This is a genomic window from Corynebacterium sp. ACRPJ (genome assembly GCF_022347345.1).
GTDB lineage: Bacteria > Actinomycetota > Actinomycetes > Mycobacteriales > Mycobacteriaceae > Corynebacterium > Corynebacterium tuberculostearicum_D.
The window spans coordinates 1-48903 of the sequence record NZ_JAKRNC010000015.1 but is presented as its reverse complement, the minus strand read 5'-3'; the positions used below and the strand labels follow the sequence as shown (position 1 = coordinate 48903).

52 protein-coding genes, 3 tRNA genes and 1 pseudogene are annotated in these 48903 nt (G+C 61.6%); 22 read left to right on the top strand and 34 right to left on the bottom strand.

Annotation, left to right across the window (positions count from 1 at the left end; all coding sequences use genetic code 11):
• Positions 1–220: pseudogene (locus MHY08_RS10065) on the bottom strand (IS256 family transposase); the annotation flags it as partial.
• A gap of 248 nt (positions 221–468) precedes the next feature.
• On the opposite strand from MHY08_RS10065, the gene MHY08_RS10060 reads away from it, so the two are divergent.
• Positions 469–1014, top strand: coding sequence for a hypothetical protein (locus tag MHY08_RS10060; RefSeq protein ID WP_239236532.1), 546 nt, complete (start codon positions 469–471; stop codon positions 1012–1014).
• A gap of 157 nt (positions 1015–1171) precedes the next feature.
• Here the strand turns inward: MHY08_RS10060 and MHY08_RS10055 are convergent.
• The 6 genes from MHY08_RS10055 to MHY08_RS10030 all read right to left on the bottom strand — a co-directional run bounded on the left by MHY08_RS10055 (position 1172) and on the right by MHY08_RS10030 (position 6344).
• Positions 1172–1244 (bottom strand) — tRNA-Arg (locus MHY08_RS10055).
• Between the two features lie 327 nt (positions 1245–1571).
• On the bottom strand, positions 1572–3146 hold the full coding sequence (locus MHY08_RS10050) for a DASS family sodium-coupled anion symporter (RefSeq protein WP_204610487.1): 1575 nt from the start codon (positions 3144–3146) through the stop codon (positions 1572–1574).
• A gap of 260 nt (positions 3147–3406) precedes the next feature.
• Entirely contained in the window at positions 3407–4771 is a 1365-nt protein-coding gene (gene mgtE, locus MHY08_RS10045; protein WP_239236531.1) for a magnesium transporter, read from the bottom strand.
• A gap of 91 nt (positions 4772–4862) precedes the next feature.
• Positions 4863–5636, bottom strand: coding sequence for an LppP/LprE family lipoprotein (locus MHY08_RS10040; protein WP_239236530.1), 774 nt, complete (start codon positions 5634–5636; stop codon positions 4863–4865).
• A 44-nt stretch (positions 5637–5680) separates the two neighbouring features.
• Complete coding sequence (locus MHY08_RS10035) at positions 5681–5989, bottom strand: DUF202 domain-containing protein (protein WP_204610493.1); 309 nt, start codon at positions 5987–5989, stop codon at positions 5681–5683.
• Positions 5982–6344 carry a YidH family protein gene (locus MHY08_RS10030; protein ID WP_204610495.1) on the bottom strand — a complete coding sequence of 121 codons (363 nt, stop codon included), beginning with the start codon at positions 6342–6344 and terminating at the stop codon, positions 5982–5984. The genes MHY08_RS10035 and MHY08_RS10030 overlap by 8 nt, the downstream gene beginning before the upstream one ends.
• A gap of 120 nt (positions 6345–6464) precedes the next feature.
• Between MHY08_RS10030 and MHY08_RS10025 the strand changes: the two genes are divergently transcribed.
• Entirely contained in the window at positions 6465–6848 is a 384-nt protein-coding gene (locus tag MHY08_RS10025) for an NUDIX domain-containing protein (RefSeq protein WP_204610497.1), read from the top strand.
• Positions 6849–6952: 104 nt separating this feature from the next.
• Positions 6953–7156, top strand: coding sequence for a hemolysin III family channel protein (locus MHY08_RS10020; protein WP_239194009.1), 204 nt, complete (start codon positions 6953–6955; stop codon positions 7154–7156).
• An 83-nt stretch (positions 7157–7239) separates the two neighbouring features.
• On the opposite strand, the gene MHY08_RS10015 is transcribed toward MHY08_RS10020, so the two are convergent.
• Positions 7240–7328: transfer RNA gene (locus MHY08_RS10015), tRNA-Ser, on the bottom strand.
• A gap of 108 nt (positions 7329–7436) precedes the next feature.
• Here MHY08_RS10015 and hisC point away from each other — a divergent pair.
• Together hisC and MHY08_RS10005 are read left to right on the top strand one after the other, a co-directional pair.
• The gene (gene hisC / locus MHY08_RS10010; protein WP_239236529.1) at positions 7437–8489 is read left to right on the top strand and encodes a histidinol-phosphate transaminase; all 1053 of its coding nucleotides are present in this window, start codon (positions 7437–7439) and stop codon (positions 8487–8489) included.
• Positions 8490–8882 carry a phage holin family protein gene (locus MHY08_RS10005; RefSeq protein WP_204610500.1) on the top strand — a complete coding sequence of 131 codons (393 nt, stop codon included), beginning with the start codon at positions 8490–8492 and terminating at the stop codon, positions 8880–8882.
• Here MHY08_RS10005 and MHY08_RS10000 read toward each other — a convergent pair.
• Positions 8879–9139, bottom strand: coding sequence for a MoaD/ThiS family protein (locus MHY08_RS10000; protein WP_239194003.1), 261 nt, complete (start codon positions 9137–9139; stop codon positions 8879–8881). The genes MHY08_RS10005 and MHY08_RS10000 overlap by 4 nt on opposite strands.
• A gap of 59 nt (positions 9140–9198) precedes the next feature.
• Here MHY08_RS10000 and MHY08_RS09995 point away from each other — a divergent pair, with 59 nt between their 5' ends.
• From MHY08_RS09995 to MHY08_RS09980, 4 genes are read left to right on the top strand one after another with little or no spacing between them, the layout of a single operon-like run.
• Positions 9199–10335: a molybdopterin molybdotransferase MoeA gene (locus MHY08_RS09995; RefSeq protein ID WP_239236528.1), complete on the top strand. Its 1137-nt coding sequence runs from the start codon at positions 9199–9201 to the stop codon at positions 10333–10335.
• Positions 10332–10811: a MogA/MoaB family molybdenum cofactor biosynthesis protein gene (locus tag MHY08_RS09990; RefSeq protein WP_204610502.1), complete on the top strand. Its 480-nt coding sequence runs from the start codon at positions 10332–10334 to the stop codon at positions 10809–10811. The genes MHY08_RS09995 and MHY08_RS09990 overlap by 4 nt, the downstream gene beginning before the upstream one ends.
• Positions 10801–11262, top strand: a complete 462-nt coding sequence (locus MHY08_RS09985) for a molybdenum cofactor biosynthesis protein MoaE (RefSeq protein ID WP_239236526.1) — start codon at positions 10801–10803, stop codon at positions 11260–11262. Before MHY08_RS09990 ends, MHY08_RS09985 begins: the two co-directional genes overlap by 11 nt.
• Entirely contained in the window at positions 11259–12257 is a 999-nt protein-coding gene (locus tag MHY08_RS09980; protein ID WP_239236524.1) for a ThiF family adenylyltransferase, read from the top strand. Before MHY08_RS09985 ends, MHY08_RS09980 begins: the two co-directional genes overlap by 4 nt.
• 27 nt (positions 12258–12284) lie before the next feature.
• Here MHY08_RS09980 and MHY08_RS09975 read toward each other — a convergent pair whose 3' ends face one another.
• Together MHY08_RS09975 and MHY08_RS09970 are read right to left on the bottom strand one after the other, a co-directional pair.
• The gene (locus tag MHY08_RS09975) at positions 12285–12545 is read right to left on the bottom strand and encodes a hypothetical protein (protein WP_204610507.1); all 261 of its coding nucleotides are present in this window, start codon (positions 12543–12545) and stop codon (positions 12285–12287) included.
• 227 nt (positions 12546–12772) lie between these two features.
• Positions 12773–12856: transfer RNA gene (locus MHY08_RS09970), tRNA-Ser, on the bottom strand.
• 177 nt (positions 12857–13033) lie between these two features.
• On the opposite strand from MHY08_RS09970, the gene MHY08_RS09965 reads away from it, so the two are divergent.
• Positions 13034–13990: an NAD(P)H-quinone oxidoreductase gene (locus tag MHY08_RS09965; protein WP_239229378.1), complete on the top strand. Its 957-nt coding sequence runs from the start codon at positions 13034–13036 to the stop codon at positions 13988–13990.
• Here the strand turns inward: MHY08_RS09965 and MHY08_RS09960 are convergent.
• The gene (locus MHY08_RS09960) at positions 13987–15243 is read right to left on the bottom strand and encodes an aminotransferase class V-fold PLP-dependent enzyme (RefSeq protein ID WP_204610509.1); all 1257 of its coding nucleotides are present in this window, start codon (positions 15241–15243) and stop codon (positions 13987–13989) included. The genes MHY08_RS09965 and MHY08_RS09960 overlap by 4 nt on opposite strands.
• A gap of 213 nt (positions 15244–15456) precedes the next feature.
• Between MHY08_RS09960 and MHY08_RS09955 the strand changes: the two genes are divergently transcribed.
• The 3 genes from MHY08_RS09955 to MHY08_RS09945 all read left to right on the top strand — a co-directional run bounded on the left by MHY08_RS09955 (position 15457) and on the right by MHY08_RS09945 (position 18156).
• On the top strand, positions 15457–16308 hold the full coding sequence (locus MHY08_RS09955; protein ID WP_050780310.1) for an ABC transporter permease: 852 nt from the start codon (positions 15457–15459) through the stop codon (positions 16306–16308).
• A gap of 46 nt (positions 16309–16354) precedes the next feature.
• Positions 16355–17158, top strand: coding sequence for an ABC transporter ATP-binding protein (locus tag MHY08_RS09950; protein ID WP_204610510.1), 804 nt, complete (start codon positions 16355–16357; stop codon positions 17156–17158).
• Between the two features lie 74 nt (positions 17159–17232).
• Entirely contained in the window at positions 17233–18156 is a 924-nt protein-coding gene (locus MHY08_RS09945; protein ID WP_239236521.1) for a glycosyltransferase, read from the top strand.
• Here the strand turns inward: MHY08_RS09945 and MHY08_RS09940 are convergent.
• The 4 genes from MHY08_RS09940 to MHY08_RS09925 are packed head-to-tail and all read right to left on the bottom strand — an operon-like array spanning position 18153 to position 20284.
• Positions 18153–18449: a GtrA family protein gene (locus MHY08_RS09940; RefSeq protein ID WP_239236519.1), complete on the bottom strand. Its 297-nt coding sequence runs from the start codon at positions 18447–18449 to the stop codon at positions 18153–18155. The genes MHY08_RS09945 and MHY08_RS09940 overlap by 4 nt on opposite strands.
• Positions 18450–18890 carry a GtrA family protein gene (locus MHY08_RS09935; RefSeq protein WP_239236517.1) on the bottom strand — a complete coding sequence of 147 codons (441 nt, stop codon included), beginning with the start codon at positions 18888–18890 and terminating at the stop codon, positions 18450–18452.
• 11 nt (positions 18891–18901) lie between these two features.
• Positions 18902–19810, bottom strand: coding sequence for a plasmid pRiA4b ORF-3 family protein (locus tag MHY08_RS09930; protein WP_239236515.1), 909 nt, complete (start codon positions 19808–19810; stop codon positions 18902–18904).
• A gap of 9 nt (positions 19811–19819) precedes the next feature.
• Complete coding sequence (locus MHY08_RS09925) at positions 19820–20284, bottom strand: hypothetical protein (RefSeq protein WP_239236514.1); 465 nt, start codon at positions 20282–20284, stop codon at positions 19820–19822.
• A gap of 34 nt (positions 20285–20318) precedes the next feature.
• Between MHY08_RS09925 and MHY08_RS09920 the strand changes: the two genes are divergently transcribed.
• The 5 genes from MHY08_RS09920 (at position 20319) to MHY08_RS09900 (ending at position 28645) form a co-directional block, all read left to right on the top strand.
• Positions 20319–20594: a hypothetical protein gene (locus tag MHY08_RS09920; RefSeq protein WP_239236513.1), complete on the top strand. Its 276-nt coding sequence runs from the start codon at positions 20319–20321 to the stop codon at positions 20592–20594.
• 126 nt (positions 20595–20720) lie between these two features.
• Entirely contained in the window at positions 20721–22136 is a 1416-nt protein-coding gene (locus MHY08_RS09915; RefSeq protein ID WP_239236512.1) for an FAD-binding oxidoreductase, read from the top strand.
• Between the two features lie 37 nt (positions 22137–22173).
• Complete coding sequence (locus tag MHY08_RS09910; protein ID WP_239193984.1) at positions 22174–22932, top strand: decaprenylphospho-beta-D-erythro-pentofuranosid-2-ulose 2-reductase; 759 nt, start codon at positions 22174–22176, stop codon at positions 22930–22932.
• A 194-nt stretch (positions 22933–23126) separates the two neighbouring features.
• Positions 23127–25103 carry a galactan 5-O-arabinofuranosyltransferase gene (locus tag MHY08_RS09905; RefSeq protein WP_239236511.1) on the top strand — a complete coding sequence of 659 codons (1977 nt, stop codon included), beginning with the start codon at positions 23127–23129 and terminating at the stop codon, positions 25101–25103.
• Positions 25104–25177: 74 nt separating this feature from the next.
• The gene (locus tag MHY08_RS09900; RefSeq protein ID WP_239236510.1) at positions 25178–28645 is read left to right on the top strand and encodes an arabinosyltransferase domain-containing protein; all 3468 of its coding nucleotides are present in this window, start codon (positions 25178–25180) and stop codon (positions 28643–28645) included.
• Here MHY08_RS09900 and MHY08_RS09895 read toward each other — a convergent pair.
• From MHY08_RS09895 to MHY08_RS09885, 3 genes are all read right to left on the bottom strand, one after another.
• Positions 28584–29960 carry a PepSY domain-containing protein gene (locus tag MHY08_RS09895; protein WP_239236509.1) on the bottom strand — a complete coding sequence of 459 codons (1377 nt, stop codon included), beginning with the start codon at positions 29958–29960 and terminating at the stop codon, positions 28584–28586. The two genes, MHY08_RS09900 and MHY08_RS09895, sit on opposite strands and share 62 nt — an antisense overlap.
• 63 nt (positions 29961–30023) lie before the next feature.
• Positions 30024–30917 (bottom strand): alpha/beta hydrolase, encoded by an 894-nt coding sequence (locus tag MHY08_RS09890; RefSeq protein WP_239236508.1) that lies wholly within the window; start codon positions 30915–30917, stop codon positions 30024–30026.
• Positions 30918–30956: 39 nt separating this feature from the next.
• Positions 30957–32891: a M13 family metallopeptidase gene (locus MHY08_RS09885; protein ID WP_239236507.1), complete on the bottom strand. Its 1935-nt coding sequence runs from the start codon at positions 32889–32891 to the stop codon at positions 30957–30959.
• Positions 32892–32933: 42 nt separating this feature from the next.
• On the opposite strand from MHY08_RS09885, the gene MHY08_RS09880 reads away from it, so the two are divergent.
• Complete coding sequence (locus tag MHY08_RS09880) at positions 32934–33515, top strand: hypothetical protein (RefSeq protein ID WP_239236505.1); 582 nt, start codon at positions 32934–32936, stop codon at positions 33513–33515.
• A complete protein-coding gene (locus tag MHY08_RS09875; RefSeq protein WP_239236503.1) occupies positions 33516–34367 on the top strand; it encodes a PrsW family intramembrane metalloprotease in 852 nt (283 codons plus the stop codon). It abuts the gene before it with no gap.
• Between the two features lie 100 nt (positions 34368–34467).
• On the opposite strand, the gene MHY08_RS09870 is transcribed toward MHY08_RS09875, so the two are convergent.
• The 14 genes from MHY08_RS09870 to betA all read right to left on the bottom strand — a co-directional run bounded on the left by MHY08_RS09870 (position 34468) and on the right by betA (position 44535).
• The gene (locus MHY08_RS09870; RefSeq protein WP_239193973.1) at positions 34468–35328 is read right to left on the bottom strand and encodes a hypothetical protein; all 861 of its coding nucleotides are present in this window, start codon (positions 35326–35328) and stop codon (positions 34468–34470) included.
• Positions 35329–35355: 27 nt separating this feature from the next.
• On the bottom strand, positions 35356–35673 hold the full coding sequence (locus tag MHY08_RS09865) for a multidrug efflux SMR transporter (protein ID WP_005323220.1): 318 nt from the start codon (positions 35671–35673) through the stop codon (positions 35356–35358).
• Entirely contained in the window at positions 35670–36029 is a 360-nt protein-coding gene (locus MHY08_RS09860; protein WP_239236501.1) for a multidrug efflux SMR transporter, read from the bottom strand. The genes MHY08_RS09865 and MHY08_RS09860 overlap by 4 nt, the downstream gene beginning before the upstream one ends.
• The gene (locus tag MHY08_RS09855; RefSeq protein WP_239236499.1) at positions 36026–36337 is read right to left on the bottom strand and encodes an MGMT family protein; all 312 of its coding nucleotides are present in this window, start codon (positions 36335–36337) and stop codon (positions 36026–36028) included. Before MHY08_RS09855 ends, MHY08_RS09860 begins: the two co-directional genes overlap by 4 nt.
• A 5-nt stretch (positions 36338–36342) precedes the next feature.
• Positions 36343–37170 (bottom strand): VOC family protein, encoded by an 828-nt coding sequence (locus MHY08_RS09850; protein ID WP_239236497.1) that lies wholly within the window; start codon positions 37168–37170, stop codon positions 36343–36345.
• Complete coding sequence (locus MHY08_RS09845; protein WP_239236495.1) at positions 37171–37455, bottom strand: RNA-binding S4 domain-containing protein; 285 nt, start codon at positions 37453–37455, stop codon at positions 37171–37173. It abuts the gene before it with no gap.
• 35 nt (positions 37456–37490) lie between these two features.
• Entirely contained in the window at positions 37491–38426 is a 936-nt protein-coding gene (locus MHY08_RS09840) for a PHB depolymerase family esterase (protein ID WP_239236493.1), read from the bottom strand.
• On the bottom strand, positions 38419–38748 hold the full coding sequence (locus MHY08_RS09835; protein WP_005323228.1) for a YbjQ family protein: 330 nt from the start codon (positions 38746–38748) through the stop codon (positions 38419–38421). The genes MHY08_RS09840 and MHY08_RS09835 overlap by 8 nt, the downstream gene beginning before the upstream one ends.
• A gap of 9 nt (positions 38749–38757) precedes the next feature.
• Positions 38758–39432, bottom strand: a complete 675-nt coding sequence (locus MHY08_RS09830; protein ID WP_239236491.1) for a LysE family translocator — start codon at positions 39430–39432, stop codon at positions 38758–38760.
• Between the two features lie 190 nt (positions 39433–39622).
• Positions 39623–41515, bottom strand: coding sequence for a cation-translocating P-type ATPase (locus tag MHY08_RS09825; protein WP_239236489.1), 1893 nt, complete (start codon positions 41513–41515; stop codon positions 39623–39625).
• Positions 41512–41871 carry a helix-turn-helix transcriptional regulator gene (locus MHY08_RS09820; protein WP_023016478.1) on the bottom strand — a complete coding sequence of 120 codons (360 nt, stop codon included), beginning with the start codon at positions 41869–41871 and terminating at the stop codon, positions 41512–41514. The genes MHY08_RS09825 and MHY08_RS09820 overlap by 4 nt, the downstream gene beginning before the upstream one ends.
• A gap of 105 nt (positions 41872–41976) precedes the next feature.
• Positions 41977–42105 (bottom strand): hypothetical protein, encoded by a 129-nt coding sequence (locus MHY08_RS11690; protein ID WP_255710489.1) that lies wholly within the window; start codon positions 42103–42105, stop codon positions 41977–41979.
• 344 nt (positions 42106–42449) lie between these two features.
• A complete protein-coding gene (locus MHY08_RS09815; RefSeq protein ID WP_239236487.1) occupies positions 42450–42578 on the bottom strand; it encodes a chemotaxis protein in 129 nt (42 codons plus the stop codon).
• A gap of 181 nt (positions 42579–42759) precedes the next feature.
• On the bottom strand, positions 42760–44535 hold the full coding sequence (betA, locus tag MHY08_RS09810) for a choline dehydrogenase (RefSeq protein WP_239230915.1): 1776 nt from the start codon (positions 44533–44535) through the stop codon (positions 42760–42762).
• A gap of 333 nt (positions 44536–44868) precedes the next feature.
• Here betA and betT point away from each other — a divergent pair, with 333 nt between their 5' ends.
• Positions 44869–47118 (top strand): choline BCCT transporter BetT, encoded by a 2250-nt coding sequence (betT, locus tag MHY08_RS09805; protein WP_239236485.1) that lies wholly within the window; start codon positions 44869–44871, stop codon positions 47116–47118.
• A 45-nt stretch (positions 47119–47163) separates the two neighbouring features.
• Entirely contained in the window at positions 47164–48741 is a 1578-nt protein-coding gene (locus MHY08_RS09800; RefSeq protein ID WP_239236483.1) for an aldehyde dehydrogenase family protein, read from the top strand.
• Between the two features lie 75 nt (positions 48742–48816).
• Here MHY08_RS09800 and MHY08_RS09795 read toward each other — a convergent pair.
• Positions 48817–48903 (bottom strand): IS3 family transposase (locus MHY08_RS09795; RefSeq protein ID WP_239236105.1); only part of this gene is annotated, 87 nt, incomplete at its 5' end.

Sequence of the window (48903 nt, the reverse complement as noted above, 5' to 3'; positions counted from 1 at the left end):
TCCTATCACCAGACTCGTAGCCGAGGTGGGCATCCATCTCGGCATTCAAACCCCTAGTAATCGAGGCTTGCAGCATGCCGCGAACCAGGTCATTGGCATCCGTTGTGGACGTGCCTAGGTCATCAATCAGTTTCGCGATTTCAGGGTTAGCAAGAAGCTTCTTCTCAATCGCATCAATCTTGGCCTTATCGGCCGGATCTCGTCTCGCCACAGTAGTCATTCTGGTCCATCTCCTTATGCGGGCTAGGTACCCACACACAAACCATCAGACACTCTCATTCCGGAGGGCTTAAAGCACTACGCAGCCTGTGGCCTGATACCCCGGTTCAACGCTGCATTGTCCACGTCAAGCGCAATATCCAACGTGCCACCGGCCTTCACCCCACCTCGCCGATGGGCAAAGCACTACGACGGCTTTCCTTTGAACTACTCGCCGTTGACAACCTAGATAAGGCAGCCGAATGGATAGTGAAACTACAAAAGTTCGGCACCGTATTTAGCACTCAGCTCAAAGCCCGTACCTACGTCAAAGACGTCCCCTTCGACCAGATTCCAAAAGCCAAGCGCCGGAACAAAAAATGGTGGTACACCCACTACACCCATCGCGGGATTTACCTGCAGCTAAAGAAGATGAGCCAACAAGGACACCTCTTTGCCTACCTCGCCGAAGCTAAAGAAGGCCAACGGTTGGAACGCACGACCAACAAGCTAGAAGGCGGGGTGAACTCACAAATTAAGCAACTCCTGCACACCCACCGAGGACTGCGCGACGAACAACAACGCATCGCCTGCGACTGGTGGCTATACCTCCACACGCAACTGCCTGACGACCCTGTAGAGATCGCCAGGCAGCAAAACTGGGGCCAGGACGCACTCGCCAAAGCACAAACCCTAGCCAACCAGGAAAAACAAGCCACCAGCGGCCACGAAGACGGCCGACCAGCAACCTACGACAGTGCCATCGACACTGCCTACAACCACTCTATGGGAATACGCAAAGGCCGCATGCGCTAAACCCCACCAACACAAAATGTCGTTTAGCCCGACACGCCGCAAAACAACACATCCTGTCGTTTAGGCCCGACACGCCGGAAAACAACACATCTTGTCGTTTAACCCCCGCCAGGCGGGCTAAGATACAAGAAAAGCCGCCCGAAGGCGGCTGATTTTGTGCGCCCGGAGGGATTCGAACCCCCAACCTTCTGATCCGTAGTCAGATGCTCTATCCGTTGAGCTACGGGCGCAGACCGTTGGTAAGCAGTGCGTGTGCTCTGCTGTGCAACGAGAATTTACTATACCCACGGTCCGGAAAACTAACAAATCGCCTGTTCACCCGGTGTTTACCTGGCTGAAATGAGGGCGGTTAGGGGGCAAGGAGAGCGGCGTCGATTATTGGCCTCAGAGAAGTCGTTGACGATGACGGCAAGCTTGCACCCTCCCGACTGGCAAGCTGGTGGTTCAGGAGCATGGTTTTCCCACTTCCTAAAATTCAGACAACGCAGATACGGATGTAGCCACTTCCTATTGACGCCAGCGTTCTTTAGGAAATGGCTACGGACTCCGCTCTGGAACTAGATGGACAGGCCGAAGATTGGCACTGCCAGCAAGTACACCGTCAGCGTGATGAGGAAGATGCCGATGATATTGAGGCCAAGGCCACCCTTGATCATCTCGCCAATCTTGACGTAGCCAGAACCATAGGCAATGGCGTTCGGCGGGGTAGCGACAGGAAGCATGAATGCGCAGGTTGCCGCGAGGGCCACCGGGATGGTGAGGAGAAGGACGTTGATATCGCCATCGGCAGTAAGCCCCACGCCCACGGCAACACCACCCATAATCGGGATAAACGTAGCCGCCGTCGCGGTATTGGAGGTGATCTCCGTCAGGAAGAGCACCAGCGCAGCCACGGCAGAGACGATGAGGACAACCGGCAGGACGCTTAGCCCCTTGGCCATCTCACCAATCCACAGGGACAGGCCGGAGGAATTAAAGACCGAGGACAGCGACAGGCCGCCGCCGAAGAGCAGGAGGACGTCCCACGGCATTTCATTGGCCGTCTTCCAGTCCAGCAAACGGATGCGGCGCTGGTTATCCGCGGGCAGGATAAAGAGCAAGGTGCCGGCGGCGATACCCACGATGGCATCGTCATAATTCTCAAATTTCTTGAGGACCAAAGGCAGGGTAACCCAGGCTGCGGCGGCGAGGACAAAGATGATGCCGGTCATGATCTGAGGGCGGGTCCAGGGGCCGAGTGCCTTAATTTCGTCGTTAATGAGCTCGCGCCCGCCTGGAATATCCTTCATCTCCGGCTTGAAAATGGTGATAAGCAGGGCCCAGGCAATCAGCAAGAAGATCACGGCGAGCGGCACACCGACCGCCATCCACCGGCCGAAGCCGAGGGTCACGCCCCAGGTATCGGCCATATATGCATTGAGGAAGGCATTCGGCGGGGTGCCGATGAGCGTACCCAGCGAACCGATGGAGGCGGAATACGCGATACCGAGCATCAGTGCCGTGGCAAACTTCTTTTGCTTATCCCAACCACCTACGGTTTCCGCGGTCAGCGCGAGCACCGAGGTACCGATCGGCAGCATCACCACTGCCGTGGCGGTATTAGATACCCACATGGACAAAAAGCCGGTAGCCAGCATGAATCCCAAGATCAGGCGCTTGGGCGAGGTGCCGATGATTTTCACCACGTATAGCGCTAGGCGGCGGTGCAGGTTCCAGCGCTGCAGGGCAAGCGCAATCAGGAAGCCACCCATGAACAAGAAAATGGTCGCGGACGCGTATGGGGCGCCTACTTCCTTAATCGTGCCCACCCCGGCGAGCGGGAAGATGACCAGCGGCAGCAGCGCGGTGGCGGCGAGCGGAATGGCCTCCGTCATCCACCACACACCCATCAAGATGGTTACTGCGGCGACGGTGCGGATGGCACTGAGCGTGTACTCGGCTTCCGGATCTGCACCCGCGGAGCCCTGTACGGTCTCGATCGCATTCGAGGGGAAGATAAAGAAGACCAGTACGGCCAAGCCCAAGCCAATGAAGAGGCCGATGAACTGGCGGCGCCACTCGCTGCGCGGCGCTCCGGGGGCCTCGTCACCTTCGGTGTGGGCGGTAGATTCGTGAGTATGCGGGGTGGTCATACCGCGCGCTCCTTCACTTAGAGGGGATTGTGCTGTGGGTTATGCTCCGTATTTCCCAGTTTATTAGCTAGGCCGAGGCAGCAGACCGAAAGTTATCCAGTTCACTGCGAAGCATGCACTGACCATACAAAACATGTGACGCAGAAACCATATCCCGCCACACGCAAGCACCCCCGCACCCCCATAGAGCACACATCGCACCTGCCTGAAACCGGAAATGTCCCCACCACTTCCCCACCCCCGAACCGCAGGGAGGTGTGCTAGATGCCCAGCACGGTCTTGGCAATCAGGAAGTAGATAATCAGGCCCGTGGCGTCGCAGAAGGTAGAAATGAAGGGGTTGGAAAAGACCGCCGGATCGGCGCCGATGGTCTTAGCCACGATGGGCATAAGCCCGCCGACGGTCGCGGAAATGGAACAGATCAAAAACAGCGTCGAGCCGATGACGAGGCCGATGCTTAGGCCATAGACCAGGGTGGCCAGCGCCAGGCCGGCTAGTCCTAGCACGGCGCCGAGCAGCATGCCGACGCGCAGCTCGCGCCACATGACGGCGAGAAGGTCGCGCGTGCGGACGTCGCCCAGCGCCAAGGCACGCGTCACCGTGGTAGCCGCCTGGTTGCCGGTATTTCCACCGGTACCGGTCAGCAGCGGAATAAAGAGCGAGAGAACCACAGCTTTGGCCAGTGTGTCTTCAAAGGAATCCAGCACCTGCACCGTCAGCAGCGCAGAGACGGCCAGCACGAGCAGCCATACGATGCGCGAGCGCACCAACTTGAGCAGCGGAGTCGATAGGTACGGTTGCTGAAGTGCCTCGGTGCCGCCAGCACGAGCGGAGTCCTCACTATCTTCTTCTTCCACGATGTCCGTAGCATCGTCCCACGTCAGCAGACCAACTAAGCGGTGAGAATCATCCACGATAGGCAGTGCAAGAATGTCCAATGGGAGGAACCAACGCGCGGTTTCTTCCGCGTCAGCACTAGCACGGGCAAAGATGGGGTCGTGCATAATATCGGCCATGGTCAGCGTGGCATCAGCGGTGAAGATTTCGCGCAGGCTGACCACTCCCACCAGACGCCTATCCTCGCGGGTAATGGGCACGGTGTAGATGGTTTCCAGCTCATTTGCTGTTTCCCGCAGCTTAAACAGCGCGTCCCTAACGCTCATGTTCGGGTGGATTCCAGGCACCTCGGGCGACATTCGGCGCCCCACCGAGCCCTTGACATAGCCCAACACCACGCCCGTGACGTCGCGCTTGGATTGAGTCAGCGAGCGCAGCAGGCGGTCCGCGATTTCCGCGGGAAGCTCGTCCAACAAGGCCACGCGGTCTTCTGGGTCGAGCTCATCAAAGAACTCATAGACATCGGAATTGCCCAGCTCATCGATGATATCCGCCTGGTGCTTGGCATCGAGGGCATCAAAGACGGCGATCGATTTTTGGCGCGGCAGCAGGCGCAGGGCCAGCGCCGCACGGATGGCATTTTGCCGCTCGACGACGGCGATGAGATCCTGCAGCGGCACCCTATCCAAAAGTTCTTGCAGGCGCGGGGCCTTTTGTGGATCGATGGCGTCTTCTTGTTTCAGCCACGCTTCGACGATATCGCTAGCCTGATTGGTGGTCTCCGCCATCGCCCTACCCTGCCTTTCTTGCCTCTGGGATTTAGCTCCCTGAGTATTATTTACAGCCCATTTAGACTACGCCATGCTGCAGGGAATGGCGCTAGCCGGCAACCTGCCGGTGACCGGTTACCGCAAGGTGCGGCGTATCCCCGTCCAGCGTGAGGTTTCCGGTGAATTCTTGAGTAGCGCAGCAGGCCGGGTCATCGTCAGCATAGGCACGCCAGGTAACGGTGACCGTATCTTTGGTCCACTGCAGCTGCTGGATATGCCCACGCGCGGGTGGCATTCCCTCGCGTTCCCAATCATCCACCTTGGTGAGGTAATTCAGGTCGTTGTCATAGATCAGCAAGTTATCCGGCCATCCCGTACCGCCCTTATTACAGACGTAGGTAATAACGGCTTCGTCCCTGCCATCACCGTTGATATCCGCGTAGGCGCCCTTTGGCGTATCGTCCTGATTCCGTTTCAGGCCAGCCATCGCATGGGGGTAGCCGGCCTTCAGGTTTTCCGGCAAAAAGCCGCCTTCTAGGTTGCCAGCTTGGTTATCGCACAACGCCGGTACCCACAGGGAATCGAGGGCCTCTACCGGGATGATCTTATTTTTCCCGCCGCCCTCGGCGTCCATGTCTGCATCGTTTTCATCTTTATCCGCTGCGGCTTCGGTGGTGGTTTCTTCTGCCGGGGAGTCCGTGGCCGAGGACTGAGACTCGGCCTCTGTATCGGAAGCGGCCGCCGCAGAGGAGCTCGGGGCAGTGCCGGTGAAATTCGGCTTATCCGCGGCCTCGGTGGAGTCAGGGGAATTGGAACAGCCGCTCAAGGCGGCGACGGCGGTCACCGCGAGGACGGCAAGAGGGAGAGATAGGGATTTAGGCATAGGCATAATATACAGCGCCGCGGCTTCCCAGGCCGGGTGAAAACCTAGAAGAAGAGCCCCCACAGCGCGAAGGCAGCCAGCAGGGACACGAGCCCCGCGGTGCTCACAAGGATGATGGCGTGGGGGAGGGAGCGGTGGGTGGACAAGGCGGCGTCGACAAGCGCGGCACGCTGCCACACCGCCAAGGCCAACGCCACAACGCCGGCGGCCAGGAAGACCAGTGGCAAGAAGACGTGCACGCTTACCGCCCGCATTACCCCCAGCACCACCAAGGACAACGCCAGAAGGGTGCGCTGCCACGATAGGCGGGTGCGTTCGGGCTGCAGGCCGGGATCAAAAAGTGGGCTAGCCAAGGAACTCGCCCACTACAAGCGCGCCCGCTACCACCATGATCGCCACGACGAGCACCGGGATGGCAAAGCTAAAGGGCAACGGGCGTTCCTCGCGCATCGCGCGTTCGGACTGCTTCCAATGCACCCATGCCACGAGCGGCAGAATAATGGCGACGACCAGCATAAATACCGACACTGCAGAGCGCAATTCAGCCGGCAGGGGAACGTCAAAGGCCTCCAGCGCCACGCCACCAGCAATCAAAGCCAGGGAGGTGCGGATCCATGCCAAGAACGTGCGTTCATTAGCAAGCGTGAAACGCGGATCAGGGTCGGTGCCAACCGCGAACACCGAGCGGGGAAACCTCGAGTCACTCATGGGTACCACTTTATATTCATTTGCCATCCGCGTCGTGATAAGCCCGACGGTCTGTGTGTGGGCGCGAGTGGGTACCAGGCTTTCTGAATTAATCCGCTGCCGCGAGTTATAGTCGGGCACATGATTGAAGTTGCCGCCGTAGTTTTCCGTAATTCCTTTGGCCATGTCCTCACCGTGCGCAAGGAGTCTTCCACCAAGTTCCAGCTGCCCGGCGGCAAGCTAGAGGTCGGCGAAACCCCAGTACAGGCCGCGGCCCGCGAGGTCGCAGAGGAAATCGGCGTTGATGTCCGCCTCCCTGAGCTATCCCCACTCGGGACCTTCGATGCCCCGGCCGCCAACGAACCCGGCGAGACCGTGCGCGGACGCATCTTTACTTATCCGCGCCCCGTCCTTGCCCGCGCTGCCGCAGAAATTGCCGAAATCGCGTGGGTCGACCCCACCAACCCGGACCGCGAGCTCGCCCACCTCTTGCGCGACGAGGTCTTTCCCGCCTTGCGTCCCTAACCCCCGACCGGCTCTAAGGCGCTTTCTCGCTTCCTATTGCACCTCCTAGGAGGTTAACTTAAAGTTATTTTCATCAGGACTTATTGATGAAAGGACACCCCGCCATGCCGCAACCATCCACACCTGGGCCTATCACAACGATTTGTATCCTCGTCCTCGGAGTTATTAGCTCTGTTATCGCCATTCTCTTGGTGCCCGCCCTCTTCCACGAGGTCACTTCTTTGCGTGCTGCGGCATTTACCGGAAGCTTTATCTTCGGCACCGGCATGCTCGTGCTCTTCCGCCGCTGCGCCGCGTACCAGCGCTAATAGCAGAATTCTTAACCCTTAACCAGAGCTTTGCGCCGCCACCTGAAATGAGAAAATCCCGAGCTCGCACGCTCGGGATTAGATGGCGGAGATGAGAGGATTCGAACCTCCGGACCCCAGAAGGGTCAACTCCTTAGCAGGGAGCCCCATTCGGCCGCTCTGGCACATCTCCACGGTTCGCAAGGAACCTCGTTTGAGAATACCTGCCTGCCCCGCCGCTGCCAAACTAGCCCCCTGCTTTCACGCCCGCAGCAAAGACGCAGGCCCTAAAGTGGTATCCATGATTCGCCCAGACCTGAAAGCCATCCCCGCTTACGTCGCCGGTGCGCGCAATGATGACGCGCTCAAGCTCTCCTCTAACGAGGCGGCGCACTCGCCGCTGCCGGAGGCGGCCGCGGCCATGGCGGAGGCCGTGACGAAGGCCAACCGTTACCCGGATATTGCGGCCACCGCGCTGCGCGAGGACCTCGCCGCGCACCTGGGCGTGGATTATGGACAGGTTGCGGTGGGCACCGGATCGTCCGCGCTGTGCCAACAGTTGGTAGAAATTGCCGCCACTCCGGGCGATGAAATTCTCTTCCCATGGCGCTCCTTCGAGGCCTACCCCATCTTCGCCCAGGTAGTCGGCGCCCACCCCATCCCGGTTCCGCTAGGTGCAGACCAGCGCGTGGATCTGCCGGCCATGGCGGACAAGATTACGGACAAGACCCGGCTTATCTTCGTGTGCAATCCCAATAACCCGTCCGGCACCACGGTGACCAAGGAGGAGTTCGCCGCCTTCATGGATGCCGTGCCTGCCGACGTCCTCGTTGCCCTCGACGAGGCCTATATCGAATACAACCGTGCCACCAACATTCCGTTGGGTACGGAGCTGGTGGGCACCTATCCCAACCTGGTGTGCCTGCGCACCTTCTCAAAGGCTTATGGCCTGGCCGGGGTGCGCATCGGTTATGCCTTTGGCCCGGAAAATATTATTGAGGCCCTCAATAAGGTGGCCATCCCCTTCTCCGCTAGCACCGTGGCGCAGGTTGGTGCGCGCGCGGCATTGGCGGCGCAGGATTCGCTGCGGGAGCGCACCGATGAGGCCGTCGGCCAGCGCGAGCGCCTAGAAGAAGCCTTGCAGGACTGGGGAGTGCCGCATTCCGAGGCAAACCATGTCTGGCTGCCGGCCGCGAATCTGGCCCGCCTTGGTACCCCGCAGGAGGTGGCCGCCCGCCTGGCCGATCGCGGCGTGCTCGTGCGCGCGTTTAGCGAAGGCATACGCATTACCGTGACCACCGAGGAAGAAACCGACACCCTACTGCAGGCGTGGAACGCAACCATAGGAGGCTAAATGCGCTCACTCATTAACTTTGCCCTGAACGTCTTTGCCATCGCGGTGGCGCTGTGGGCGGTAGTTGCCGTGATTCCCGGCATCACCATCACCCCGGCAGAGACCGGCAATTTCATCGCCATCGCCATCGTCTTCATCATTATTAATGCCGTGGTCATGCCGGTGCTGCGCGTCCTCGGCGCGCCGCTGACCTGCCTGACGCTCGGGCTTTTCTCCCTCGTCATCAACGGTGCCGCGCTCATCATCGTGGAGTGGGCGCTCAATTCCCTGGACCTGGGAATCGGCCACCTCGTCATCGACTCCTGGGGCGCCGCGATCATCGGCGCCATCGTGCTGTCCATCGTCAGCAGCGTCATCAACTTCTTTACTAGCCCGCTGCGGCAGCGCGATTAGCCGCCCGCAAACGGCGGCAGGACGTCCACCCGGGTGACGCCAGCCAGTGGGGAATCCATGGCGGTGTTCCCGGCGCCGTCGATAAGAAAGCTACAGCGCCCCAAGACCTCTTTCAGGCTCATGCCGGCCTCGGTGGTGCCGGTATGTTCCCTGCCCAGCTGTGCCACCAGATCACCCAAGGTGGCGGGGGCTTCTACCTGCTCAGAAGCCACGCCCGCAGCGGCGCGGGCGGCGGCGAAATAGTGAACGGTCAACATGCCCTCTACTATGCCCCGCACGCCCATGCCATGTCGAGACCGCGGGTAAACTAGCCGCCATGCGCACACCCGAGACTCACGCGCGCGAGGTCGCCGCGGCCCTGCCCGCACGCCAGGCGACCACCGTGCCCCTCACCCAGGCGCAGGATATGGTTCTGGCTGCGGATATCCACGCCGGCTTCCCCTCCCCTCGCTTTGATAACTCCCAGATGGATGGCTACGCCCTCCCGCAGTGTGCGGCTGGGACCTACCCGGTGGGCCCCACCATCGCGGCCGGCACTGAGCCCGCCCAGGTACTCGACAGTCCGCTTTCCAGCGCCTGCCCCATCATGACCGGCGCCAAGGTACCGGAAGGAACTGCAGCCATCGTGCCCATCGAGCGCTGCGAACCACAAGAATTCCTCTCCCCGGGCGGCCGCATCACCGTGCCAGTGACCACGCCTGGCCAATTCATCCGCCGCACCGGCTCGGACCTGGAAGAAAGCGCCCTCCTCGCCGCCCGCGGCGATAAGCTCACGCCGGTGCGCTTGGCCGCCCTCGCCTCCCAAGGAATCGCCGAGGTAGAGGTCTACCGCCCCGCCCGCATCCTCATCTGCACCGGCGGCGCGGAAATCGGCCATGGCAGCGCCGCCATTCCGGATGCCAATGCGCCACTCTTGACGGCAATGGCCCAACGCGCCGGCATCGACGTCGCCGGCTATATCACTACCGACGATGACCCACAGGCCCTAGAGCGCGCTTTCACGGAGGCCATCGCGCAACACCACCCGGATGCCATCATTACCTCAGGCGGAATCTCCGCCGGGAAATTTGAAGTAGTCCGCCAGGTACTCGATGGCTGGTTCGGCCATGTGGACCAGCAACCCGGTGGCCCGCAGGGCATCGCCGCATTCGACGGCACGCCGGTAATCAGCCTGCCCGGAAACCCCATTTCCACCTTGGTAAGTTTCCGCCTCTTCGTCGCCCCTGCGCTCGGTTGGGCTCCGCGGCCTTTCCTCGTCCCCCTTGCCGCGGGCGTCGAGGGCCTCCCGCACAAGGACCAATTTCGCCGCGGGCGCGTCGATTCCCGCGCCCATATCCTCGGTGGTGCCAGCTCCCACCTGCTCGCCCAAGCGGCAGACGCCACCCATCTCATCCGCATTCCTGCCGGTCAACGCTTGGAAGAAGGCCAAGAAGTTGAGGTTTACCCACTATGAGTCCACAGCGCACCGCCATCGTCATCGTCGCCTCTACCCGCGCCGCCGCGGGCATCTACGACGACCGCTCCGGCCCCATCGCGGTGGACTTCTTGCGTCGCAAGGGCTTTGACTGCCCCGACGCGCGCATCGTCCCCGATGCCGATATTGCCGCCGCCGTTGCCGCCGCCTTTGCGGAAAAGCCCGCGGTCATCTTGACTTCTGGCGGCACTGGGCTGACACACGATGACCAGACGGTAGAGGCCGTAGCACCACACATCACCCGCGAGCTTCCTGGCATCGCGGTCGCCTTCTGGCAGAAGGGATTGGAAAGCGTGCCCACCGCGGTGGCCTCCCGCGCCATCGCCGGCGTCAATGACTCCACCTTTGCCATGACTCTTCCCGGTTCTACCGGCGGGGTAAAAGACGGCTGCGCGGTTTTGGAAGAATTGATCGTTCCGATCGTCGATATGTTAGAAGGAAAACATGAGCACTGATCCCTCCTATGTGGCCGAGCAAACCGGCCGCACCATTGGCACGCTGCTGAGTGATCAACCCCTTGAATCCCTCCTTGCCGCTGCCAAAGAAGAGGCCGCCACGGCCGCCATGGGTGCTGTAGTCACGTTTGAAGGGGTTGTGCGCGATCACGATGGCGGCCGGCCGAATGTCACCCTGCTTTCCTATAGCGCCCACCCATCCGCGCCAGAGAAGCTGCAAGACGTCACCGATTCCGTCGCAGCCAACCCCCCTGTGCGCCTGTGGGCCGCCCACCGCACGGGGGATCTCAAGGTCGGCGACCTCGCCTTTGCCGTAGTAGCTGCCGCCGCGCACCGCGGCGATGCATTCCGTGCCGCCGAGGAATGCGCCGATCGCGTCAAGGCAGAGGTCCCCATCTGGAAGGAGCAAAGCCACGGCGATGGCTCCACCAATTGGGTGGGCCTGGAATGAGCATCCGCTATGCCCGCCAGGAAGCGCTCTGGGGCGAGGACGGTCAGCGCAAGCTCAGCGGCGCCCACGTAGCGGTCATCGGTGCCGGCGGCCTGGGCTCCCCGGCCCTGCTCTACCTCGCCGGAGCGGGTGTGGGCCGCATTTCGCTTTTCGACGACGACGTGGTCTCCCCCTCCAACCTGCACCGCCAAGTCATCCACACCACCGCCGCCATCGGCGCACCGAAGACGGAGTCCGCCGCGGCCGCCGTTCACGCGCTTAATCCGGAGGTGAATATCACCTGCTACGGCCGCCTCGAATCAGCGACGGCGCTGAAAGAATTGCGCGGCTGCGATCTGATCCTCGACGGCACCGATAACTTCGACGCGCGCTACCTCAGCTCCTGGGCTGCCCACGAGCTCGGCATCCCGCACGTATGGGCCTCCATCCTGGGCTTCGATGCCCAACTCAGCGTTTTCTGGTCCGGCCACGGCCCCGTCTACGAGGATGTCTTTCCTACAGCTCCCGCACCCGGCGAGGTTCCTTCCTGCTCGCAGGCCGGAGTCCTAGGCCCAGTGGTCGGCGTTGTCGGCTCAGCGATGGCGCTCGAAGCCCTCAAACTCATCACCGGCGTGGGCACCCCACTCATCGGCACGCTCGGCTACTTCGACGCCCTATCGGGTACCTGGGAATACATTCCCCTCCAGCCCACCGGCGCACAACCAACCCAGCCTGCCGACGCCCCCGAGGTCCGCGAGGTTCCCCCGCACGCCCCGCTTATCGACGTCCGCACCTCCCCCGAGCGTGCCCAATCCGCCATCCCCAATTCCACTCACTTTGAGCTCGACCGCATCCTCGCCGGCGAAGATCCCGACATCGAACCAGATGCTGCGGCCGTTATCTACTGCGCCAGCGGCATCCGCTCCGCCCAAGCCGTCGATGTCCTCCGCAAACGCGGCTTCCCCCACGTCGTCTCCTTGCGCGGCGGCATCAATTCCTGGCTCGAGCAGCAGTAACCGAATGCCCCTTGGCAAGACCGCAGCCTAACGGTCGATTTTGGTCTTATGCTCCTTATTTCGCGCAAAAAGGAACCATACAAGTGGCCCGAGGAATGGGTAGGCAAATGCCGCCATCACCAGCAATACCTTGACGCCAACGCTATATCCCGAACGGATGATGGAAATGAGAGAGGCCAACCAAAAGACCAACAGCCCAATAACGATGACGGCTCCTAGCCCGCTCCATAGCCAGTCATACGATGCCGGTATCTGGTCCTCTGCCAAGTAGGAAATGCAACTTGTCATAGTCGCCTCGACGTTAACGGTGTTTGAAAGTCCGTACCTCAAGGTAGGAGCTCAATGTAAACGCTGACTGGCCGTGGACTTAATTTTCACTGCCTCTCGGCGCATCCGTCCCAAAACGTGAGTAGGCACCCTACCGGATCGGTAGGGTGCCTTAATACTGCACTCTCTCACTCAGAAGCTATAAGCTTCTATGCTCCTTTAATTTAGAAAGGAAGCTTAGGCAGCTGCGGAGACGGCGGGATTTGAACCCGCGGAGGTATTACCTCGCCGGTTTTCAAGACCGGTGCATTCGGCCGCTCTGCCACGTCTCCATGTTGTTCTTCGAAAACGCTCATCGTGCCTACGAAGCAACTTGGTCAGTGTACTAAATAGATAGCCCGGTTTCCCAAAAAGCCACCTGCAGCACTGAATGTCACCGTAGGATACTCCGAATTTCGTGGCACAGGACACACAAGGTTCGTTAGATTGGGCCCATGACTAAAACACACATGAAGGCCATCGTTCAGACCGACCCGCAGGATCGTCGGTCCTTAGAGCTCCGCGAAGTCGCTGTCCCGCAGCTGCAACCAGGTGAAGTACTCGTCAAGGTACACGCTGCCGGCGTTAATCGCGGCGATATCTTGCAAACGATGGGCGCCTACCCGCCACCACCGGGAGCGTCCGAAATCTTAGGCTTAGAAGCCGCAGGCACCATCGCGGATGCTGGTGATACCGATTGGGAGGTGGGCGCTGAAGTGGGCTGCCTGCTAGCAGGAGGCGGCTACGCCGAATACGTTGCGGTTCCGCAGGGCCAGCTGCTTCCCGTGCCCAAGGGGTTGAGCGTTGAGGAAACTGCAGCGGTGGTTGAGGTCGGATGCACCGTGTGGTCCAACCTGGGCATTGAGGCGGGCCTTCACGAGGGCCAGCGCGTCCTCATCCATGGCGGAGGCGGCGGCATTGGCACTTTTGCCATTCAGGTAGCCAAGGCGCTCGGCGCAGAGGTGGCGGTTACGGCTGGCTCGCAGGAGAAGTTGGAGCGTTGCCGCGAGCTGGGCGCCGATATTCTCATCAACTATAAGGAGCACGACTTCGTAGAAGAGTTGAAGGGAAGCTGCGATGTCATTTTGGACATCATCGGTGCGAAATATCTGGAAAAGAATATGAAGTGCCTGGCTAAGGACGGCAAGCTCATCATCATTGGCATGCAAGGCGGTACCAAGGCGGAAATCAACTTGGGCGCTATGCTGCCCAAGCGCCTGACCATCCAGGGCACGACGCTGCGCGCCCGCGACTTAGAAGACAAGGCACAGATTGTGGCGGGCACGGTAGAAAATGTGTGGCCCATGTTGGAAGACGGCCGCGTAAAGCACGCGCTGCATGCTACTTACCCGCTTGCCGACGCCGCCCAGGCCCACACCGCCCTAGACAGCGGCGAGGTAACCGGCACCTTGGTTCTTACCGTTTAAGCCAGCGAGGCTACGACGCGGATGAGATGCTCAACGTCGTGATAGGTGTTGAAGGGGCCGAGCGCAACAGTAACGGCGCCGCCAATTTCTTCCACGCCCATCTCCGTAAGCAACGGGGTCTGCGGGGCAAGCGTGGTAACAAGTCCGTTATCAAAGAGGCGCTTGTAAACCGTCTCGGCCGGAACACCCTTTACCGCGAAGGTGAGGCGCGGCAGGCGATCGTCGGAGGCGCCCGCGGCCGCCTCCCCGGTCACGCCGAGGATATGCACGGCGGGCAGGGTGCTCAAGAAGGAATAGAGGTCAGCGCGCAGATCCTCCAAGTAGACGCTGAGCGCATCCATGGAGGTGCGCAGACGCTTGCGGCGCGAGCCGCTCTCCCCACCGGCGAGGGCGGCAAGATGGTCCACGAGCGGTCCGACACCGCCGGCCAAGCCAGAGGAAATGGGTGTTTCCAGCTTGCGAGAACCCTTGCCGGTATGCACCGGATCGAGGGCGTCGAGGCGGCGGAACATGCGGGTATCGCGGAAGACAAGCGCCGCTAGCTGCGGTCCGCCCAGCAGCCCCAGGTCGAGGCCCAAGATATCGGCGCCGAGATCATCAAAGTTGATGGGGCGGTAGGGAGCGATCGCGGAGACGTCGAGAAGCGTCCAGGCGCGGGAGCGCTCATGGACGGTGTCAATGATCTCGGCGGCCGGGGATACCGTGCCCAAAAGCTCGTGCGCGGCGGAGAAGGCAACGAGGCGCGTGGAGCCATCGACAAGCTCGGCAAATTGGAAACCTGGCAGCTCACCCGTGCCCAAGTCTGGCTGGGCCCAGCGGGTTTCTGCCTTGACCTCAGAAAATGCCGAGTACAAAGACGGTGGATCCAGCTTGGAGAGCACCACCGAAGAGTTGCTGCCCAACAGCGGGCGGGCCGCGTGCGCCAAGGACTGGTACAACACGGGCAAGGACGGGCCAAGCACCACGCGGTCCGCCTTGGACCCGGTCAGATCCGCTACAGCCATGCGTGCGGCGGTGTAATTACCATCGCCTTCCAAACGGCCCGGCGCGGGAGTGGCAGAGTGGGCGCCGCCTGGGCCCTCCTGGGTGGCCACTGCGGTGGACATCCGGAAGGAGCGCGCCACGCCGGAGGCGACGCGCTCAGAGATTTGGGGGACCGCGTGCGCGTTGAGGTAGGTCCAACCATCAGATAGCCCGGTGTATAAACCGCGCACACTGAATACGTCGTAGTGTGCCGAAGCTCCTGCTGGCATTACGGTCCCCTTCTTTATCGCGCTAGGCATCGCCACACAGTGGCGGTCGGTTCCCTACTGTATACGCGTTTGGCCCAAGTTTCCCAAATCTGAATTTTCGCTGGATACCGTTGTTTTCGCAGGCTGGCGGCGTGTAGTTCCCGTTTGCCCAGCCCGCGCGCTAGGGTGTTGAGCGTGCAAGATAACAATCAACTGCGCGCTGATATCGCCCGCATGACCTCCCAGCCAGACGGCGAGGCCACCCCAGCGTCCCAGTCCGAGACCCTCAAGGCCGCCTTCGCGGACCTGGCGCAGGGTGCACAGCAGCGCGAGCTGTGGTTCAAACTGGGCATTCAAGATATTAAGCAGCGCTACCGCCGCTCTGTCCTGGGCCCGTTTTGGATCACCATCGCCACCGGCGTGATGGCCCTTGCCTTGGGCCTGTTGTATTCCATGCTCTTCCAGATTCCCGTCGCGGAGTTCCTCCCCCACGTCACCGTGGGCCTTATTATGTGGACCTTCATTTCGGGCTGCATCAAAGAAGGCTCCACGGTCTTCATTGACAACGAGGGCTTAATTAAACAGCTCCCCGCCCCGCTTTCGGTGCACGTTTACCGCTTGGTGTGGCGCCAGACGCTGTTTTTGGGCCATAACCTCATCATCTGGTTGCTGCTTATCCTTATCTTCCCGCGCAACTTGGGATGGGAGTTCTTCCTCTTCCTCCCTGGCTTGGCCTTGTTGTTGGTCAACGGCGTGTGGGTCACGATGTTCTTTGGCATCATTGCTACCCGCTTCCGTGACGTCGCTCCGCTGCTAGAAGCACTGACCCAGCTGCTGTTCTACGTCACCCCGATTGTGTGGATGACTAATACCTTGAAGGACCAGGGCGGTGCGGTGGCCGGCCGCGCCCGCATCGCGGAAATCAACCCGCTCTACCACTACCTGGAAATCGTCCGTGCGCCCATGATCGGTGAGCCGGTGGCCGCCTACCACTGGTGGATCGTCATCGGCTGCACGGTTCTCGGCCTGCTCATCGCCGGCTTGGTCATGCGCAAGTGGCGCTTTCGCGTCAGCTACTGGGTTTAAGCCCACGCCCTGCACTTCCTGAGATTCCTCGAAAGGATACAGACTGATGGTCTCGATTGATACGTATAACGCGTGCGTGGACTTTCCTATCTTTGATGCCAAATCTCGCTCGCTCAAGAAGGCCATGCTTTCTTCCGCCGGCGGCGCCATTGGCAAAAATGCGCAGAACACCGTCGTGGTGGAGGCGCTAAAGGATATTAACCTGCACCTGCGCGAGGGCGACCGCGTGGGTTTGGTGGGCCATAACGGCGCCGGCAAGTCCACCTTGCTGCGCCTTTTGTCTGGCATTTATGAACCAACCCGTGGTTCTGCCGATGTGCGCGGCCGCGTGGCCCCCGTCTTTGATTTGGGCGTAGGCATGGACCCAGAGGTCTCTGGCTACGACAACATCATTATCCGTGGCCTCTTTTTGGGCCAGTCCATCAAGCAGATGAAGAAAAAGATGGATGAGATTGCGGAGTTTTCTGAACTCGGCGATTATCTCTCCATGCCGCTGCGCACCTATTCCACCGGTATGCGCGTGCGCTTGGCGCTCGGCGTGGTGACATCCATTGAGCCGGAAATCTTGCTGTTGGATGAGGGCATCGGCGCCGTCGACGCCGCTTTCATGGCCAAGGCCCGTGTGCGCCTGCAAGAGCTGGTGAAGCGCTCCGGCATCCTGGTCTTTGCCTCCCACTCCAATGACTTCTTGGCGCAGCTGTGCAATACCGCGCTGTGGATCGACCATGGCGAGATCCGCTCGGTGGGCGAAGTTTCTGACGTTGTCGGTGAATACGAAGGCCCTGAGGTGGGCGAGTACGTGCGCGACCTGCGCGAGCGTTTTGAAAATGAGGATACGAACGACAGCTAGCAGCACTCTTTTTCGCATCTTGCTTCCGCTGCGCGGAGTGTTTCTGCGCTAGCCCGCCCCAGCCCGGTGGCAAGATGGAACCCATGACTGCCACCCTGACTTCCACCGGTTCCACCGCCGCCGTCATTGTTACCCATCAGCGCGCCGAGCTACTGCGGGCCTCGCTTGAACAGGTAGTCCACCAAACCCACCCCGTGCAGTGGGTAGTCGTGGTGGATAATGGCGCGGAAGATGCGGTGCGCGAACTCGTCGAATCCATGGCGGGTGACCGGGGCGTCTACGTGCCTTCGGAAACCAACCTGGGCGGCGCCGGTGGCTTTGCGTTGGGTTTTCTCACCGCGCTGTCTTTGGGCGCCGATGCCGTGTGGTGTGCCGATGATGACGGCCGCCCTGCCGATCACGCGGTACTAGCGGAGCTATATCGGGTGGCCGAGGCCAACCACCTGCATGAGGTCTCCCCGGCGGTATGCAATATTGCCGATCCCGGCCGCCTCGCCTTCCCCCTGCGCCAGGGGCTGGTATGGCGCCGCCGGATGGACGAGCTGGAGGGCGATTTCCTGCCCGGCATCGCCTCACTTTTTAACGGTGCGCTGATTTCCGCCGCGGCCATGGAGATCATTGGCGTGCCGGACTACCGGCTGTTTATCCGCGGCGATGAGGTGGAATACCACCGTCGACTGGTTAATTCCGGTCTCTCCTTCGGCACGGCGCTGACCACCAGCTATCTGCACCCGGACGGATCGGATGAGTTCAAGCCCATCCTGGGCGGCAAGATGCATACCCAGTACCCAGAAGGTGAGTTCAAGCGCTTTTTCACCTACCGCAATCGCGGCTACCTGCTATGGCAGCGCGGCATGCGCAAGCTACTGCCCCAGGAATTTGCCCGCTTTGGCTGGTTCTTCTTGGTCCAGCGCCACGACCCGGCCGGCTTTATCGAATGGCTCAAGCTCCACAACCGCGGGCGCCAAGAAGATTTCCGCCGGCCGCACCAGGGCTAGGACGGATCCTGCTTGGCGACGACCCTGACTCCCGCCTTCCTAAAAATAATCCAGCGTTGCACCGTAAAGTTCACCACGGTGGCGGTGCCCTGCGAGATGGCAAAGGCCACCGCCCGCGCGGGATCGGCGCTCAGCAGGCCGACGCCGATCTGCAGGAGCCAGGTTAAGGAGACGTCGATAAGCGCGGCAAGTGCCCCCGTCACCGCGAACTTGGCGCTTTGCGCGCGCAGGCTGGTCGAGCGCGAAGCCCGCTGGGCCGCGCCGCGCCACGTCCGTGGGGAGGCTGCTGCCATCTATTTTTCCTTAAAAATAAAGGCCCTTTGAATGGCAAAGTTGGTCACCGTGGCCACGCCTTGGGCGATGACGAAGGCGATGGTGTCTTTCACCGCCCCCTCAAAGCCGAGGGCCATAAGCGGCTCATTGAGCACCCAGTACAGGAAGTTTTGGACCGCAAAGGTCGAGGCGTACAAGATGCCCACGGTCGCGGCCGTGCGGCCAGATACCTTGGCCCCAAAGGTCCACCGCGCATTGGCTAGGTAGGCGGCGATGGTGCCAAAGACCCAACCGATGGCCTTGGCGGCGGAACGGTGCAGCCCCAGATAGGTCAATAGCAGCGTGAGACCATAGTCAATGGCGGCGGTAAATACGCCCACGGAAATAAAACGCACCAGCTGGGTGTGCAGCGAGGTGGACGAGGGCTTTACTTCTATGGCGTCGTCAGTGGAATTAGTCACGAGTGAGTAGCCTACCCGCGCAAGAGCGCTCGGTACATGTCCAACCGATCCACCGGGGCGGCGGATTCGGCGCCATAGGCGCCTATCCCGGCCAATTGCTGCAACGACGCCGCACACAGTTCCCGCACGTCGGCGCCGGAGAGCGCCGTGCCATCGTCATTGACCCAGCCGAGCGCATCCATGGTGGTCTCCACGACGGAATCGGTCAGCTCCGCGCCGCCCATACAGGAAAGGGCAAGCGCCATGGACCAAAAGGCGTCCTTGCCTTCATGGGTCACCTCGCGCGGCAGGCTGGCGAGCACGCGGGCGGTATGCGGTGTGAGGTCGGTTTCCCTACCTAGGTCCATCGCTTGCAGCAGCGGGACGAAGTCATAGAGTTTGGTGCGCTCAATTAAATCGCGCACGGGGGACGATACCGCAGAAAAGACCTCATCGGTAACTTCCTGCCCGGTCAATTCGCGGTTGACTCTGGTCAGGTCAAAGGGCTGAAAGAGCGATCCGGAGCCGCCCACGCACAATGCCTCTGGGGTGCCATTATCGCGGGGATAAATCTCAGCTACTACCAGCTCGAAGTCCCACAGTCCCCAGGCGAAGTCGATTTGATCGCCCTCGCGCCACAGGAACTCGGAAGCCTGGCGCTCCGGATCGATGCGCGGGCCACGGGCCTCGGTGTGTTCATAAAAGTGCCAGGGGGATTCCTCCTCCGGCAGGCCAAAGCAGATGCGCAGTACGCGGTGCAGCTCGGTGAAGGTCAGGGCATCGCTAAAACCTATCTGGCGGTGCACCTCGCCATCGGCGCGAATATTCGCGGCTTGGCAGATGATGGTGAGGGGCTCGCGTTTGAGGGATACCACGCCATCGGCGCGTTTGGCCCGCGCCTGTGCGATATCGGTGACCCCTGCATTCATGAGCCCCACCATACGCAAGTTTTAGGAAGCTAGTTTTGCAATATCCCGTGCTTCTAGCTCACTAATGAGGAATGTCAGCGCCGCACCAATGGCACCCAAGAGGGTCCACGGCCGCTTGGCACCGCGCTTGCGCAGGAACTTCACCATGCGGCGGGAAAGGGCAACGTTCATCCACCCGCCCAGGATGAGCAGGAGCACCACTGCGGCAAAATTAGCCCACGGCTTGAGGCCCTGATCGGAACCATCCTGCGGCGAGCGCGGCTCATCGCCATCCTGCTCGGCGTGCGCGTTGGTATAGGCCACCAAGGCGCCAAAGCCAAAGAAAGACAAGGTATACGCGGTGATCAAACCGCCCTTGGACGTGATCCAATCCGGATAGGAGGTCGCAATGCCCACGGCGGCAGCCTGGGTGATGCGGCCAGCCAGGGTGTCATCGAGGGCGTAGTTGTCTTGGCGCTGATCGTGCATCTCACGGTTGTTGGTCATAGCGACTACTTTAAGCGGCGGTAAGCTAATGCGCATGTACTCGGAAAAGACAGAGCATATGACGCCGGCGCAGCAGGCGGCACAGGATGTGCGCGCAGAGGACGATAAGCGCAACGGCCACTTCGAGGCCACGGAGCATACCGAGGTGCCGTTGAGTCCTTTCATGACGCGGCTTATGGCAGAGGAGTTGCCCATGCTGGATTCCTCCTCACGGGCTCGCGTCTATGAACTTTTGCGGGAGTACGACGGCCCGATTATTGCATCCCAAGAGGAACTGCCGGAAGAGATCCGCGCGCTCATGGATCTGTAAACGGGCACATTCGGGCAGTACAAGCGTCCGTTTTGTTCCGAATATCACTCGCGTCACTCCGCCTGCCCTCATGTGAGCTAGGTAGGCTAGAGAAGCGACATACATCCGTCGAGCAAAGAGTAAGAGATGGAATTACATACTACTGAAAAGTCCCTGCACGGCTGGGGCCGCACCGCCCCGACGACCGCCCACGTGCTCGCCACCGAAGACGTGGACGTCATCAAGAAGGCCGTGGCCCAGGTTGCAGAAGATAACTCGGATAAGCCCGCCCATCTGCGCCGTGGCGTCATCGCCCGCGGTATGGGCCGCTCCTACGGTGACCCCGCCCAAAATGGCGGCGGCCTGGTCATCGACATGCAAAAACTCAATAATATCCACTCCATCGACCCGGAGTCCGCTCTGGTGGACGTCGATGGCGGCGTCACCTTGGACCAGCTGATGAAGGCCGCCCTGCCGTATGGCCTGTGGGTTCCGGTTCTGCCGGGTACCCGCCAGGTCACCATCGGTGGCGCAATCGGCCCGGATATTCACGGCAAGAACCACCACTCCGCCGGTTCCTTTGGTGACCACGTGGTCTCCATGGAGTTGCTCGTGGCCGATGGCCGCGTGCTGCACCTGACCCCGGAGGGCTCCGAGGATGACCCGAGCGGCGACCTCTTCTGGGCCACCGTTGGCGGCATGGGCCTGACCGGCATCATCTTGCGCGCCACCATCCGCATGACCAAGACGGAAACCGCCTACTTCATCGCGGATACGGACCGCACCGATAACTTGGATGAGACCATCGCCTTCCACTCCGATGGCTCCGAGCACAACTACACCTATTCTTCCGCCTGGTTCGATGTCATCTCACCAGAACCAAAGCTGGGTCGCTCCACCATTTCCCGCGGCTCGCTGGCCACCCTGGCACAGCTGGAAGAGCTCGCCCCGAAGCTGGCCAAGGACCCGCTGAAGTTCAATGCGCCGCAGCTGATGACGGTGCCGGATATCTTCCCGTCCTGGACCATGAATAAGCTCTCCCTCTCCGCCGTGGGCTTGGCGTACTACACCATGGGTGCACCGGCGAAGAACCAGGTCAAGAACCTGACGCAGTTCTACCAGCCGCTGGATCTCATCGGCGAGTGGAACCGCGGCTACGGTTCCAAGGGCTTCCTGCAGTACCAGTTCGTGGTACCGACCGAGGCTGTGGAGCCGTTCAAGGAGATCATCCGCGATATGCAGCGCTCCGGCCACTACTCCGCCCTCAACGTGTTCAAGCTCTTCGGTGAAGGCAACCGCGCACCGCTGTCCTACCCGATGCCGGGCTGGAACGTCTGCGTGGACTTCCCCATCCGTCCGGGCCTGGGCAAGTTCCTGGATGACCTGGACCGCCGCGTGATGGAATTCGGCGGCCGCCTCTACCTGGCCAAGGAATCCCGCACCTCCGCGGAGAACTTCCACAAGATGTACCCGGGCATGGAAGGCTGGCTGAAGACCCGCAACGAGATCGACCCGACCGGCGTCTTTGCCTCCGATATGTCCCGCCGCCTCGAGCTGCACTAATCACTGGAAATAACACCTTTAAGGAGATTTACTGACCATGCTTAATGCAGTAGGCCAAGCACAACACATCCTGCTTCTGGGCGGCACCTCTGAGATCGGCCTCGGCGTCGTCTCCGAGTTCCTGCAGCGCGGACCGGCCAAGGTCACCCTGGCCGCCCGGCCGGAGTCCCCGCGCATCGCCCAAGCCAAGGCTGACCTAGAATCCCGCGGCGCTGACGTAGAGGTCCTGGACTTCGATGCCACCGACTTCGACTCCCACCCGGACGTTATTAATAAGGCCTGGGCCCGCGGCGACGTCGACGTGGCCATCGTTGCCTTCGGCACCCTGGGTGACCAGGAAGAGCTGTGGCAAAACCACGACAAGGCCGTTGCCTCCGCACAGACCAACTACACCGCACCGGTGTCCGTAGGCGTGCTCTTGGGCGAGAAGTTCAAGCACCAGGGCCACGGCACCATCATCGCTATGTCCTCCGTGGCAGGCATGCGCGTGCGCCGTTCCAACTTTGTCTACGGCGCCTCCAAGGCCGGCGTGGACGGCTTTTACATCAACTTGGGCGAGGCCCTGCGCGGCACCGGCGCCAACGTGCTGGTTGTGCGCCCGGGCCAGGTGCGCACCAAGATGTCCGCCGAGGCTGGCGACGCCCCACTGACCGTCAACGTCTCCGACGTTGCCGAGGCCACCGTCAAGGCCGTGCTCGATGGCAAGCAGTCCATCTTCGTACACCCACTATTTGAGTACGTTTCTTTGGCATTCAAGTTCATCCCGCAGGCCGTCTTCCGCAAGCTGCCGTTCTAAACGCCGCAGCTTTCCGCGCTGGCGCTAGCCGGCCGGCTCGCCTCCGCCCCGCCCCCGCTCTTTCGCTTCGCCGCACACCCGCAGCGAGGGAGGTGACGGGGGCGGTGGTGTATCAGGGGGACGTCGGCAAGCAAGTGCTCACCTGCCCGCGCCAAATCTGGGCTGTGGGGCTTGGGTATGCGAAACTAATGGGCATGACAAGCACCGCTGTACCCGCCCAGTCAACGCCCGTGAGCGAGGAAAACCGCACCGAGGCCTATCGCGCCGATGCGCTGACTCCTCGCGCAACCCTGCTGGGCATTGCGCTGGCCGCCCTGGCCGGTGGCGTGGTAACTCTGCTGGGCTGGTTTGCCTTCAAGACGGTCTCGCTGCCGTCTTTTAATACCTCCATGGTCACCCGCGCGCTGACCACGGTGGGGGTGGTGCTCACGCTGGCGCTGGCCGGCGGGCTGTGCGTGTGGTGGCTCTATGACCACTACAAAGAGTCCTTTGCCCGGCCGCGCTGGCGGGCCTGGCTGACCTACGCGGTCACCTACCTCTCCCCAGCCCTGTTGACCCTGGCCGCTGTGGGCCTGCCGCTGTCCGCCTCCCGCTTGTGGCTCGATGGCGTGCAGGTGGACCAGGCCTTCCGCACCCAGTTCCTCACCCGTTCGGTGGATGAGATGGGCTATGCGGACATGAACTACCAGGACATGCCGTCCTTCTATCCGATTGGCTGGTTCTGGTTGGGCGGCCGCTTGGGTGCGCTCATGGGAATTCCGGGCTGGGAGGTCTACCAGCCCTGGGCGCTCATCTCCATTGCCGTGGCCGGCTGTATCTTGGTGCCCATCTGGCAGCGCCTGACCAGTTCCCTGCCGGTCGCCACCGCCATCGCCCTGGTGACCACCGCGATTACGCTCACCATCGCGGCCGAGGAGCCCTATTCCGCGGTCATTGCCATGGGGCTGCCCGCCATTGCGGTACTTAGCGCCCGCGCCTTCCGCGGCTCCGGGCTGGCTACCCTGGGAGTGACGCTCTACCTGGGCATTTCCGCTACGTTCTATACCCTTTTCACCGGTGCGGCCGCACTTACCGTAGTCACCCTCATCGCGCTGTTTACCGCACTCTATGAGCATACGTGGCGCCCCATCCTGCGCCTGGTAATCATGGCGGTAGGCTCCATTGCCATCGCGCTTATCGCCTGGGGGCCCTACCTATGGTCGGTCATGCACTCACCGGTGCCGCTGCAGACCACCGCGCAGCACTACCTGCCGGAGGAAGGCACGCAGATTCCAGTGCCCTTCTTGTCCTTCAGCATTGTGGGCTTCCTCTGCCTCATGGGGCTTATTTACATCGTTATCCGCCTCAATGACGTGGAGGTACGCGCGCTGGGCATCTCCCTCCTTGGCACCTACCTGTGGACCGTGGTGTCTATGGTGGCAACCCTGGCCGGCACCACGCTGCTCAGCTTCCGCCTCGAGGTCATCGTGGTGCTCCTCTTTGCCACCGCCGGCATCCTGGCCTTGGCAGAGATTCGTCTACTCGGCGTGCACCGCCTCTACCCGGCGCGTTTCTCCCACACCACCAATAAGCAGATCACCGCGGTCTTTGGCATCATCTTGGCCCTGGCCGGCGTCTTCTATGCGCAGCAGATCCCAGAGGCTAACGAGGACGCCATCGATCACGCCTATAGCGATACCGATGGCTACGGCGAACGCGCGGACCGCTTCACCAGCGATTCCGCCCACTACTACCTAGATATCCACAACTTCATTCAGGACCAGGGCTATACGCCGGATGAGACGGTAGTGCTCACGGATGAGAAGACCTTCATGTCTTATTACCCCTACTGGGGCTTTAACGCCTTTACCAGCCACTACGCCAATCCTTTGGGCGAGTTCAGCACCCGCAACGAGCAGATTGAAACTTGGGCCAATGATTCCTGGGATATGCAGCCGGAGGAGTTCCGCAAGGCCTTGGATTCTGCTCCCTGGCGCAGCCCGGATGTGATGATGTTCCGCGGCGACTTGGAAAACAAGGACGATGGCTTCAAGCTCCACTTGGCAGAAGATATCTATCCTAACCAGCCGAATATTCGCTACCGCGCGGTCTTCTTCAATGCCGACGTTTTTGATGAGGGCTGGAAGTTGCAGCAAACCGGCCCCTTTGTAACAGCCGTTCGCACCAAGTAAGTTCACCCACACTTCCCGCCCGCGGCAGGGTGTGCCCGCGGGCCGAGGGGGTTATCTGACGTAAACTAATCGCCGTGTCAGATAGCCTCACTACGAATACCACCCAAGCGCGACCTGCCGCTGCCGGCTCCCGCTTCACCGCCGCCCCCGCGGGCCTGCGGTGGACCGCAATCATTGCCGGGCTGATTGGTTTCCTGTGTTTTGTAGCGACCCCGCTACTGCCGGTGACCCAAACCCAGTCCTCTTATGATTGGCCGCAGCATGATTCCGTGCAGTCCATCAACGCGCCGCTCATTTCCGTCGCCCCGGAGGACCTGAAGGCCACCATCCCCATCTCCGCAGTCGATGAACTGCGCGAGGGCCAGTCCATGGTCTACGGCACCGTCCCGCCGGAATCCAAGAAGGCCTCCAACCGCGGCCTTTTCGTCCGCGCGAATGACGAGGGCCTCTCTGTTGTCTCCTTGGATGAGGTGCTGCTTACCCTCAACGCCAAAGAGGTAGCCAAGCTCCCCAAGGACGCCAAGATTGATATTTCCGCTACGGGCGATGGCACCTCCGTGAGCGTGGGCGAGCATGAAAAGACCACCGAGGAGGATCTGCGCCCGCAGGTCACCGGCGTCTATACCGAAATCGACGATAAGGCTGACGTGCAAGCCCTGCTTGACGACGGCCTCAATGTCCACGTCGATATCAACTCCCGCTTTACCTCGTCCCCGACGTTGATCAAGACCATTGCCATGTGGCTGGGCATCGCCATGGTGATCGTGTCCCTGTTCTGCCTGTGGCGCATCGACCGCCTCGATGGCCGCCGCTTCGGCTTCATGCCCAAGACGTGGAAGAAGGTGCGCCCGCTCGATGGGGTGGTCGCTGCCATTTTGGGATTCTGGTACATCCTCGGCGCCAATACCTCCGATGATGGCTTCATCTTCTCCATGAGCCGCGTCTTCGATCACGCGACCTACATGGCCAATTACTACCGCTGGTACGGCGTGCCGGAGGCGCCCTTCGGCTCCCCTTACTATGACCTGGTTGCCGTACTCTCCCAGATTTCTACCGCTTCGGTCTTCGTGCGCCTGCCGGGCCTGATTTCCGGGCTCATCATCTGGTTTATCCTCTCCCGCGAGATGCTGCCGCGCTTTGGCCAGCTTGTCGACGGCCGCCGGGTCGCCCACTGGACCGCAGCGCTGATGTTCCTAGCCTTCTGGCTGCCGTATAACAACGGCACTCGCCCAGAGCCCATCGTGGCGCTCGGTGTGATGTTTACCTGGGCTTCCTTCGAGCGCGCCATTGCCACCCGCCGTTTGCTTCCGGCGGCCGTGGGCACCATCGCCGCAACCATCACACTGGCCGCCGGCCCCACCGGCCTTTTCGCCGTGGGCGTATTCCTCGTCAGCCTGCCGCACCTCTTCCGTGCCATGGCCGAGCGCGTGCCGTCCATGGGCGGTGGCGCCCTCGGCTGGCTTTCGCTCATTGCGCCGTTCCTGAGCGCTGGCACCGCCATCATGGTCGCCGCCTTTGGCGACCAGACGCTATCTACCGTGCTGGAGTCCACCCGCGTGCGCTCCGAGGTCGGCCCCTCCCTGCCGTGGTACGCCGAGTACGCGCGCTACTCCACCCTCTTCCAGGAATCCGTGGATGGCTCGCTGACCCGCCGCTTCGCGGTCTTCACCATGCTCTTCTGCCTGGTGCTCATCGTGGCGGCCTTTATCAAGAACCGTCGCGTCGTCGGAGCTGCCGTCGGCCCGACCCAGCGCCTGCTCATCATCGTGGCGTTGTCCATGTTCTTCCTCATGTTCACCCCCACCAAGTGGACCCACCACTTTGGCATCTACGCCGGCGTGGCCGGTGTCATCGCTGCGCTCGGCGCCGTGGTGCTCTCCCAGTTTGCGCTGCGTTCGCCGCGTGCTCGCACCTTCGCCATCGCCGCGGTGGTCTTCTTGCTCGCCATCTCCTTCGCCGGCTGGAACGCGTGGTGGTACGTATCCTCCTTTGGCATTCCGTGGTGGGATCGCACGGTGCAGCTCAAGGCCATCGAGGCCAATAAGGTGCTGCTCGCCATCGCCCTCATCATCTTCGCCATTGGCGTGGTGCAGTCCCTGCGCCATAGCTACCGCAAGTCCCAGGCGGAAGAGGCGGGCGCGCTCGCAGAGTTTGAACAGAATGCCGCCGCCAAGGTCTCGCGTTCGGCCGGCATCATGTCCGCGCCCATCGCCCTGGCCTGCGCCATCGTGGTAGCGCTTTCTTGTGCTTCCTTTGCCAAGGCCACCGTCTCCCAGGCGGATTCCTACTCCGTGGGCAAGGGCAACCTGGCTTCCCTGCGCGGCAATACCTGCGCGCTGGCGGATCAGACCGTGGTGGAGACCAATACCAATGACTCCTTCCTGACCCCGGTGGACGGCGACTTGGGCGATTCCCTGGTGGATGAGGACGAAACCCACACTGGTTTCGATCCGAACTTCATCCCCGAATCCATCGAGCCGGAAAACCAGAACTCCGCCTCCGTGGGTGCCATCGCGGATGGCTCCAGCGATTCCTCCTCCGATAGCGCCGAGACCGCTACCTCCGGCGCGGATGCTGAATCCGGCGGCGCGAGCGATTCCGCCGACTCCCAGGAGTCGAAGGATAAGAAGGAAAAGAAGGACAAGAAATCCAAGGAAACCACCAATACCTCTGAGGGCGGCGTGCGCGGCACCCAGGGCGTCAATGGTTCCACCATGCACCTGCCGTTCAACCTGGATTACACCAAGGTGCCGGTGCTCGGTTCCTATAACGAAGACCAAGACTCTACCTCTGAGGTGACCACCAAGTGGTACAACCTGCCAGAGGCCAAGGACAATACCCCGGTTCTCGCCGTGTCCGCAGCCGGCAATATCCACCACCACGATGTCAACGGGGTGGAGCAGGAAGGCATGGAGCTTAGCCTCGAGTACGGCACCATCGATGACTCCGGCAAGGTCACCAATACCGGCGAGGAGGAACTCTCCGCCGTCGGCGCCACGCCGAAGTGGCGCAACCTGCGCCTGCCGCTGGATAAGCTGCCGGAGGACGCCAATGTGGTGCGCCTGGTAGCCACGGATGATTCCACCGATGAGGATGATTGGCTGGCCTTTACCCCGCCGCGCGTGCCGGAGCTGGATACCATCAATAACCAGTTCTCCAAGGACACCCCGGCGCTGCTGGACTGGGCCGTAGCCCTGCAGTTCCCGTGCCAGCGCACCTTCGACCACTTTGCCGGTGTCACGGAAATCCCGGAGTACCGCATCCTGCCGGATTCTTCGGCACAGACCTCGCTGACGGACTTCCAGTCCTTCTCCGGCGGTGGCGCCATGTCCACCGCGGAGGCGGTCAACTACTCCTACGAAATCCCGAGCTACCTCAATAATGACTGGGCCCGCGATTGGGGCGCCATTGAAAAGTACGAGCTGCGTACCGATTCACAGGGCAATGCCCCAGTCCCCGCCGAGATCGATTATGAGGACATTACCCGCTCCGGTCTGTGGCAAGACTCCGAGATGAAGATTCGCCCCGAGGGCGAGGAATAGTCTCACCTGCGGCCGCGCCCCGGCCCCGCTGCGGGGCGCGCAACCGCCGCACGAACCAATCGCCTAGGAAAAAGATCATTAGCGAGGCGCCAAAGAGCGGCGCGATGATCGAATAGGCCACCACCCCCGCCAGCACGGCGGGGGTAATTTTTAGCTCAGGCAGGCCGCGGCGCGGCTTTATCCACCACATCCACAAGCCTGCGCCACTCACCACGAGCAATCCCAAAGCCAGCGCCGCCAAGGCGATCTGGCTATAGATACCGAAGAGCGTCCCCATGTGCAGCTGGATGAGCCACGAGGTTAGCTGTGCGGCAAGCGGCCAGTCGGCGGAATTAATGCGGTCAATGACCTCTCCATTCGGGGTCACTGCTACGGCATCGCTGCGCAGCTTAAAGGCCGCACGAGCCTCGCGCACGCCCCACGCATCGCCTGGCTTTTCCGGTGGGGTCATCTCCAGAACCCCGGTCAATCCTTGGCTGCGTGCTGCCGACAATGCGGTTTGGGCCCCGGCAAGTTTCGCAGCGCCCTCGTGTCCCGCATGACCCGCATGGCCCTTGTGACCAGCGTGGCCGGAATGCTCCCTCGCTTCGTTGCTAGCGCCCGCTTCCGCAACGGAGGTTGCCACAGACGGTTCCTTCCAATTCAATTCCTCGCGCACCTTGCCAATCGCGGTACCCGCCACCAGCGACCACGTCAGGCCGGTGGCGGTCAGGAAGAGAAAGCCCGGCAGCAACCAAGCGCCCGCGCGGGCATGCAACGTCAGCGGCTTGGAAAGCCGCTTTCTATTCTTCTGCTTACGCTTAAGCCACAGGTAAATGCCAAGGATGCTCAGCGCACCGAGCCACGAGGCCGCAAGTTCGGCATAGAGGCGGCCAGGCTCGCCCAGCCACAGGGTGCGATGGCCATTGGAGGCCCACGTACGGAAGGGGAGCGCGCGGGATCCGCCATATTGTTGTAGTTCGCCGGTGATATGCAGATCCACCGGATCCACAAAGACGGCGCGGGTGTAACTGGCGTTAGGTGCGCTGGGGTCTGCGAATAGCACGCGGGTGGTTTCCTGCGGATCCTCGGAAGGCTCGACCTGAACCACGCGCCCATCTGGGTGCTCGCGCTGGGCGGCGGCAATCTGCTCGTCTAGGCTGCGTGGGTTGCCTGGCGCGGTAGCGGTTACCTCATCGTGGTAAATCCACGGTTCAAAGGTGGGTGCCAAGGCGTAGAGAAAGCCGCTTAACGCTGCGACTATGAGGAAGGGCGCGATGATAACGCCGGCGAATTTATGCAGGCGCGATAGCGCGCCATGGGTGGATATAGTCATGCGGAACTAGTCGCACCCTTGTTGAAACTAGTTCCCTTTTAGTATGGAACCGCCAGGAACCTGTTATTTTTCTAGCTCGCCTGCCAGGAACGCCGCCGCATCCCGCACGCGCTGCCGCGCCACCGCCGGAGTAGATACGCGGTGGGTGGAAATATAATCGCGTGCAGCCGCACCTGGCACGGAAACGCGCGCGGCAATCTCATCCTCGGTGGCGGTCTGCACGAAACTGTGCGGACCTAGCTCAGATAGATCCGCTGGGATGTCGTATCCAGCGCGCAGGTCCTCCGGCAGATTTGCCAGGGCGCCGAAGTCGGGGAAGGTGAGCAGGAGGGCGTCGGCAGGCGCCAGCGCCGCTAGCGCCCCGCCGGAGGAATAACCCCAGGTAGTAACGCTGGAAGCACCCTGCGCGCGGGCATAGTCGATGGCCTGCTGCACGGCAGTGACCATGTCTGCCACGGTGTGCTCGGGGGCGAGCGGATAATCCACGTCAATAATGGTGGTGCCGGATAGCTGCGCGGCGGCGGCTACCTCGGGGCGCCACTGCATCTCCAGCGCTTGGCCATCGCCGCGCCACCAGCCGCCCGAATGCAGCGATACCGCCCACCGGGCGGTGGGCGTGCTGGGCCGGAAAATGGCACCCACCTCAGACTCTTCTACGCTGATGCCCTCCGTGTACGCAGTACCTGGCAGCGCATGATCCACCGCAGTACCAAGCACCATCATTGCCGCATGGGTAATGCGATCCGGCAAGAGCGCGCAGTATTGGTCCGCCTCAGGGGAGCCGCCCCCGGCCCACGGCGGGCGAAAATCCGGGGTGTCATAGTGGGCGTCGATATAGGCAACGAGCTGCTCAAGCTGTTCCTTTTCCTCCATCTGGCGGTCTTGGCCGCCGATGTGCCATTCCTGGCCGGGCTCCAGCGGGCGGTGCGGGTCCTGGTTAGCATCTGCGTTAGTCATGCCACCGAGCCTACGCGCACCGCCTAGCGGCTAAAAGGGCTACCAGATGGTGACGCGGTCCTCTGGCGCAATGTACATGGCAGAATCCTCCGCCACGTCAAAGGCCTCGTAGAACTCCGCGATATTGGCAGCGATGAGGTTGCAGCGGAACTCCGCTGGCGAGTGCGGGTCAATGGCCAGGTACTGGGTGGCCATCTCTGGACGGATGGCGGTGCGCCACACGCGGGCCCAGGCGAGGAAGAAGCGTTGTAGGCCGTTGTAGGTGTGCTCGGCCAGCTCTGGCTCGGCGCCTTCTACCTCGAACTTCTCCTCCTTTCCCTGCAGGTCAATGCCCTTATCGGCGCAGTAGTTCTTGAAAGCCACCACGGCGATGCCCAGGCCACCGAGGTCACCGATATTCTCGCCCAGGGTGAAGCTGCCGTTGACACCGGTGGAGTCGATGCCAGCCTCCTTGAGCACCGTCGGTACCTGTCCATTGAATTGCTCCACCAGCTTGGCGGTGAGCTTGTCAAAGGCCGCGCGGTCCTCCTCGGACCACCAGGAGTTAAGGTTGCCCTGGCCATCAAATTGCGAGCCCTGGTCATCAAAGCCATGTCCAATCTCGTGGCCGATGACGGCACCGATGGCGCCGAAGTTTTCTGCGGCATCAGCATCCGGGTTATAAAACGGCGGGCGCAGGATGGCGGCCGGGAAGGTGATGTCATTGACCACCGGGTTATAGAAGGCGTTGACCGTCTGCGGGGTGGTTACCCATTCATCGCGGTCGGCCGGCTTGCCAATCTTGGCCAGCTCAAAGTCATGGGAGAAGGCGGAACCGGCGCGGGCATTGGCCAGCAGGTCCGCACCCTTGCCAGAGACCTCGAGCCCGGAGTAATCGCGCCAGGAATCCGGGAAGCCAATCTTGGCCTTGAACTGGGACAGCTTTTCCAGCGCGCGCTCGCGGGTGGCCGGCGTCATCCACTCCAGCTGGGAAATGCGCTCACGGTAGGCGGCGATGAGGTAGTCCACCAGCTCATCCATCTCGCGCTTGGAAGAGGCCGGGAAGTGCTTATCCACAAATACCTGGCCAATCTCTTCGCCCACGAGGGACTCGGCCAAGCCCACGGCGCGCTTCCAGCGGTCGCGCTGCTGGGTAGCGCCGGAAAGCTTGGTGCCATAGAACTCGAAGTTCTTCGCGCCTACCTCCTCCGGCAGCATGGCCGCACGGGAGCGCAGGATGTGCCAGGTGGCCCACAGCTGCCAATCGGCCATGCGCGCGGTGGTAAAGAGGCTCTCGAAGTGCTCGAGGTAGGACGGCATCATATTGACCACGCGGTGCTCTGGCAGGTTGCCGCCGGAGAGCAGAGCGCGGGTCATGGTGGGCAGCTCGCTAAATTCGCAGGGGTTATAGGTCTTAACCGCATCGCGGGTGGAGACCACGTCCCAATGGCCAGCGGCCAGCTCCTTTTCCAAGGCAACGATGCGATGGGCGGCTACCTCGGCGCCCAGGCCAAAGAGGCGGGCTGGGTCGAGGAATTCCAGCATCTCGGCCACGTGCTTTTCATAAGCACTCAGCGTTTCCGCGTGGGCTTCCTCGCGGTAATAAGCCTCATCCGGCAGGCCCAAGCCGGATTGGATGACATAAGCAATGGCATCCTCGGAACCGGAGTCCTTGGACACCCAGAAGGTCACCGGGGAGCCGACGCCGGTGCGCTCAAGCTCACCCAGGCGCTGCGCCAGTTCTTCCGGGTCGGCCGCGCTCAGGCGGTCCAGATCCGCGTCCAATGGAGCCATGCCGGCCGCGTTGACTCCCTCGGTATCCATAAAGGAGGCATAGAGCTTGCCCGGGCGGCCGGTGTCCTTGTCCACGATCTCATGGACGAGTTCTTCGGCTTCGTCGCGCAGCGCGTGGAAGGTGCCATCCACGCCGCGATCATCGGGAATGACGTGGCTTTCCAGCCAGGGTCCATTGACTAGTTGATAAAGATCTTTCATGCTTGCCACTCTAGGTCAAAGCAGCAAGATAAGGTGTGGGCTATGGAATTTTATCGCTTTCCTCCAGCGCATCCGCGGCGCCTTTTCCTCGCCGTTATTGCGTTCGTGGCGGTGGTTCTCGCTCTGCCCACAATTGTGCAGGCGGCGCTGGCGGATTCCTCCGCGGACGTCGAGCAGGTCACCCTGACCGAGCCCAGCCAGGATTGGGAGATTGACGTTGCCGATCTCTACTGCGAGCGCGATTATGAATCCCTCGCCAGCATCGGCTGGACCTGCGGTGATGTCAGTGTGCAAGCCACCCTTACCGAGGATGCCAAGGACGATGCCACCACCTTGCGCCGCATGGTCCGCGCCCTAACCATGGCTTCCCTGCCGGCCGACGCCCCCACCTTTGACGGCACGAATGGAGCGCTCCTGCTTGCCGACGCCCCCTCCTCCACCGCCGCCCTCTCCCTCGACGGCACCGGCGAGGACGAAAACAAGGATTGGGTGGTCACCGTGACCGGCAAGGGCGATCAGGCCCGGGCCACCACCTCCCGCATCTGGCATGCCTTCGGCCAAGAGGATCTGCCCGCTGCGGCCGATGCAGAATTCGCTGACTTCTCCGGGGAGTTGATGTTCTAGATGTCTAAGCTCTTTCGCACCACGCTGTGGATCCTGTCCGGCATTGGCCTCATCGCGTTCTTTTTCCAGACGCTGAGCACATTTTTGATCTCTCCCCTGATGGGCCTGCTCAGCCTGCTCATCGCCGCCGTTCTCGTGGCGCTGGTCATCTTCTTGCTGCAGCGCAGCCCCATGTGGGCCCGCCCGGCGCGCCTGTGGGCCCTACTGGCTTTCCTTTGGGGCGGCGGGGTGGCCGTAGCCCTAGCGCTTATCAGCTCCGGTCCTGTCATGCAGCTCGCCATTGGCACCGGCTGGGTCGATGCCATGATGTCCTGGAGCGGCGCCTACCCAGAGGAAATCTCCAAGGCCACCGGCGTCATCTTCGTGCTCATGTCCTTCCGCCAGCTCAACCGCCCGTGGCATGGCTGGATAGTGGGCGCAGTGGTGGGCCTAGGCTTCGAGGCCTGCGAAAACATCCTCTACGGCGCCATGGGTGCCACCATGCATCCCGATAGCGATATCCAGGGCTTATTTGAAATGTGGGGCCTGCGGCTTATCGCCGGTCCTGGCCTACACGTCTTGCTCACCGCGCTGGCCGGCTGGGGCATCGGCTGGGCGCTCTATGCCGCCGCCAAACCGCTGTGGTGGCGTATCGGCGTCTTTCTCGGCTGCCTCGCCGCCGCTTTCCTCCTGCACTTTTGCTGGAACTACATGCACGATTCCGAGGTGGCCGCCATCATCCAGGCCGTCACGGTAGCGCTTATCCTCTACCCGCTGAGCATATGGCTGGTGCTGCGCGGCAATAAGCTCGCCAAGGCCGATGAGAGTTATAGCCACAGCACTGCCGACGACGCCCTCGCCTACATCCGCTAGAGCCGCCGACCACTCTGCACAACAAGCACGTTTCGCCCTTTTCATGCTCCGTGAGAGACGAAACGTGCTTGTTCTGCATTTTCTCGAGCCTCTAAAAGCCCTAGTTGCACACGCGCATCGGCGTTACCTGCGCCAGTGCTCGATTAGCGCTCGCGCAAGCCTGGCGCTCGTAGTTCGCTGCCGTGCGGGTGGCATCTCGTACAGCCTGTCGCGCTGGGCCTTGCAGGTGCAGATCGTGCTCGATACGAGCTCCAATGGCCTCGCTCGAACCGCCGGGGATTGCGCCTGGGGCATTATGTACGGCGCGGGTGACGTCAGCGGTATGGGTGGCCGCATCACCATAGGTATTGGCGGCTACGGTAAATCCAGGGGCGGTGGATACCGAGGCATGGATGCGGCGATTGTCTGACCAGCCAAACTTGGTACCGATAACCCCTGGAATCCGGGAGGTGCCAAAGTCTTGCCGGTAGCCATCGGCAGCCACAGGAGCGGCAGTAGCCATGCCGGTCCTGATGGGTGTGGCAACGGGATCGTGCTGGATACGCGAGGTAAACCGCGCTACATCCTCGGTGGAGGTGGTCGTTGTCCCCCAGTAGCCGGTGTAGTGCGTTTCGCGCAGGCCAAACTCGTGGATGATGCTGGGGATGGCCTGCGGGTAGCGGCGGTCCAAGTCGGTAGCCACGTTGTCATCGCTCACACGAATCATATGCTCCACGCGGGCTTTATCAGCCGGTGCACCGTATTTTAGAACCCAATAGCCCAAGTAGAGCTTGCTCAAAGACAGCGCGGGGCGAGACTCATGGGAATTAGCGGTGGACACCGTGGCCCCAGAATCGTGGCGGACGGTGATTTGGGTGCGCGCGGGCACAGCGTGCGGGTCGAGAGTGACAGCCTGGGCGGCGGGGATGGTAACGAGGGAGAGTGCGGTAACCAAGGAGCCTACCGCCAGCTTTTTCATCATGAAAATATCCTAGCGCCACCGTGGGTATTACGCACCGGCTTCTACGAGCAGGACTCCCCCGACAATGAGCACCACGCCGAGGGATTTCAGCCAGGTAAATGGCTCCTTGAACAGGAGGTAGGAGGCGATGGCGGTCAAAGCAACACCGGTGGCAGCCCAAATGCCGTAGGCCACGCCCAGATCCATGCCGGCCTTGAGTACGAGCGCCAAGAAGCCGTAGGCAGAGACATAGCACAGGGCAACGAGCGCCACCCAGAAGCGGCGGCCGGTTACCGCGGACATGCGCAGGCACAGCGTGCCGGTGACCTCAATGGCGGTGGCGAGGAAAAGGAGGAACCAGATCATTGCGGCGCCACCTCCACAGTATGGTCTTGATCCTCGTCTGGTTTCGCGCCCATTTCCACGCAGAATACGCCGCCCATGATGAGCGCGATGCCGGCGAGTTTTACCGCGCCGAGCGGCTCGCCAAATAGCGCGGCGGAAAGCAGCGCAGTGGAAATGACCCCGCCGGATGCCCAGAGACCGTAGGCCACGCCCACGTTGACGCCTTCTTGCATCACGCGGTGCAGCAGCACGAAGGCAAGGATGAAGCAGAGGGCGGCCACGCCGTAGATCCAGAAATGGTCCACGGCGTATTTCAGCGCGACAGTGCCCACGACTTCGCTGGCAATCGCGAGAAAAAGAATGACCCAGGCCCTCACTCCATCAACTCCTGTAATTCGCGGGCGTCGATTCCGTGCTCGTGCATTTTAACGCGGCCGCCAGCGTGCGCGATGGCCTCGCGATCCCAGAACTCCGCGGCGCGGGCGGGATCGTGGGAGGCGCCATCGGCGCGGACGACGCGCCACCAGGCGGTATCGGCACCGCCGCCATAGCGCTTTAACACGGTGCCGACGTTGCGCGCGCCGCAGCCGACCACCTTGGCCACCTCGCCATAGGAGGTGACGTTGCCGGGTGGGATTACGGCAACGACCGCCAATACGCGCTTGACCAGTGGCGACTCACTCATCGCAATTACTGCGGGTCGAGTCCCAGCACGTCATCCGATTCGGTCGGCTCCTCTTCGGGGGCGTCGTCGACCTCGGTAAGGGTGATGGTGGCACCGGTGGAATCGGCCAAAAGGCACATGCGACCGAAGGGTGAATCCCATGGTTCGCGGATGACCTCGCCGCCTAGTTCCACGGCCTTCTTCGCAGCGGCGTCGATATCGCGCACGCCCAGGTAGGTCTGCCAGAAGCTCGGGACCTGCGGCGGGAACTGCCCCTCGGCGTTCCACAGCCCGGCAAACGGCGCACCGTCTTCTTCCGCGGTGGCGTAGATGAAGTTCTCATCTTCGGACTGCATGGCGCGGATTTCCCAGTTGAAAAGCTCGCCATAAAAATCCATCGCGTTCTGGAAGCCCGAGGTAGCGGTGAGCTCGTGCCAGACCGGGGTGCCGGGCTCGCCGGCGGCCACGAAGTGCTCTGGGCCGGCGGGTTGGATGAGGCCGAACATGCCCCCGGCGGCGTCGACAAGCAGGGCCATGTGCCCCAGCTGCACCTGCTGCGGCTCCACAAGGATGCGCCCGCCCAGGTTCTGCGCGCGCTGGCAATCGCCCGCGATGTCCTTGGACAGGAAGTAGGTCACCCACGTATCCGGCATGGGGGCCTCCTCCGGCTGCGGGATGAGCCCGGCGATGGGCAGACCCTGCAGGCGCGCCATTTGATAGGGATTTTCTTCGCCGGACTCGGCGGAGATTTCCCAGCCCAGCACCTGCCCGTAGAAGTGCGCGGACTTGCGCGGGTCCGAGGTGGTCAGGTCGATCCAGTAGGGCATGCCCACTTCAGCTTCGAATGCTGGCATCTACATATTCCTCCACTTTTCCGGATCAAAGTCATCGTCGGCCGTGGCTTCATCAAAGTAATCATCGTCATCGTCCGGCTCGCCCACGCGCGCGCAGGCGTCCTCGATGCACACCTCATCGCCTGGGTGGAGCATGGCGCCCCGGCGCGTTTCGGGCTCGCCATTGACCGTGACTACGCCTTCTGCGATGAGCTCTTTAGCCTCGCCGCCGGTAGCCACCAAGCTGGCCAGCTTGATGAACTGGCCCAATTTGATGGCGTCGCCATTGATAGGAATGTCTAGCATGCCGCCCAGCTTACCCAGCCCGCGCGCGGCTATCGCTACGGGTGGGCGATATGGAAGAAATCCAGGACCGTATCGGTGGTCCACTCCGCTTTCACCAAACCGGAATGGTCCGTGGCCCCGCCGTTCCACGTGTGCGTGCCACCGTGGATGGTGTACTGCTCGGTGCGCGCATCACATACCCGCCAGGTGAAGTGCTCCACCGCTTCTTTCCGACGCCGCTTTGGAAACGGATTGCACCCATTCTCCCTCGCGATTCCGCGTAGCGATTGCTTCACCGAGCGGTAGTGCGCGCCGTGCTGGTGCCCGCCACCGTATTTCATGAGCACGTCGTCCGTGCCGTGAATATCGAGGTAATCGGTGGGCTCGCTGGCACAGTCCTTTTCCACGCGGTCATACTTGGCCGCCGAGACCGTCGCCACCGCATTAAATAGTCCCGGCCGCTTGCAGGTCACCGCGCGGGCGAATCCACCACCATTGGAAAAGCCCACGCCATAGGTGGTATCAGAGGCGGGATAGTGGCGGCGAACGAAATCAATCGTGTCATCGACGTATTTGAGGTCATCCTCCAAGCTGGTTACCGCATACGGTGCCGGCGCCCACGCCTTGCCCGCGCCTTGGACGAACACCGTGATGGCATCGCCCTGGGAGAGATCGGTGCCTTTGAACATATTGCCAGCATCCATCTCATAGCCGTGCATCGCCACGACCACGGGCAGGCGGTGGTGCTTATCCGCATTAAACGGCACGTGCACCACAAAACTGCGATGATTTTGCAGGTTAATGATCTGGTACTGACCATTGGCCGTTGTGCCTTGATCCGGCAGCGTGGTGATATAGCCATCGGCCGCGCCTTGCGATTCATTCGGCACGCTGCCCGGCTGCGGCGGTTCTTCCTCGCACCCTGCCATGAGCCCAGCGGCCGCGCATAACCCGGCGCATAGGGCCAGTGCTTTCTTGCCTACCTTAATCACGGGCGCGCAGCTTCACCGCAGTGCCGGTCGCGGTGACCATCAGCATGTCGTTCGAGGTGCCCATGGGCGAATAATCAAAGGCGATGCCCACCACGCCATCGGCCCCGAGCTCCTGCCCGCGTCGCCACAGCTCATCGAGTGCTGCCTCGCGCGCCTTGATGGCCTCGCTCTCATACCCGGCGGAGCGTCCACCGGTGATATTGCGGAGGGATGCCCCGAAATCCTTCAGCATATTAATACCGATGACGGTTTCCCCGGCGATGATGCGGATATAGTCCGTAATCTCATAACCATCAACGGTATTAGTAGTGGTAAAAATCATGGCCCCAGATTACATGGCTATAAGCCCACGCATTCCTTCAAATAGGATGACCACACCCAGCAGCAGAAAGACCACGCCGCTGACAATATCCACCCAGGCGGAGTTCTTGGCCATCCACTTCGAGACCGCACGAGTACTTAAAGCCACGCCTACAAAGAGCACAAGGCTTTCCAGAATCAATACGGCACCCACCAGTAGGTTGGCGCCAATGCCCATCCCGGGGTCGATGAAATTGGCAAAGATGGCGCCGAAGAAGATGACCACCTTAGGGTTCGAGAGATCGCAGATAAAACCCATACGATAGGCGGTGGCCGCCTTGATAATGCCGTCCGGCGTAAACCCGCGCGGCTGCGGGGTGCGGGTTTCGGTGCCCACGACGGTTGCGGGCGCACGGCGCTCCTTGATGCCGCCGGTAATGGCGGTATAGGCCATCCACAGCAGGTAAGCGCCACCAAGAATCTGCAGCGCTACGAGGATGCCAGGGTGCGCAGAAATCAGCGCGGATAGCCCCGCCAAGGAGGCCACGGTCCAAATGGTAAGGCCGGTGGTACTACCAAGCGCCGCCCATACGGCTGCGCGCGTAGAACGCGCACCTAAGCGAATGATTTGCACTACGTCTGGGCCCGGCGAGGCCATCGCCGCGAACCACACGCCCATTAAGGTCACCAGGGCGCTAATAGCCACCTAACACCTCCATACTCGCATGCGATTGGATTAACACATGCCACTATAAGAACCCTCTCACCTGCAGCGAAACAGGTAATTAATGTGATTTAGGCAGCTTCTCAATCTATCTTTTAGAATGACGTGCCTGGCCCAAGGTGTGTCCGCTCAGCGTGTGGTTTAACACTTATGAGACTTGCCGGTCACAGCCTCAGCGTTTTGTTTGCGCAGCCCGCAGGCCGTTCAAGATCACGATCACTTCGGCGACCTCGTGAACCAACACGACGGCGGCCAGGCCCAGCACGCCGCTGATCGCCAGTGGCATCAACACGATGATGATGGCCAGAGACAGCACGATGTTCTGGTTGATGATCCTGCTTCCTCGGCGGGCGTGCTGCAGCGCCTTCGGGATTAGCCGGAGGTCGTGGCCGGTGAAGGCGACGTCAGCGGACTCGATCGCGGCGTCAGAGCCGGTCGCTCCCATCGCTATGCCCACCGTCGCGCCCGCCAGTGCCGGCGCGTCGTTGATGCCGTCGCCGATCATCGCCGTCGGCGTCTTGGAGGAGAATTCGGCGACGATGCTTGCCTTGTCCTCAGGGCGCAGCTCGGCGCGCACGTCGTTGATTCCGGCGATTCCAGCCAGCGCCCGGGCGGTGCGAGTGTTGTCGCCGGTGAGCATGCTTACTTCCACGTCGTTGGCGTGCAGGGCCTGCACGGCTTCGGGCACCTCGGGCCGCAACTCGTCGCGAACCCCGATCGCCCCGGCGAGAGCGTCATCGACGGTGACCAGGACGCAGGTCTGACCCTCGGACTCCATGCGCTCAACGTCCGCTTTCAGTGGCCCGGAGTCGATCCATCGGGGGCTGCCCACCAGCACCCGTCGGCCTTCGACGGTGCCGCCGATGCCATGCCCAGCTTCCTCGCTGATGTCCGAGGCGGTGGGCGCTTCGGGCCCTGCTGCCGCGATCGCCGCGGCGAGGGGGTGCGTCGATTGCTGCTCAACTGCCGCCGCGAAGGAAAGCACCTGCGTCCGATCGAATCCGTCTGCCGGGACCACTCCGGTAACCTCAGGCTGGTTACGGGTAAGGGTTCCGGTTTTGTCCACTGCCAGGTGACGGATGCCGCCGAGTCGCTCGAACGCCGCGCCGGACTTGATGACCACTCCGAACTGGCTGGCCGCGCCGATCGCGGCCACGACCGTCAGCGGCACGGAGATTGCCAGCGCGCACGGCGACGCTGCGACCAGGACTACCAGCGCACGGGTGATCCACGTCTCAGGGTCGCTCAGCAGTGAGCCGATAACGCCGACCAGCACCGCCAGGATCATCACCCCGGGCACTAGGGGTTGGGCAATCCGGTCGGCGATCCGGGCGCGGTCGCCCTTTTCCGCCTGCGCTTGCTCGACTAGGTCCACGAGTGTGGTCAGCGAGTTGTCCGTTCCAGCTGCGGTCGTCTCGACCTCCAGCACCCCGGCGGAGTTGATCGCTCCCGCAGGCACTTCGTCGCCGGGCGCAACCTCCTCCGGAATGGATTCTCCGGTGATCGCTGAGGTGTCAAGGCTGGAGCGCCCGGACCGAATGATGCCGTCCGTGGCGATCCGCTCCCCGGGGCGCACGAGCATTAGCTCGCCAACCTCGAGGTCCTTCGCTTCGACCTCGGCCGCTGTGCCGTCGCGCAGCACCGTCGCGGTCTGCGGTACCAGCTTCAACAGCGCCCGCAGTCCGCCTTGGGCCCGGTCCATCGCCTTGTCTTCCAGTGCCTCGGCGATCGAATACAGGAACGCTAGCGCCGCGGCCTCTCCGACGAATCCGAGGATCACCGCACCGACCGCGCTGATCGTCATTAGCAAGCCAATGCCGAGCTTGCGCTTCGTGACAAGGTTCCGGATCGCTCCAGGCGCGAACGTGTAAGCGCCCAACAGCAGCCCAACCCAATACAGTACCGTCGCGGGCGTCTCCAAGTCGGACCAGTCCAGCGCCAGTCCTGTTATGAGGGCTACGCCGGAGAAGATCGGCAGCAGTAGCTCAGGGTCCTTCCACCATGGCCGATCGAGCTCGTCGATCTCCGTGGCGGGTTCGTGTTCGCATCCACATGCTGAACTCATACGTCCGCTCCTTTCTCGCCGCAGCCGGGCACCGAGCACTCAGTGTCGATGCAGGGGGCATTCTCGTCGACGGCCAGTGTCGCGTTGACTAGCGCTTCGAGCGCTGCCGCGAGGTGCGGATCGGCGATTTCGTAGCGGGTCTTACGGCCCTCCGGCTCAGCGACGACAATGCCACAATCGCGCAGGCAAGACAGGTGGTTCGAAACGTTCGAGCGGGTCAGATCCAAGCTTTGCGAGAGCACAGCCGGGTAGCTCGGACCGTCTAGTAGGGTTATCAGGATTCGGGAGCGCGTCGGATCAGCCATGGCCCGGCCGAGCCGGTTCATGACGTCGAGGCGCGAAGCAATAGTCAGCATGTGCTGAACTATACAGTGTGCGATGAACTATTTAAAATGGGCTGAACTAACAGTCACGCGAAAGTCCTGCGACCTGCAAGAATTAGTCGATGGGATAGCCGATGACTAGTCCTTCACGGTTTGCCTGCCAACCCAACGAGGGGCGACGTGGGCGGCGAAATTCTCCAGAATCTTCACGTGGATGTCCACACCCACCCCTGTGGGGATGGTGATGAACAGGGTGTCGGCGGACATGACGGCGGCGTAGGTGCGGCCAGCGACACTGACACCAGGTTCTCCATCAAGAGCTAGACACTCACGGACATTGCGTACGGGTCAAACCACACGTAGCGAAGCTTTCTAATAGCCAAATGACTATCTCTTTTCGCTGGTATCCGGGAATGATACTTCCTTGAAGTCGGCGGTGTTGGCTACCCCGCGTACGAAGTACTGGAACTACTGCTTGGAAACCACTTTGGTCTACGAAGCCATAGCCCTTCAAGCTACATCGCAGGAAAATTCCATTTCACGGTCGGTATGGGCCTTTTGCAGTTGGTTAATTCGAAATTTGTTCACCGTCTCCTTAGCCACCCGCACGATTAACGCGCTGTTTCGCCATCTTCGCGCGAGGCGAGCAGCTCCTTCAGGTGCGTATCGATGTCATCGAGCTTTTTAATAACGGCAACGGCGAAAACGATACTAATGACTAAAGCGATAATGCTGAGCATCAATGTCCCCCTTTCTCTGGCAGTTCCCTCCATCGGATCTGATTCCTTGCCCGACGATTAAACCATGGTTCTGGCCCAGCGGATAGGGGTGCGCGGTGGGAAAGGGGGACGTCGGCAAGCAAAAGCGCCGCGCCCCCAAGGATGGGAAACGCGGCGCTAGAGCAATCCGGCGGGAGGCTACTTAGTGGTCAGCGCCCTGGATGGAGTGCTTGTGATCGCGGACTGCTTCGCCCTCAGCGTAGAGCGGCATATCCTGCTTAGCCTTGTACCACTCGGCGTGGTTTGGCTCGAGCGGGGTGCGGCCGGCGATGAGGTCAGCGGCCTTCTCGCCCACCATCATGGTTGGGGCGTAGATATTGCCGTTGGTCACGGACGGGAAGACGGAGGCATCCGCAATGTAGAGGCCTTCGACGCCCCACACGCCCATGGTGTCCGGGTTAACCACGGCCATTGGATCGGACTCCGCGCCCATCTTGGCGGTGCAGGATGGGTGCAGCGCGGTCTCGCCATCGTTGCGGACCCACTCCAGGATTTCCTCGTCGGTCTGAACATCGACGCCCGGGCTGAACTCGCGGGCGCCGACTTCTTCCATGGCCTTGGTATCCAACAGGGAGCGGGCAACGCGTACGGCCTCTACCCACTCGCGGCGGTCCTGGTCGGTCTTCAGGTAGTTGAAGAGGATGGAAGGCTTATCGTGGATATCGGCGCTCTTGATGTGAACGTGGCCCTTGGTATCGGAGAACATCGGGCCAACGTGCCACTGGAAGCCGTGCTTGACGTCCGCCTTCTGGCCGTCGTAACGCACGGCCATCGGCAGGAAGTGGAACATGAGGTTCGGGTAATCCTCGTTCTCATTGGAGCGCACGAAGCCGCCGCCCTCGAAGTGGGAGGTAGCAACCGGGCCCTTGTGGGTCAGCAGCCACTGCAGGCCCATGAACGGCCAGCGCCACTTATCCAGGTAAGGCTGGGAGGAAGCGGTGGACTTGGTGGTCTCATACTGGATGTAGACCTCGAGGTGGTCCTGCAGGTTCTCGCCCACACCCGGCAGGTGCTTGACGACGTCAATTCCGTGCTTCTCCAGAATCTCACGGTCACCAATGCCGGAGATTTCCAGCAGCTGCGGGGTATTGATGGCGCCGGCGGACAGGACGATCTTCTCGGCGTAAACGCGGTGAACGCCACCCTGCCACTCGTACTCGACGCCGACGGCCTTCTGGCCTTCGAAGAGGATCTTGGTGGTGAACGCGCGGGTGCGGATCTCGAGGTTCTCGCGATCCATGTTGGGGTACAGGTAAGCGCGGGCAGCGGACCAACGCTTGCCGTTCTTAATGTTGCGGTCGAACGGAGCGAAGCCCTCCTGGCGGTAACCGTTGACGTCATTGGTCAGGTTGTAGCCGGCCTCCTGTACGGACTTGAACAGGGCCTGGAAGAGCTCGGAGGTAGCCGGGCCGCGGGAGAGGTACAGCGGGCCATCGTGGCCACGGCGCGGATCGTTCGGCTCGGCCGCAGCGGCGGTCTCCATGCGGTTGAAGTACGGCAGGCAGTGGGCGAAGTCCCAGTTTTCCATGCCTGGGTTCTGGCCCCACTTCTCGTAGTCCATCGGGTTACCGCGCTGGTAGATCATGCCGTTGATGGAGGAAGATCCGCCGAGGACCTTGCCGCGGGCGTGGTAGACGCGGCGGCCGTTCATCTCCGGCTCTGGATCGGATTCGTACATCCAGTCGTAGTTCTTTGCGCCAATTGGGAAAGAGAAGCCGGATGGCATGTGAATGAACAGATCCCACAGGGAATCTGGGCGGCCGGCCTCGAGGACCAGCACGCGGGTGTTCTTGTCTTCGGTCAGGCGTGCGGCGATGACGGAGCCTGCGGAGCCACCGCCAACGACGACTACGTCGCTTACTTCATCGGTGACCTTCTTAGCGGAGCGCTTCTTGGTCAGCTTGTCCATAAAACCCATAAATCCCCTTCTTTCTGTGAAATATTTCACACGTCAAGATTGCCCACTGGAAGTGAAAATGTTGTAATTTATACAAAAGTCTGTATTTATTCACATCGCCTTATGTGCGGGCACTATCTCCAAGAGTACACACCCCTCTAGAAGTTTGCCCATCTTAATGTATATTTACCTTGTCCGGATGGATGTCTCTGGAGATGAAATCCGAAGTCTTTGCGCATAGTTCGCCCTAATATGATTCATTTCACTCACCTATCTCTCCCTGCGATCTTGTGAGACTTTTGGGGCACTCGTGCGAAAGATTCGGCCCAAACCAACCAACAATAGGAGAAGTAGATGGCTAACTTTGACCCTCACGATCCTGAGGAGTCTCACACTTCAAATAAAGACCCCCAACAAGGGGGTAAAAACGCCTCTCTCGCAACCCCGTCCGGGGAGACCAAAAAGCGCAGCCCGCGCTACCAGGTCCGCGCCCTCGTCGGCAGCTATAAGGCCGAAACCGGCGACGATGTAGGCGCAGACCAAGTCCCCGCCCCCAAGACCAACTGGCCGGTATTTATCATCTCCGGCGTCCTCATTATCGCCATGGCGCTTTACGCCGGGCTCGGCCGCGATTCCGCGGCGGAGACCCTGGCTAGCGTCACCGGCTGGATCGGTCACAACCTCGGCTGGTTCTATGTCCTTACCGCCACCATCGCCGTGGTCTTCGTGCTCTATATTGCCTTCTCCAATGCCGGCAATATCCGCCTAGGCCCGGACCACTCGCGGCCGAAATTCAATACCTTCTCTTGGGCGTCCATGCTCTTTGCCGCCGGCATCGGCGTGGACCTCATGTTCTTCGCCGTGGCCGAGCCGGTGACCATGTACATGCAGCCACCGGTGGGTGACGGCGAGACCATGGAGGCCGCCAAGGAAGCCGTGGTCTACGCCATGTTCCACTATGGCCTCACCGGCTGGGCCCTTTACGCCCTCATGGGCATGGCCTTCGGTTACTTTGCCTACCGCCTCAATATGCCGCTGGCTATTCGCTCCGCGCTCTACCCGCTCATCGGCAAGCGCGTCCACGGCCCCATCGGCTCGGCGGTAGACATCGCCGCCATGCTGGGCACCGTCTTCGGTGTGACCGCCTCCCTGGGCATCGGCGTGGTGCAGCTGTCCTACGGCTTCCACCTCATCTTCGGCATCGAACAGGGCCTGGGCCTGCAGTCCGCCCTCATCATCATTGCGGTGGCCATTGCCACGCTGTCGGCCGTATCTGGCGTCGATAAGGGCATTCGCTTCCTCTCCGAGCTCAACGTCTACCTGGCCATCGCGCTGATGGTCTACGTCGTGGTCTTTGGCAAGACCGCCTACCTCTTCGATGCCATCGTGACCAATATCGGTGACTACGTTGCAAAGTTCCCGTCCTGGACCATGGAGACCTTCGCGTTTGCTGATGACCAGGCCACCGTGGATACCTGGATGCAGTCCTGGACCCTCTTCTTCTGGGCCTGGTGGATTGCCTGGGCTACCTTCGTCGGCCTCTTCCTGGCCCGCATCTCCCGCGGCCGCACCCTGCGCCAGTTCATCTTCGGCACCTTGACCTTCCCGTTCCTGTTCATCCTGATGTGGATGTCCTTCTTCGGTAACACCGCCTTGGACATGGTTCGCTCCGGTGACTACCCCGAGTTCGCCGAAAACGCGATTAACGTTCCGGAACAGGGCTTCTACGACATGCTGCACGAGTTCCCAGGCTCCGGCATCGTCATCTTCTTGACCACCTTCATCGGCCTGCTGCTCTACATCACCTCGGCCGACTCCGGCGCGCTGGTGATGTCCAACTTCACCTCCCGCATCACCGATAACCGCCAGGATGGCGCGCGCTGGCTGCGCATCTTCTGGTCCATCACCGTGGGCGCGCTGACCCTGGCACTGCTGCAGATCGACGGTATCGCCACCGTGCAGTCCGCGACCGTCGTGATGGGCCTGCCCTTCGCGTTCGTGGTCTACCTCATCATGTTCTCCCTGTGGAAGTCCCTGCGCCTGGAAAACGTCCAGCGCGAGGCCCGCACCACCGCTATGCACGGCATGATTTCCAGCCGTACCGAGCGCGAGCCTTCGGATTCCAACCTGTGGAAGAACCGCCTCGACCGCGCCAATACCTTCCCCTCCAAGCAGGAGATGGATACCTACCTGCGCGAAACCGCTACCTACGCCCTCGAACAGGTGGCAACGCACATGCGCAACCGCGGCTACGATGCGCTTCTGCTCACCAGCGAGCTTCCCGACGTCGAACTTCCCCAGCTCGACCTCGAAGTTAAACTGCACAATGAGCGCATGTTCCGCTACCAGCTCTTCCCAGTCGCGGCCGAGCGCCCCGACTTCAGCACGGGTGAGGGCGATGAGTACTACCGCCTCGAGGTCTACGATATGACCGGTTCGCTGGGCTATGACGTCTACGGCTATTCCGAGAACCAGATCATCAATAACGTGCTGGATCTCTACGAGCGTCACCTGGCCTTCCTCTACATGCAGCAGACCCAGCCGGGCGATTCCGATGTCTCCGATGGCGCTGAGCCCGAGCGCACCTGGCGCGAAGATAGCTAAGCTGGCCAGTACAACTACCTCTATGAGAGAAAGGTTGCTTTTCACTTGAGCACCCAGAACACTTTGTTCGACCCCACCCAGACCGAGCTGCTAAAGGGCGTGCATGCCGACGGCGCGCCGAAGTCCCTGTTCATCAACGGTAAGTGGGAAGCCGCCCAGAGCGGCGAGACCCGCACCATCACCTGCCCGGCCGATGGCTCCACCGTCGGTCTGGTCTCCGAGGCCTCGGACGAGGACACCGAGCGCGCCATCAAGGTTGCCCGTGAAACCTTCGACAACGGAGAGTGGGCCAATACCCCAGCCGCCGAGCGCGGCAAGCTGGTCATCCGCGTGGCCGATTTCATCCGCGAGCACAAGGAGCTTTTCGCTCAGGCCGAGTCCGCCGATACCGGCAAGCGCTACGAGGAATCCCTGGGCGATATGGATGACATCGCCAACGCCTTCGAGTTCTTCGGCACCCTGGCCCAGCACCAGGCCGGCCGCGTAGTCGACCCGCAGGATCCCAACCTGCGCTCGCGCATCGACGCCGAGCCTGTCGGCGTCTGCGGACTGATTACCCCGTGGAACTACCCGCTGCTGCAGGTCTCCTGGAAGGTGGGCCCGGCCCTGGCCGCCGGCAATACCTTCGTCCTCAAGCAGGCGGAGCTCACCCCGCACACCGCGATGCTGCTCATGGCTGCCCTCAAGGAATGCGGCCTGCCGGACGGCGTGGGCAACCTCATCACCGGCGCTGGCGCTAACTGCGGCAACCCGCTGTCCCAGCACCCGGACGTGGACATGGTTTCCTTCACCGGCGGCCTGGTTACCGGCAAGATCATCGCCAAGAATGCAGCCGAGACCGTCAAGCGCACCGCGCTCGAACTCGGTGGCAAGAACCCGAACGTCATCTTTGCCGATGCCGACTTCGACGTCGCTGTGGACAACGCCCTCAATGGCGCCTTCTTCCACTCCGGACAGGTCTGCTCCGCAGGCTCCCGCATCGTCGTGGAAGAGTCCCTGCACGATAAGTTCGTCGACGCCTTGGTAGAGCGCGCCAATAAGATCAAGATCGGCGGCCCGACCGACGAGAAGGCCGAGACCGGCCCGCTCATCTCCGCCGAGCACCGCGAAAAGGTCGCCGCCTACGTGGACAAGGCTCGCGAGCAGGGCGCCAAGATCCTCACCGGTGGCCGCGCCGCTACCAGCGAGGACACCAATGGCCAGCATGGCACCGGCACCACCGACCTAGGCGCTGGTGTGTACTACCTGCCAACCATCATTGACGGAGCTACCCGCGAGATGGACTGCGTCCACGACGAGGCCTTCGGCCCGACCGTGACCATCGAGATCTTCACCACCGAGGAGGAGGCCATCGCCATCGCCAACGACACCGAGTACGGCCTGGCTGGCGCCGTCTATACTTCCGACGCCGGCCGCGCCGAGCGCGTTGCCCGCGCCCTGCGCCACGGCACCATCTGGATCAACGACTTCCACCCGTACCTGCCGCAGGCAGAGTGGGGCGGCTTCAAGCAGTCCGGCAATGGCCGCGAGCTTGGCCCCACCGGCTTGGCCGAGTACCAGGAGCACAAGCACGTGTACCAGAACCTCTCCCCTGCCGCTTGGGATCAGTTCGGCCTGCAGTAACTAAGCCGGCCACATAGCATTCAGCCCCCGCGCTCTTCGTGTGAACTGGCCCCCGAAAGTTGGACTGGTTTAATTCTAGGCGGTTAGGGCTGCAAGGGTCTGATTTCGATATTGCATCGGGGTCAGGCCCTTGAGTCGTTGTTGGATGCGTTCGGTGTTGTA

Coding starts and splice junctions, on each gene's coding strand:
- MHY08_RS10050 (WP_204610487.1), bottom strand. CDS start 3,146: ATGACCACCCCGCATACTCACGAATCTACCGCCCACACCGAAGGTGAC.
- mgtE (WP_239236531.1), bottom strand. CDS start 4,771: ATGGCGGAGACCACCAATCAGGCTAGCGATATCGTCGAAGCGTGGCTG.
- MHY08_RS10040 (WP_239236530.1), bottom strand. CDS start 5,636: ATGCCTAAATCCCTATCTCTCCCTCTTGCCGTCCTCGCGGTGACCGCC.
- MHY08_RS10030 (WP_204610495.1), bottom strand. CDS start 6,344: ATGAGTGACTCGAGGTTTCCCCGCTCGGTGTTCGCGGTTGGCACCGAC.
- MHY08_RS10025 (WP_204610497.1), top strand. CDS start 6,465: ATGATTGAAGTTGCCGCCGTAGTTTTCCGTAATTCCTTTGGCCATGTC.
- MHY08_RS10020 (WP_239194009.1), top strand. CDS start 6,953: ATGCCGCAACCATCCACACCTGGGCCTATCACAACGATTTGTATCCTC.
- hisC (WP_239236529.1), top strand. CDS start 7,437: ATGATTCGCCCAGACCTGAAAGCCATCCCCGCTTACGTCGCCGGTGCG.
- MHY08_RS10005 (WP_204610500.1), top strand. CDS start 8,490: ATGCGCTCACTCATTAACTTTGCCCTGAACGTCTTTGCCATCGCGGTG.
- MHY08_RS10000 (WP_239194003.1), bottom strand. CDS start 9,139: ATGTTGACCGTTCACTATTTCGCCGCCGCCCGCGCCGCTGCGGGCGTG.
- MHY08_RS09995 (WP_239236528.1), top strand. CDS start 9,199: ATGCGCACACCCGAGACTCACGCGCGCGAGGTCGCCGCGGCCCTGCCC.
- MHY08_RS09990 (WP_204610502.1), top strand. CDS start 10,332: ATGAGTCCACAGCGCACCGCCATCGTCATCGTCGCCTCTACCCGCGCC.
- MHY08_RS09985 (WP_239236526.1), top strand. CDS start 10,801: ATGAGCACTGATCCCTCCTATGTGGCCGAGCAAACCGGCCGCACCATT.
- MHY08_RS09980 (WP_239236524.1), top strand. CDS start 11,259: ATGAGCATCCGCTATGCCCGCCAGGAAGCGCTCTGGGGCGAGGACGGT.
- MHY08_RS09975 (WP_204610507.1), bottom strand. CDS start 12,545: ATGACAAGTTGCATTTCCTACTTGGCAGAGGACCAGATACCGGCATCG.
- MHY08_RS09965 (WP_239229378.1), top strand. CDS start 13,034: ATGAAGGCCATCGTTCAGACCGACCCGCAGGATCGTCGGTCCTTAGAG.
- MHY08_RS09960 (WP_204610509.1), bottom strand. CDS start 15,243: ATGCCAGCAGGAGCTTCGGCACACTACGACGTATTCAGTGTGCGCGGT.
- MHY08_RS09955 (WP_050780310.1), top strand. CDS start 15,457: ATGACCTCCCAGCCAGACGGCGAGGCCACCCCAGCGTCCCAGTCCGAG.
- MHY08_RS09950 (WP_204610510.1), top strand. CDS start 16,355: ATGGTCTCGATTGATACGTATAACGCGTGCGTGGACTTTCCTATCTTT.
- MHY08_RS09945 (WP_239236521.1), top strand. CDS start 17,233: ATGGAACCCATGACTGCCACCCTGACTTCCACCGGTTCCACCGCCGCC.
- MHY08_RS09940 (WP_239236519.1), bottom strand. CDS start 18,449: ATGGCAGCAGCCTCCCCACGGACGTGGCGCGGCGCGGCCCAGCGGGCT.
- MHY08_RS09930 (WP_239236515.1), bottom strand. CDS start 19,810: ATGGTGGGGCTCATGAATGCAGGGGTCACCGATATCGCACAGGCGCGG.
- MHY08_RS09925 (WP_239236514.1), bottom strand. CDS start 20,284: ATGACCAACAACCGTGAGATGCACGATCAGCGCCAAGACAACTACGCC.
- MHY08_RS09920 (WP_239236513.1), top strand. CDS start 20,319: ATGTACTCGGAAAAGACAGAGCATATGACGCCGGCGCAGCAGGCGGCA.
- MHY08_RS09915 (WP_239236512.1), top strand. CDS start 20,721: ATGGAATTACATACTACTGAAAAGTCCCTGCACGGCTGGGGCCGCACC.
- MHY08_RS09910 (WP_239193984.1), top strand. CDS start 22,174: ATGCTTAATGCAGTAGGCCAAGCACAACACATCCTGCTTCTGGGCGGC.
- MHY08_RS09905 (WP_239236511.1), top strand. CDS start 23,127: ATGACAAGCACCGCTGTACCCGCCCAGTCAACGCCCGTGAGCGAGGAA.
- MHY08_RS09895 (WP_239236509.1), bottom strand. CDS start 29,960: ATGACTATATCCACCCATGGCGCGCTATCGCGCCTGCATAAATTCGCC.
- MHY08_RS09890 (WP_239236508.1), bottom strand. CDS start 30,917: ATGACTAACGCAGATGCTAACCAGGACCCGCACCGCCCGCTGGAGCCC.
- MHY08_RS09885 (WP_239236507.1), bottom strand. CDS start 32,891: ATGAAAGATCTTTATCAACTAGTCAATGGACCCTGGCTGGAAAGCCAC.
- MHY08_RS09880 (WP_239236505.1), top strand. CDS start 32,934: ATGGAATTTTATCGCTTTCCTCCAGCGCATCCGCGGCGCCTTTTCCTC.
- MHY08_RS09875 (WP_239236503.1), top strand. CDS start 33,516: ATGTCTAAGCTCTTTCGCACCACGCTGTGGATCCTGTCCGGCATTGGC.
- MHY08_RS09870 (WP_239193973.1), bottom strand. CDS start 35,328: ATGATGAAAAAGCTGGCGGTAGGCTCCTTGGTTACCGCACTCTCCCTC.
- MHY08_RS09865 (WP_005323220.1), bottom strand. CDS start 35,673: ATGATCTGGTTCCTCCTTTTCCTCGCCACCGCCATTGAGGTCACCGGC.
- MHY08_RS09855 (WP_239236499.1), bottom strand. CDS start 36,337: ATGAGTGAGTCGCCACTGGTCAAGCGCGTATTGGCGGTCGTTGCCGTA.
- MHY08_RS09850 (WP_239236497.1), bottom strand. CDS start 37,170: ATGCCAGCATTCGAAGCTGAAGTGGGCATGCCCTACTGGATCGACCTG.
- MHY08_RS09845 (WP_239236495.1), bottom strand. CDS start 37,455: ATGCTAGACATTCCTATCAATGGCGACGCCATCAAATTGGGCCAGTTC.
- MHY08_RS09835 (WP_005323228.1), bottom strand. CDS start 38,748: ATGATTTTTACCACTACTAATACCGTTGATGGTTATGAGATTACGGAC.
- MHY08_RS09825 (WP_239236489.1), bottom strand. CDS start 41,515: ATGAGTTCAGCATGTGGATGCGAACACGAACCCGCCACGGAGATCGAC.
- MHY08_RS09820 (WP_023016478.1), bottom strand. CDS start 41,871: ATGCTGACTATTGCTTCGCGCCTCGACGTCATGAACCGGCTCGGCCGG.
- MHY08_RS11690 (WP_255710489.1), bottom strand. CDS start 42,105: ATGTCCGCCGACACCCTGTTCATCACCATCCCCACAGGGGTGGGTGTG.
- MHY08_RS09815 (WP_239236487.1), bottom strand. CDS start 42,578: ATGCTCAGCATTATCGCTTTAGTCATTAGTATCGTTTTCGCCGTTGCC.
- betA (WP_239230915.1), bottom strand. CDS start 44,535: ATGGGTTTTATGGACAAGCTGACCAAGAAGCGCTCCGCTAAGAAGGTC.
- betT (WP_239236485.1), top strand. CDS start 44,869: ATGGCTAACTTTGACCCTCACGATCCTGAGGAGTCTCACACTTCAAAT.